Annotated in this window: 54 protein-coding genes (1 of these 54 running past the window's edge); 23 read left to right on the top strand and 31 right to left on the bottom strand. The window is 46.7% G+C overall.

The window, feature by feature from the left end; all coding sequences use genetic code 11:
* Positions 1 to 34 precede the first annotated feature (34 nt).
* The 3 genes from NDI44_RS01435 to acsF form a co-directional block, all read right to left on the bottom strand.
* Positions 35 to 2,230: an ATP-binding protein gene (locus NDI44_RS01435; RefSeq protein WP_190413141.1), complete on the bottom strand. Its 2,196-nt coding sequence runs from the start codon at positions 2,228 to 2,230 to the stop codon at positions 35 to 37.
* Between the two features lie 98 nt (positions 2,231 to 2,328).
* On the bottom strand, positions 2,329 to 3,123 hold the full coding sequence (locus tag NDI44_RS01430; RefSeq protein ID WP_242037087.1) for a hypothetical protein: 795 nt from the start codon (positions 3,121 to 3,123) through the stop codon (positions 2,329 to 2,331).
* A gap of 102 nt (positions 3,124 to 3,225) precedes the next feature.
* Entirely contained in the window at positions 3,226 to 4,302 is a 1,077-nt protein-coding gene (acsF, locus tag NDI44_RS01425) for a magnesium-protoporphyrin IX monomethyl ester (oxidative) cyclase (protein WP_190413139.1), read from the bottom strand.
* 234 nt (positions 4,303 to 4,536) lie between these two features.
* Between acsF and NDI44_RS01420 the strand changes: the two genes are divergently transcribed.
* Positions 4,537 to 5,013 carry an NINE protein gene (locus NDI44_RS01420; protein ID WP_190413137.1) on the top strand — a complete coding sequence of 159 codons (477 nt, stop codon included), beginning with the start codon at positions 4,537 to 4,539 and terminating at the stop codon, positions 5,011 to 5,013.
* Between the two features lie 55 nt (positions 5,014 to 5,068).
* Here NDI44_RS01420 and NDI44_RS01415 read toward each other — a convergent pair whose 3' ends face one another.
* The 5 genes from NDI44_RS01415 to NDI44_RS01395 all read right to left on the bottom strand — a co-directional run bounded on the left by NDI44_RS01415 (position 5,069) and on the right by NDI44_RS01395 (position 8,584).
* On the bottom strand, positions 5,069 to 5,824 hold the full coding sequence (locus tag NDI44_RS01415; RefSeq protein WP_190413135.1) for a DUF2996 domain-containing protein: 756 nt from the start codon (positions 5,822 to 5,824) through the stop codon (positions 5,069 to 5,071).
* A 112-nt stretch (positions 5,825 to 5,936) separates the two neighbouring features.
* Positions 5,937 to 6,212 carry a MoaD/ThiS family protein gene (locus tag NDI44_RS01410; protein WP_190413133.1) on the bottom strand — a complete coding sequence of 92 codons (276 nt, stop codon included), beginning with the start codon at positions 6,210 to 6,212 and terminating at the stop codon, positions 5,937 to 5,939.
* Between the two features lie 103 nt (positions 6,213 to 6,315).
* Positions 6,316 to 7,608, bottom strand: coding sequence for a threonine synthase (thrC, locus tag NDI44_RS01405; protein WP_190413131.1), 1,293 nt, complete (start codon positions 7,606 to 7,608; stop codon positions 6,316 to 6,318).
* 245 nt (positions 7,609 to 7,853) lie between these two features.
* Positions 7,854 to 8,114, bottom strand: coding sequence for a MoaD/ThiS family protein (locus NDI44_RS01400; RefSeq protein ID WP_190413130.1), 261 nt, complete (start codon positions 8,112 to 8,114; stop codon positions 7,854 to 7,856).
* A gap of 32 nt (positions 8,115 to 8,146) precedes the next feature.
* Positions 8,147 to 8,584 (bottom strand): late competence development ComFB family protein, encoded by a 438-nt coding sequence (locus tag NDI44_RS01395; RefSeq protein WP_190413128.1) that lies wholly within the window; start codon positions 8,582 to 8,584, stop codon positions 8,147 to 8,149.
* A 231-nt stretch (positions 8,585 to 8,815) separates the two neighbouring features.
* Between NDI44_RS01395 and NDI44_RS01390 the strand changes: the two genes are divergently transcribed.
* Together NDI44_RS01390 and NDI44_RS01385 are read left to right on the top strand one after the other, a co-directional pair.
* The gene (locus NDI44_RS01390) at positions 8,816 to 10,129 is read left to right on the top strand and encodes an NB-ARC domain-containing protein (protein ID WP_190413121.1); all 1,314 of its coding nucleotides are present in this window, start codon (positions 8,816 to 8,818) and stop codon (positions 10,127 to 10,129) included.
* Positions 10,130 to 10,196: 67 nt separating this feature from the next.
* Positions 10,197 to 12,632 (top strand): bifunctional serine/threonine-protein kinase/ABC transporter substrate-binding protein, encoded by a 2,436-nt coding sequence (locus NDI44_RS01385; protein ID WP_190413119.1) that lies wholly within the window; start codon positions 10,197 to 10,199, stop codon positions 12,630 to 12,632.
* Positions 12,633 to 12,967: 335 nt separating this feature from the next.
* Here the strand turns inward: NDI44_RS01385 and NDI44_RS01380 are convergent, their stop codons facing one another.
* Both NDI44_RS01380 and hemW read right to left on the bottom strand, forming a co-directional pair.
* Positions 12,968 to 13,717: a rhomboid family intramembrane serine protease gene (locus tag NDI44_RS01380; RefSeq protein ID WP_190413117.1), complete on the bottom strand. Its 750-nt coding sequence runs from the start codon at positions 13,715 to 13,717 to the stop codon at positions 12,968 to 12,970.
* 59 nt (positions 13,718 to 13,776) lie between these two features.
* On the bottom strand, positions 13,777 to 15,039 hold the full coding sequence (gene hemW / locus NDI44_RS01375; protein ID WP_190413115.1) for a radical SAM family heme chaperone HemW: 1,263 nt from the start codon (positions 15,037 to 15,039) through the stop codon (positions 13,777 to 13,779).
* A 366-nt stretch (positions 15,040 to 15,405) separates the two neighbouring features.
* On the opposite strand from hemW, the gene NDI44_RS01370 reads away from it, so the two are divergent.
* Positions 15,406 to 16,485: a PIN/TRAM domain-containing protein gene (locus tag NDI44_RS01370; protein ID WP_190413113.1), complete on the top strand. Its 1,080-nt coding sequence runs from the start codon at positions 15,406 to 15,408 to the stop codon at positions 16,483 to 16,485.
* A gap of 150 nt (positions 16,486 to 16,635) precedes the next feature.
* Here the strand turns inward: NDI44_RS01370 and NDI44_RS01365 are convergent, their stop codons facing one another.
* Both NDI44_RS01365 and NDI44_RS01360 read right to left on the bottom strand, forming a co-directional pair.
* Positions 16,636 to 17,877, bottom strand: a complete 1,242-nt coding sequence (locus tag NDI44_RS01365) for a VWA domain-containing protein (protein ID WP_190413111.1) — start codon at positions 17,875 to 17,877, stop codon at positions 16,636 to 16,638.
* The gene (locus NDI44_RS01360) at positions 17,874 to 18,083 is read right to left on the bottom strand and encodes a hypothetical protein (protein WP_190413110.1); all 210 of its coding nucleotides are present in this window, start codon (positions 18,081 to 18,083) and stop codon (positions 17,874 to 17,876) included. Before NDI44_RS01360 ends, NDI44_RS01365 begins: the two co-directional genes overlap by 4 nt.
* Before the next feature lie 262 nt (positions 18,084 to 18,345).
* On the opposite strand from NDI44_RS01360, the gene NDI44_RS01355 reads away from it, so the two are divergent.
* The 4 genes from NDI44_RS01355 to NDI44_RS01340 all read left to right on the top strand — a co-directional run bounded on the left by NDI44_RS01355 (position 18,346) and on the right by NDI44_RS01340 (position 21,553).
* Positions 18,346 to 19,005 (top strand): ATP-dependent Clp protease proteolytic subunit, encoded by a 660-nt coding sequence (locus NDI44_RS01355; protein WP_190413108.1) that lies wholly within the window; start codon positions 18,346 to 18,348, stop codon positions 19,003 to 19,005.
* A 114-nt stretch (positions 19,006 to 19,119) separates the two neighbouring features.
* Positions 19,120 to 19,716: an ATP-dependent Clp protease proteolytic subunit gene (locus NDI44_RS01350; protein WP_190413106.1), complete on the top strand. Its 597-nt coding sequence runs from the start codon at positions 19,120 to 19,122 to the stop codon at positions 19,714 to 19,716.
* 174 nt (positions 19,717 to 19,890) lie between these two features.
* Complete coding sequence (locus NDI44_RS01345; protein ID WP_190413729.1) at positions 19,891 to 20,508, top strand: J domain-containing protein; 618 nt, start codon at positions 19,891 to 19,893, stop codon at positions 20,506 to 20,508.
* A gap of 838 nt (positions 20,509 to 21,346) precedes the next feature.
* Positions 21,347 to 21,553: a hypothetical protein gene (locus tag NDI44_RS01340; RefSeq protein WP_190413102.1), complete on the top strand. Its 207-nt coding sequence runs from the start codon at positions 21,347 to 21,349 to the stop codon at positions 21,551 to 21,553.
* Positions 21,554 to 21,884: 331 nt separating this feature from the next.
* Here NDI44_RS01340 and NDI44_RS01335 read toward each other — a convergent pair whose 3' ends face one another.
* Positions 21,885 to 22,313: a hypothetical protein gene (locus NDI44_RS01335; RefSeq protein ID WP_190413100.1), complete on the bottom strand. Its 429-nt coding sequence runs from the start codon at positions 22,311 to 22,313 to the stop codon at positions 21,885 to 21,887.
* A 1,026-nt stretch (positions 22,314 to 23,339) separates the two neighbouring features.
* On the opposite strand from NDI44_RS01335, the gene NDI44_RS01330 reads away from it, so the two are divergent.
* The 4 genes from NDI44_RS01330 (at position 23,340) to NDI44_RS01315 (ending at position 28,860) form a co-directional block, all read left to right on the top strand.
* On the top strand, positions 23,340 to 23,519 hold the full coding sequence (locus NDI44_RS01330) for a hypothetical protein (protein WP_190413097.1): 180 nt from the start codon (positions 23,340 to 23,342) through the stop codon (positions 23,517 to 23,519).
* Positions 23,520 to 23,788: 269 nt separating this feature from the next.
* Positions 23,789 to 25,564, top strand: a complete 1,776-nt coding sequence (locus NDI44_RS01325) for a S8 family peptidase (RefSeq protein WP_190413727.1) — start codon at positions 23,789 to 23,791, stop codon at positions 25,562 to 25,564.
* Positions 25,561 to 25,791, top strand: coding sequence for a hypothetical protein (locus NDI44_RS01320; protein ID WP_190413096.1), 231 nt, complete (start codon positions 25,561 to 25,563; stop codon positions 25,789 to 25,791). Before NDI44_RS01325 ends, NDI44_RS01320 begins: the two co-directional genes overlap by 4 nt.
* Before the next feature lie 519 nt (positions 25,792 to 26,310).
* A complete protein-coding gene (locus NDI44_RS01315; RefSeq protein ID WP_190413094.1) occupies positions 26,311 to 28,860 on the top strand; it encodes a CHAT domain-containing protein in 2,550 nt (849 codons plus the stop codon).
* A 109-nt stretch (positions 28,861 to 28,969) separates the two neighbouring features.
* Here the strand turns inward: NDI44_RS01315 and NDI44_RS01310 are convergent, their stop codons facing one another.
* Entirely contained in the window at positions 28,970 to 29,659 is a 690-nt protein-coding gene (locus tag NDI44_RS01310) for a hypothetical protein (protein WP_190413092.1), read from the bottom strand.
* Positions 29,660 to 30,031: 372 nt separating this feature from the next.
* On the opposite strand from NDI44_RS01310, the gene speA reads away from it, so the two are divergent.
* On the top strand, positions 30,032 to 32,089 hold the full coding sequence (speA, locus tag NDI44_RS01305) for a biosynthetic arginine decarboxylase (RefSeq protein WP_339380229.1): 2,058 nt from the start codon (positions 30,032 to 30,034) through the stop codon (positions 32,087 to 32,089).
* 73 nt (positions 32,090 to 32,162) lie between these two features.
* On the opposite strand, the gene NDI44_RS01300 is transcribed toward speA, so the two are convergent.
* The 4 genes from NDI44_RS01300 to NDI44_RS01285 form a co-directional block, all read right to left on the bottom strand.
* Positions 32,163 to 33,332, bottom strand: a complete 1,170-nt coding sequence (locus NDI44_RS01300; protein WP_190413091.1) for an NDP-sugar synthase — start codon at positions 33,330 to 33,332, stop codon at positions 32,163 to 32,165.
* Positions 33,333 to 33,531: 199 nt separating this feature from the next.
* A complete protein-coding gene (locus NDI44_RS01295) occupies positions 33,532 to 34,344 on the bottom strand; it encodes a ScpA family protein (protein WP_190413723.1) in 813 nt (270 codons plus the stop codon).
* 35 nt (positions 34,345 to 34,379) lie between these two features.
* Positions 34,380 to 34,790, bottom strand: a complete 411-nt coding sequence (locus NDI44_RS01290) for a LapA family protein (protein WP_190413090.1) — start codon at positions 34,788 to 34,790, stop codon at positions 34,380 to 34,382.
* A 384-nt stretch (positions 34,791 to 35,174) separates the two neighbouring features.
* Positions 35,175 to 36,260 carry an AI-2E family transporter gene (locus NDI44_RS01285; protein ID WP_190413089.1) on the bottom strand — a complete coding sequence of 362 codons (1,086 nt, stop codon included), beginning with the start codon at positions 36,258 to 36,260 and terminating at the stop codon, positions 35,175 to 35,177.
* A 199-nt stretch (positions 36,261 to 36,459) separates the two neighbouring features.
* Here NDI44_RS01285 and pdxH point away from each other — a divergent pair, with 199 nt between their 5' ends.
* From pdxH to NDI44_RS01270, 3 genes are all read left to right on the top strand, one after another.
* A complete protein-coding gene (gene pdxH / locus NDI44_RS01280) occupies positions 36,460 to 37,104 on the top strand; it encodes a pyridoxamine 5'-phosphate oxidase (protein ID WP_190413088.1) in 645 nt (214 codons plus the stop codon).
* Between the two features lie 391 nt (positions 37,105 to 37,495).
* Positions 37,496 to 37,996 (top strand): hypothetical protein, encoded by a 501-nt coding sequence (locus NDI44_RS01275; RefSeq protein ID WP_190413087.1) that lies wholly within the window; start codon positions 37,496 to 37,498, stop codon positions 37,994 to 37,996.
* Positions 37,997 to 38,145: 149 nt separating this feature from the next.
* The gene (locus NDI44_RS01270; protein ID WP_190413086.1) at positions 38,146 to 38,532 is read left to right on the top strand and encodes a translation initiation factor; all 387 of its coding nucleotides are present in this window, start codon (positions 38,146 to 38,148) and stop codon (positions 38,530 to 38,532) included.
* A gap of 126 nt (positions 38,533 to 38,658) precedes the next feature.
* On the opposite strand, the gene NDI44_RS01265 is transcribed toward NDI44_RS01270, so the two are convergent.
* The gene (locus NDI44_RS01265; RefSeq protein ID WP_190413085.1) at positions 38,659 to 39,318 is read right to left on the bottom strand and encodes an HAD family hydrolase; all 660 of its coding nucleotides are present in this window, start codon (positions 39,316 to 39,318) and stop codon (positions 38,659 to 38,661) included.
* A gap of 111 nt (positions 39,319 to 39,429) precedes the next feature.
* The gene (locus tag NDI44_RS01260) at positions 39,430 to 41,451 is read right to left on the bottom strand and encodes a hypothetical protein (protein WP_190413721.1); all 2,022 of its coding nucleotides are present in this window, start codon (positions 41,449 to 41,451) and stop codon (positions 39,430 to 39,432) included.
* 488 nt (positions 41,452 to 41,939) lie between these two features.
* Between NDI44_RS01260 and NDI44_RS01255 the strand changes: the two genes are divergently transcribed.
* Together NDI44_RS01255 and NDI44_RS01250 are read left to right on the top strand one after the other, a co-directional pair.
* The gene (locus NDI44_RS01255; RefSeq protein WP_190413084.1) at positions 41,940 to 42,683 is read left to right on the top strand and encodes a DUF2993 domain-containing protein; all 744 of its coding nucleotides are present in this window, start codon (positions 41,940 to 41,942) and stop codon (positions 42,681 to 42,683) included.
* A gap of 579 nt (positions 42,684 to 43,262) precedes the next feature.
* Positions 43,263 to 44,564, top strand: coding sequence for a nucleotide disphospho-sugar-binding domain-containing protein (locus NDI44_RS01250; protein ID WP_190413083.1), 1,302 nt, complete (start codon positions 43,263 to 43,265; stop codon positions 44,562 to 44,564).
* Positions 44,565 to 44,737: 173 nt separating this feature from the next.
* Here NDI44_RS01250 and NDI44_RS01245 read toward each other — a convergent pair whose 3' ends face one another.
* A complete protein-coding gene (locus NDI44_RS01245; protein ID WP_190413082.1) occupies positions 44,738 to 44,932 on the bottom strand; it encodes a hypothetical protein in 195 nt (64 codons plus the stop codon).
* A gap of 565 nt (positions 44,933 to 45,497) precedes the next feature.
* Here NDI44_RS01245 and NDI44_RS01240 point away from each other — a divergent pair.
* From NDI44_RS01240 to NDI44_RS01225, 4 genes are all read left to right on the top strand, one after another.
* Positions 45,498 to 45,839, top strand: coding sequence for a helix-turn-helix transcriptional regulator (locus tag NDI44_RS01240; RefSeq protein WP_190413081.1), 342 nt, complete (start codon positions 45,498 to 45,500; stop codon positions 45,837 to 45,839).
* A 316-nt stretch (positions 45,840 to 46,155) separates the two neighbouring features.
* Positions 46,156 to 46,959, top strand: coding sequence for a hypothetical protein (locus tag NDI44_RS01235; protein WP_190413080.1), 804 nt, complete (start codon positions 46,156 to 46,158; stop codon positions 46,957 to 46,959).
* A gap of 5 nt (positions 46,960 to 46,964) precedes the next feature.
* On the top strand, positions 46,965 to 48,179 hold the full coding sequence (locus tag NDI44_RS01230; RefSeq protein WP_190413079.1) for a DNA methyltransferase: 1,215 nt from the start codon (positions 46,965 to 46,967) through the stop codon (positions 48,177 to 48,179).
* A gap of 9 nt (positions 48,180 to 48,188) precedes the next feature.
* A complete protein-coding gene (locus NDI44_RS01225; RefSeq protein ID WP_277877582.1) occupies positions 48,189 to 48,323 on the top strand; it encodes a hypothetical protein in 135 nt (44 codons plus the stop codon).
* Positions 48,324 to 48,329: 6 nt separating this feature from the next.
* Here NDI44_RS01225 and NDI44_RS01220 read toward each other — a convergent pair whose 3' ends face one another.
* A complete protein-coding gene (locus tag NDI44_RS01220) occupies positions 48,330 to 48,536 on the bottom strand; it encodes a hypothetical protein (protein ID WP_190413078.1) in 207 nt (68 codons plus the stop codon).
* A gap of 224 nt (positions 48,537 to 48,760) precedes the next feature.
* Complete coding sequence (locus tag NDI44_RS01215; RefSeq protein WP_339380693.1) at positions 48,761 to 50,569, bottom strand: ATP-binding protein; 1,809 nt, start codon at positions 50,567 to 50,569, stop codon at positions 48,761 to 48,763.
* A 772-nt stretch (positions 50,570 to 51,341) separates the two neighbouring features.
* On the opposite strand from NDI44_RS01215, the gene NDI44_RS01210 reads away from it, so the two are divergent.
* Complete coding sequence (locus tag NDI44_RS01210; RefSeq protein ID WP_190413077.1) at positions 51,342 to 52,325, top strand: hypothetical protein; 984 nt, start codon at positions 51,342 to 51,344, stop codon at positions 52,323 to 52,325.
* Here NDI44_RS01210 and NDI44_RS01205 read toward each other — a convergent pair.
* The 8 genes from NDI44_RS01205 to NDI44_RS01170 form a co-directional block, all read right to left on the bottom strand.
* Entirely contained in the window at positions 52,322 to 52,465 is a 144-nt protein-coding gene (locus NDI44_RS01205) for a hypothetical protein (protein ID WP_190413076.1), read from the bottom strand. The genes NDI44_RS01210 and NDI44_RS01205 overlap by 4 nt on opposite strands.
* 62 nt (positions 52,466 to 52,527) lie before the next feature.
* Positions 52,528 to 53,403, bottom strand: coding sequence for a manganese catalase family protein (locus tag NDI44_RS01200; RefSeq protein WP_190413075.1), 876 nt, complete (start codon positions 53,401 to 53,403; stop codon positions 52,528 to 52,530).
* 342 nt (positions 53,404 to 53,745) lie between these two features.
* Entirely contained in the window at positions 53,746 to 54,087 is a 342-nt protein-coding gene (locus tag NDI44_RS01195) for a cupin domain-containing protein (RefSeq protein ID WP_190413074.1), read from the bottom strand.
* Positions 54,088 to 54,127: 40 nt separating this feature from the next.
* Complete coding sequence (locus NDI44_RS01190; RefSeq protein ID WP_347276603.1) at positions 54,128 to 55,285, bottom strand: L-dopachrome tautomerase-related protein; 1,158 nt, start codon at positions 55,283 to 55,285, stop codon at positions 54,128 to 54,130.
* Positions 55,286 to 55,524: 239 nt separating this feature from the next.
* Complete coding sequence (locus tag NDI44_RS01185; RefSeq protein ID WP_190413073.1) at positions 55,525 to 55,707, bottom strand: hypothetical protein; 183 nt, start codon at positions 55,705 to 55,707, stop codon at positions 55,525 to 55,527.
* 9 nt (positions 55,708 to 55,716) lie between these two features.
* Entirely contained in the window at positions 55,717 to 56,886 is a 1,170-nt protein-coding gene (locus NDI44_RS01180) for a zinc-dependent alcohol dehydrogenase (RefSeq protein ID WP_190413072.1), read from the bottom strand.
* Between the two features lie 247 nt (positions 56,887 to 57,133).
* Complete coding sequence (locus NDI44_RS01175; RefSeq protein ID WP_190413071.1) at positions 57,134 to 57,574, bottom strand: hypothetical protein; 441 nt, start codon at positions 57,572 to 57,574, stop codon at positions 57,134 to 57,136.
* Between the two features lie 65 nt (positions 57,575 to 57,639).
* Positions 57,640 to 57,671, bottom strand: the 3' end of a protein-coding gene (locus NDI44_RS01170; RefSeq protein WP_190413070.1) for a zinc-dependent alcohol dehydrogenase. 1,138 nt of this gene lie beyond the right edge of the window; the window shows 32 of its 1,170 coding nt (coding positions 1,139-1,170); its start codon lies beyond the right edge, outside the window; the stop codon is at positions 57,640 to 57,642.

Genomic DNA, 57,671 nt, shown 5'->3' with positions numbered 1-57,671 from the left:
TTTGTTAAAAATTACGAATTCATCGGCAATAGTATCAAATGTGTGATGGCGGATGCAGGGGAATTTCTATCAGAAATTGCGCCCCCTGACCGGGCGCTGAAATACATTTGAGTTGACCGCCGTGTTTTTCGACCACAATTTGATAGCTAATCGACAACCCAAGCCCTGTGCCAATACCGACTGGTTTGGTTGTGAAGAAAGGATCGAAAAGTCGCTTTCTGACTTCCTCTGCCATTCCTGGCCCATTGTCGGAAATCTTGATTACGACTCGGTTATTTGTCAACACGTCGGTACGAATCCGAATGATACTGGCGTCGGCTTTGATTTGTTCAAGCGATCGCTTTTTGTTAGACTCATCCAAAGCATCAATTGCATTGGTGAGAAGATTCATAAATACTTGGTTAAGCTGCCCTGGATAGCACTCTACTTTAGGTAGGTTGCCATATTCTTTGATTAGCTGGATAGGGGGATGATCTGGTTTGGATTTGAAGCGGTTTTGCAGAATTAGGAGCGTACTTTCGATGCCTTCATGAATATCTACCAGTTTCATCTCGGCTTCGTCAAGGCGGGAGAAATTGCGTAAGCTACGCACAATCTCACAAATGCGCTCTGCCCCCACATTCATTGAAGAAAGTAATTTAGGCAAGTCCTTGATGAGAAAATCTAGGTCAATCGCGGCAATTTCGTCTTGAATTTCTGGCGTTGGATGGGGATATTGCTGTTGATATAGTTGCAGCAACCCAAGAATGTCTCGCGTGTATTCGCTCGCCGGAGCTAAATTCCCGTAGATGAAGTTAACGGAATTATTGATTTCATGCGCGACTCCAGCCACTAACTGACCCAAACTGGACATTTTTTCACTTTGAACCAGTTGAGACTGAGTACGTTGGAGTTCCTGAAGCGTGGTTTCGAGCCGGGTGGCGTGCGCTTGCGCGATCGCTGCGGCTTCACGAGTTTGAGTATAAAGTTCCGCTTGGTTAATCGCGATCGCAACTTGGTCGCAAACCGCCGAAAGCAGTTCCACTTCATCCTCATGCCAAGTTCGAGGACTGCTAAATTGACCGCAGGCAACTACACCAAGTTCGCCCGTGCGAGTCATTATCGGAAAATTTAGTATAGAAACGTACCCCAGCGATTGGAAGAACTGCCGTGAATTGGGGTCGGTTAACGCTTCAATATTATCCAAATGGATGATTTCTCGGTTTAAGAGTTGTCTTACTTGAAAACTGGTCGGTTCCTCTGGATAGCAACCCAGAAAGCTAGGCAAATTGTCTACCTTCGCTTCATGCAATATCTCCCAACTTGCCGATTCACCATTGGGACGATACCACATGAAAAGGCACTGCTCAATTTGCAGCAGCCTGCGGATTTCCTGCACGGCTGTTTCCAAGATGGTATTGAGATCCAGCGAACTGCGAATTTGACTAGCAAGACGATTGAGTAGTTCTTCTCGCTGCGCGAGTTCTCGGAACCGAGCTTCTGATTGCCGCAACGCTTCCTCCACCTGCTTGAGAGCGCTGATATTACTTCCGGTGCCGATAATTCGATAGATGCGACCCGCAGCATCCCGCAGTGGAGTTAAAGTCGTTAGCCAATAAGTGTCTACACCCTGCAAGGGAATGCAATCCTCGTAAAAAGTACATTCCCCTGCGACGAGACATTTTGTATATCTCTCATGCAAAGAATTACCTAACTCTAAACCAAATAGTTCATGGGGAGTTTTGCCCATCGCTTGGGCACTACTGATGCCAGTAACCATCGCTATCGGTCGATTCCAGCTAAGGTAGCGAAAAACCCCTTGTGCGTCCACATCTAAAACAAAGATGGCGTTTTCCACGCCCTCGTAGATGGAATGGAAAAAGTCCTCACTTTGGATCATCTCTGCCGACAGGATCAATCCACCCCTTTCCCCGCTTGGGTGCTTCCAAGGATGCAGGCTCCACTTTATCGGCACCGAGGAACCGTCAGGGCAAACAAAGCTACTTTCCTGGTACTCTTCTACACTCGCCCCAGTTAAAACTAGCTCAGCCTTGTGCCGCCATTGGTCGGGAAGGTGAGGAAAAACTTCGTAATGCGATCGCCCAATCAGATTTTGCTCATCTAGCCCGTAATCGATTAGCCACCGACGAGAAGCGAGCAAGTAACGCATCTGGCGATCGCACATCGCTACGGCAGCGGGTGTATGTTGCAAAAATAGCCCAAACAGCTCTAAATTGTCTGAGGCGTTCATAGGTCGGCAAAGGCTCTTTTTGTAATGGCATTCAATTTAGAGGTTTTCAGGGTGAAATGCCCTAAACATTGCAATATTCAATTATCTAAACATTTAATTTAAGGCATCCACTCTAGTACGACGCCAACCCGACTATCTTTGCGTTGTCTTGCATTTTGCTTCTCAATGTCTGTCGATAAGCGCAGGTTGCGGGTAAAGGCATAGCCGACGGAAAGCTTTGTAATTCCGACTTCTTCATTCGTTGCTGGAGCAACCCAACTCTGAGTTAAGGAGATATCGGCTGCACCAGTGCGAGATAAAACGAATATCAGCTTCGCACCCACATGTAAGCCATCTGTTGAGTATCGGTCAGTTTCCAAATGTCGATAGCCCACCAGGGGCGCGATATTAACGTAGCCACCCAAAGGAAGTACGTAGTACCGTAAATCTGCTCCATAAGCCTCGCGCTGACCCTTGAACGCAGTTTGATAATCCCCACTGATGGTTAAGCCGGTGCGACCAATAAACACGTCCTCCACGCCAATATTGACTCCCCCGGCTTGCCCAGATGAAGGAAACTGGGAGTAGCCGAGGCGCACCCTAGTCCGAAAGCTGGGGTCATTGCGAATTTCTTCTAGCACATTCGGCACGTCTCGCCGCCAACGCTGCAAAACCGGGCTATTTTCAATAATTTCTGGGCTTAAATCCAACTCGCTAGCCTCTGGCTTGGGCGTTTCTTGTGGCTGGGTTTGAGCCTGGGTTTGAGTTTGGGCAGACGATATCCCCAAAATCAAGGAAGTGCTGATTGCGAACAGTATAGAGTTTCGCGCAAAGGCGCAAAGGCGCAAAGAAAGGCAAGTTAGCGTCTGTGCGTCTAGCGGGCTGAGGCGCGAGATGCTAAAGGTCTTCGTCATGGGGGTTGCGTCAGTTCTATATTTATGAGGAATTTTGATAAGGATAAAAAAAGTGGCTCTGCTTAGTGCAGAACCACTTTAGTTGAGGGAAGATGCTCAAAATTAGCGGGCTTTACCTTGCACGGCAGTCATATCAATCGGCTTGATTAGGTACAGGCGCAGCAGCTGCCAAGCATTAGAAGCATAAAGGGGTAGCTTCTGGAACAATTGCAGGAATTTGGGGGTGTTGGAGGTTGCGATCGCACCCAGCTTCTCATTATTTTTGATGCACACTTCTAGGCGCTCGTAAAATTCTGGCTTCTCTACATCCAGAATCACTGGGAACACCCGTCCTGCGGTTTCGTTGGTCTTCTGAATCACGTGAATGTCATATTCCCGTGCGTCCAGACCAAGCGTGGCATAGAATTTGGAACGCTGGATGTCGTTGAGATACATCGTCGCAAACACTGACAGCAGGAAGAAGCGACACCACAGCTTTGCTTTCCAATCATTCAAGAATTGGGGTTGCGCTCTCATTACGGCATCGAAGAAGTCACCGTGCCGGTTTTCATCCTGGCACCAGTTTTCAAAGAACCGGAAGATGGGATAAACGCGGTTTTCGGGATGGGCTTCTAGGTGCCGGTAAATGGTGATATACCGCCAGTAACCAATCTTCTCGGACAGATAGGTCGCGTAGAAGATGAATTTCGGCTTAAAGAAGGTGTATTTGTGATTCTTGGTCAAAAACCCTAAATCTAGTGACATATTGAAGTCTGACATTGCCTTATTCAGGAAGCCAGCATGACGAGCTTCATCCCGCGACATCAAGTTAAAGCCTTCTGCCAGAAGCGGGTTTTTGTCCTTCAATCGGCGTCCGAGTTCTTTGTAGAGTAGGAATCCGGAGAATTCTGCCGTGCAGGAACGCTCTAGAAATTCAATAAATAACTGGCGCGTCTCCCCATCAATATGATCCCAGGATTGGTCAAACTCGGCATCCCGCACGAAGTGGTGACGGTTGTAGTCAGCGCGGAATTCTTCCATCAGCGCCTTGAGTTCATCTTCATTTGGCGACAGATCCATCTTCGCCATTTCATCAAAGTCGGTGGTGTAGAACCGGGGCGTCAGTAGGGTTTCTTTCGCAGGTACTTTCACCCCAGGTCTTAATTCTTCAAAGCTGGGTTTTTTGAGGGAATCCACCATATTCTTTGTCTCTCTTGTTTCTCTTATTATTATGATTCCGTCGCTTTCACTCAAAGGCTTGCGTTCCAGTCTACCAATCTACACGAGAGCGATCGCACTTGTTACGTTAAGACTTACTACACGCTGTCAAGTTTTGTGACATCTTCAGAGTTCTTGCTGCTCAATTCCTAGGTGCAAGAGTGAAGAACAAAATCCTATGATTGAAGTTAGGACATCTGAAGCGCTAGGAATCTTATGAAGAACGTCTCGACTGCCTATGTTCTTTGGCTAGCCTGTTTTTTGTCCCCACCGATAGCGGGGATGCATCGCCTGTACAATGGCAAGATTGGCACGGGGCTGCTGTGGCTGTTTACGTGGGGTTTGTTTGGGGTCGGACAGTTCGTGGATTTATTTCTGATTCCCGGCATGGTGGAGGAACATAATGCCAAGCTTCAAGACCGCTTGGGGGTATCCTCCACGGGCGTGCCTCTATCGCCACCTGCGATCGCGCTTACCAAACAAGAGCTTACCCGCGATCAACTAATGGTTAAACTTGTGAAAGCCGCTGCTGCTAGAGGTGGCAAACTTTCCGTTACCCAAGCGGTGATGGATACAGGTGTAAGTTTTGCCAAGGCAGAAGCCACGTTGAAAGAAATGCTCAAAAGTGGCTACGTCATGGTTGACAATCACCCAGAAACTGGCGTTGTCATTTATGAATTTATCGAGTTGTAATGGCTCATTAGTCATTAGTAATTATCTAATGACTAATGAAATTCACCTTTCCCGACTAATTTCTTTCCAGCCACTTTTGAGCATTCAACCGCTGCGTCACGCCAAACACCATTAAATCCAGCGTGATCTTGCGCTCATCGCACAAAAAAGGCTCAATGATACTGGGTTTAGAGCCTTCAAAACAGGAAAAAGCTCTTTGTTTTTGAATGTCTTCTTCGGGAAAATAAAGGTTAAAGTTCCGCTTTCCTCCTTGCCAGCTCCCGTTGACTTGCCAGCATTCTGAGATTTCTTGAAGCGGCTTCTTGTCAAATTTCAGCTCTAAATTTTTGACGCCCTTTTTTTCAAGTGCTGTTTTCAAAGCTGGTAAATAGTCTTGTTGAATAAACTCAACAAAAGGCTTGTCTTCTACCGCAGGTGCCTTCTCTTTTTTAGCCGCTTTAGCAGCTGGCTTATCCCCTTCTGGCGACTCGTCCTTTTTAGCAGCTTTGGCACCTGCTGGCTTATCTGCTTTAGCAGCTTTGGCACCCGTTGGCTTATCCTCTTTAGATGCTTGAGCGGTTTTTTTAACATCTGGTTGAACCTGAGCCGAGTCATCTGGGGTTGATGCCTCTGTCGAAGATTTTTCTCCAGTCGCATTCGGATTCACCTCCGGATTCACAGCTTCTGGAGCGGGTGCGTTTGCTGTAGGAATGTCGGTTGCTACGTCAGAATCCGTACTGGGAGCATTTTCTTCAGAAACACTAGGAGCCTGCTTGTCAACAGTGCTAGGAGCCACCTCTCCGGCGTCATTGTGATTCGTTTCTTCTGCCATTGGACTTATCCGCAAGTTGGTGATTTTTTTGAATGTATGCAGCATGGATGAAGGTAGGATTAACAATCCCGATTCGAGATTGAAATCCTTTACTGCTCATCCTATCTTGGAATCAGCCTCCCGCCTGCGCTGCCACAATGCTTACCTCATCACCTTCGCTCAGCGGTGTCTGAGTTCCATCCAAAAAGCGGATGTCTTCGCTGTTGACGTAGAAATTCACAAATCTGCGGGGTTCGCCCTTTTCATCGCACAAACGCACTTTGATGCCAGGATAGCTTTGCTCCAAGGATTCGAGCAGTTCACCAATCGTACTGCCGCTGCCTTCAATGGTGGCTTGATTGTTGGTAAGTTTCTGGAGAGGAGTCGGAACGAGAACTTTGACTGTCATAGTTAAAGATTATTCAGTAGTCATTCATGCGTAGTCACGAGCGATGAGTCATTAGCAACCCCGGAGGAACTAATGACTCATCACAAAAAGCTGATAGCGGTTATTAAACCAGAACTTGCTGCCAGTCGAGGCGTTCGAGTGTCCGAGAGCGCTCTAATGCCCGCTCGAAACTATCCAGCTTCGCCTCAATTGTCAGGGGTTCCCCGATGTATCCTTGCACCGCTTCTTGGGTTTTCAGTCCGTTGCCGGTAATGTAAACAACGGTCGTTTCTTCGGGATCAATTTTACCCGCTTCTACCAATTTTTTCAGCACGGCGATGGTGGTGCCACCAGCGGTTTCGGTAAAGATGCCTTCGGTTTCAGCTAATAGCTTGATGCCTTCAACAATTTCAGTATCGTTGACTGATTCAATGTTACCGCCGGTTTTCTTGGCGACTTCCAGCGCATAAACTCCGTCTGCTGGGTTGCCAATCGCAATTGATTTAGCAATTGTATTCGGCTTCACGGGGGTTACGAAGTCGCGCCCTTCCCGATGAGCTTGGGCAATGGGGGAACAACCTTCAGCTTGGGCACCGCTGAAACGGACGCTCTTATCAGCTACTAGTCCAACGTTGATAAATTCTTGGAATCCTTTGTAGATTTTGGTGAACAGAGAGCCAGATGCCAGAGGAGCGACGATATGATCTGGCAGTTTCCAGCCTAGCTGTTCTGCTACTTCGTAGCCGAGGGTTTTTGAACCTTCCGAGTAGTAGGGACGGAGGTTAATGTTGACAAATCCCCAGCCTTGTGTGTTGGCAACTTCGCAGCAGAGGCGGTTCACTTGGTCGTAGTTGCCCTGAACTGCCATGACGGTGGGACCGTAGATGAGTGTACCTAGAACTTTACCGGCTTCCAGGTCGGCGGGGATGAAGACGCAGCAGTCTAAACCGGCGTAGGCCGCGATCGCTGCTGTAGAATTCGCTAAATTACCCGTACTGGCGCAGGATACTGTCGTAAATCCTAATTCCTGCGCTCTTGTTAAAGCGACCGACACCACCCGATCTTTAAAGCTCAGGGTGGGCATATTGACGGCATCGTTTTTAATATAAAGATTTTTAATACCCAGACGGCGAGCTAAGCGATTGGCTTTTACCAAGGGGGTCATGCCAGTTCCCACGTCAATCGGCTTTTCTGTGGCGACGGGTAAGAAGGAACGATAGCGCCAAATTGAGTTAGGCCCTGCCTGAATGCTTTCACGAGTGACGGTGCGGCGCAAAACATCGTAATCGTAGGTTACTTCCAGAGGGCCAAAACAAAACTCACAGACATGAGTTGCCTTAAGTTCGTATTCGGTGCCGCATTCTTTACACTTCAGTGCCGTAAAGGTTGCCGTTGTTGACTGGGTTGCCTGGGTCATGGGTATTTACACTCTAATCGTCCGTCATCGCTCGGTTGATACTAACACAGGCAAAAATACCCGTCAAATATATCCGACTCTTTTAGTCGGGATTAAATGTTGTCTATGATACAAAATTTAGCCCTCAGTCTGAAGACTGGGGCGATTATATTCCAAGCTTGCGGTCGCTAATTTAGGAAAAAGAGGGAATTGAAGCGGATTTGGGATGAAAAAACCGAATTTCTGGCGTTTAACTTTTGTCTTTCCTAGCCACCGCTAACAGGGGGAATCAGCACGACTTCATCCCCATCATGCAGAATCGTGTCTGGCTCGACGAATTGAAAATTAACGCCAAAGCGAGTAACTTGACGCCATTTGTCAAGTTCTGGATGTTCGGAAGCAAATTTATCTAATATCGCTGAAACATCTGTATTTGGAGGGATTTTCAGCACCAGTTCCGAAACGCCATAGGCTTCTTGATAGGCAGCGAATAATTTGACGGTAATCGCGATCGCTTCAGTGGACATAGGAACTGATGCTAGAGGTGGCTGGCATTAGATTAGCGCGATCGCCGACCATCTGCTTTATGAATGCCCCCTAATCCAAAAAGCGATCGCACCCAAGAAAGGGAGACGGGGCTTTTGGCATCTTCAACATCTGCATCAGATGCACTCTCTTCGAGGTTCTCGGCGTTTTCTGCATAAGGGAGGGAATTTACCACGTTCAAGGAATCTTGTTGCACCGCCGCCAATGCTTGACCCACCGCCACGATAATCTGAGGTGCTAACTTAGCTTTAGCCCGTTGCTGCTGTAGATACCATCCTCTGGGACTGGTCGCATATAGGGCTGGCAGACGATTCAGGGCGTAAGCGATCGCATGGGCTGGATTGATATAGTTGACCAACTTTGGCGGTAACTGCTGGAGTTGCCGGTGTACTTCCTGAGCAACTAACAGTTCCATGACATTGCAGTAGGTTAGAACTTGATTTGGTTGCATAATCTTCTTAAAGACTGAGCTGGCGATCTCTATAAAGAAGGACAGACGTTAAAGAAGGCGATCTCGCGAAGAAGGCGAGATCGCGCGTTATCCTCTTAGATTGCCAAAGACGCTTTAGCTTGACGGCTCACTTTTTTGCTGACTCTTTGGCTCAGTTTTCAGCGTACGGCTGCGATCGCTACACCGAAAGGTGAGCCAGAATAAGCGAGAATTGTGGTAAAGAGCTTAACTATGGCGGGGTCTCTCAGAGCATCTGCACGGGGACTAGAAAGCGTTGATAAAGCCCGAAAAAGGAAAGGTTGGACAAAAACAATGACCGTTTCTTGGTGGCAGGCTGCCCTAACGACCCAGGCAACCTTGAAACGGTTTTGGCAGAAAAAACCTATTCACCAAGAGACCTTTATTAATATTTGCCAAGCTGTCGGGATCGGCAACTGGAGGGAAATTGTTGATTCAGGTGCCGTTGAAGAAGCAGAAGCGCGTGAAATACCTATACTCGATTGGGGTGAAGCGCCTGATGTCTCTGGTTTCTATGGGCGCACAGAAGAACTCGCTGTGCTTGAGAAATGGATTGTCGCTGATAGTTGCCACCTAGTAACGCTGTTCGGCATGGGGGGAATTGGTAAAACAGCGCTATCCGTGATGCTAGCCGAGCAAATTCAGAATGAGTTTGATTATTTCATCTGGCGATCGCTTCGTTCTGCCCCATCAGTCGAAGACCTGATCGCAGACTTGCTCCGATGCCTCTCCAACGAGCAATCAACCGATTTACCAAAAGATATTGGTCGCCGAATCTCTCAGCTAATTGAGTCTTTGCGATCTCCCAAAGGAACAAACCCTTCCACAGGTTCCCATCGATGTCTGCTGATTTTGGATGAAGTCGAAACGATTCTAGGTGCTGGTCAAGCAACTGGGTATTATCGAGAAGGGTATGAAGGCTATGGCGAACTATTCAGACGAGTGGGAAGAGAGCGCCACAACAGCTGCTTAATGCTAATCGGTCGAGAGCAACCGAATGAAATTGCATTAATCCAGGGAGAAACTCCAAGCGTTCGTTCATTACTGCTGTCCGATCTCAATGATACAGACGCTTGGCAAATATTTAGAGCCAAAGGTTTGTCAGACGAGAACCACTGGAAAAGTCTTTTTCAAATCTATCGAGGGAATCCCTTAATCTTAAATATTATTGCCAGTTATATAAAAGACTCATTTGCTGGTAAAGTTTCTGATTTCTTAAAGCTAGAAACAATATTTTTAGGCGATATTCATCTAATTTTAGATACTTCCTGGCAACGGCTATCAAATTTTCAAAAAGAAATTATGTTTAAGTTAGCCGCTAATCTCAACCCCAGCTCTATCTTTAAATTAAAAGAAGAAATCAATCTAACGGTTTCGACTTCTGAAATCATGGAAGCGATTCAAGCATTAGAACGTCGTTCGTTGATAGAAAAGCAAATCGAAGGGAATGAAGTTATTTATACCCTTCAGCCAGTTGTGAGAAGGTATGCTAAAAGAAAAATTACTAAGCGAACGGTTGAACAATAAAGTTATTTTCCGAGAGGAAGTTATAATTCTATAACATTCCCACTCAAATCGGGATAGTGTGTTTGCCGTGAGTTATTGCATCAATCCTAACTGCCGCAATTTCAACGAACCTGGTAATCAAAGCACTTGTCCTGACTGTGGCTCTGAAAGTTTAGTAGAAGGGCGCTATCGGGTCATCCAACGTTTGGGCAAAGGAGGCTTTGGTCAAACCTTTGAGGTGGAGGACGTGCGTCGGGAAGGTATAAAAAAAGTCCTAAAAATTTTGCTTACTGATTATGAGAAGGCAATCTGCCTATTCCAGCGGGAAGCCGAAGTTCTAAAGAAGTTGAATCATCAAGGGATTCCCAAAGTAGAGGCAGATGGATACTTCCAGTTATGTCATCTAAAGAGCGAAAAGCCCTTGCACTGCTTGGTGATGGAGAAAATTGAGGGGATCAACTTAAAAGAATGGTTGAGCAGCCGGAACCATCAACCCATCAGCCAAAAGCAAGCGATCGCTTGGTTGAAACAACTGGCAGAAATCTTACAGCAAGTTCATCAAAGCAACTATTTTCACCGGGATATTAAGCCGTCTAACATTATGCTGCGACCTGATAATCAACTGGTGTTGATTGATTTTGGTGCAGTCCGGGAAGCTACGGAAACCTACTTGCACAAATTAGCCGGAAGAGATGGCACAGCAATAATTTCCCACGGCTATACACCCCCAGAACAAGCCGATGGTAGAGCTGTTTCCAAATCTGATTTCTATGCTTTGGGACGCACCTTCGTTCATTTGCTGACAGGCATACATCCCCATGACCTTCCTGAAAACCCTCAAACAGGTCAGTTGAATTGGCGAAACAGTGCCCCACAGATTTCACTAGAGTTGGCAACTTTAATTAATGACCTGATGGCCCCTTTCGCAGGGAATCGACCTGAAAATGCCCAAGAAATTGTGCAACGTTTAGAGGAAATTGAGACGCAAATCAACAATCATCGGCGGACACGATCTCCCGACGACACGCTTACTTTGCTTCCTGAAGGCAATTGTTCAGACGAAGAAGTTACCAGGAGTATCAACTCAGGCAATTTAAGGCTTGTACTCATTTGGGTCGTGAGTGCAATTCTCTTGACAGGACTCGGAATAATTATTTATGCGCTCGTGAAACCGCCGAAGGCTTGTGATTCCAATCTTGCAGACAATGTCAGTTGTGGAGAAGAAGTTTTAGTTCCCAGTTTGAAAGGCGCTCTCAAGCAAAAAGGCGTGCAAAAATTTGCCAGCGGTCAATATGCTGAGGCTGTTGGTTTATTAGAGAAGGCACGGAGCGAACAGCCAAGCGACCCGGAAATTTTGATTTACCTGAATAATGCTCGATTGATGGATAAAAAGGAAAAGGCATACACGATTGCTGTTGCCGCTCCGATAACCAACAATCCAAACAGAGCGTTGGAAATTCTGCGAGGAGCTGCCCAAGTCCAAAATGAAATCAATCAGGGTCAAAGGATTAGTGGTAAAGGGCTGAAAGTAGTCATCGCAGATGATGCCAATAATCCTGCCAAAGCTAAACAAATTGCCGAGTCATTGGTGTTGAAAAAGGACATTTTAGCGGTCATTGGTCACTATGCCAGCGAAGTGACACTGGGAGCGATCGCAATTTATCAACAGCACGGGTTGGTATTAATTTCTCCAGGTAGCACCTCGGAAGACCTCTCAGAGTGGAGCCAAAAGAGCGAACACGTTTTCTTTCGCACTGTACCCAGTAATCGCGTGAATGCCCAGGCTTTGGCTAGCTACATGATCCAAGCCAATCAGCGAACAGCCGCAGTCTTTTACTCTGGCACAAGTAATTACAGCAAATCTATCCGAGATCAATTTCACGTTAGCTTCCCCGCAAGTAGAGGACGGGTAAGAGCAGATTTTGAACTGTGCAAAAAGGACTTCAATGCTGTTGAGGCGATTAACCAAGCACAAGCAAAAGGAGCGACTACGCTGGTCTTCCTTCCGGATGGTCAGACCTGTCCTTTTTCCTTTCAGAATGTCTTAGCGGTGATTAAGGCAAATCAGGGTCGTTATCCGATGGTGGGAGCATGGGCTGTTTACAGTTCTGAGATTCTACAAATCGACCCTAAATATGTAGTCGGTCGCCTAGTAGTAACAGTCCCTTGGCATTCCTTGAGCAGCCCCAATCCAACGTTTCCCAAAGAATCTAAGCAGTTATGGAAAGCGGAAGTGAGTGGGCTGACCGCTACGACTTATGATGCAGCTCGTGCGTTAATAACGGCTTTAGCAAAAAAACCTCAACCGAATCGTTCTGACGTGCGGCAGGCTTTATCGGCTCCCGACTTTCGAGCCAATGGTGCAATGGGGATAATTAGTTTTCGCGGTGGAGATCCCAATGAGCCGATTTTTACATTGGTCAAAGTCGTGCCGTCTAACTGCTCGCTTTATGGTTTTAAGTTTGTACCTGTAGACTATCCCCCAGATAAACTTAAGGAAATAGAGCGCGGTTGCAAAAACTAAACATACTTATCCGAATGCTCTAGCGGATTGTAACAAATCCAGCCTTTTCAACCAGTTATTGACCCCGATCTGTTAGCAGTAACTTGGCGTAAGCTTCCCCAGATCGTTATTCAATTTGTTCGTTTTTTTTAACAATTACTGATAATCGGCGAGTTAGAGGATATTGACCATTCGAGAGTACTACCACTTGTGTAGAGCGTTTAATGTCATTAAGTCTCTATTTGAGTTCGCCATTCATCGTCAAACCTTTAACCTTCGAAAATTTTTACCTAGAGCCGTTTCTCTCAACTGAATTAAGGCTCGCTATATAAATCAACTCTAACAGTTTCTCCCCTCTAATTCTTATGAGTTCTCTGCGCCTCAGGGGTTCGTTTTTTATCGATACTTCTTTTTAACAGCAACACGAGAATGGCACCAATTGCTAATCCTACACCATGTGCCCAATACCCAACGCCCACGGGATTGACGCCACCGGAAATATTTAAGCTACCGATTCCATAAAACATCTGCTGAATAAACCACCAGAATAGATAAAACAAAGCTGGCAGTTCAATGGGGATAAACACAATTACCAGGGGCAAAATGGTATCAATTTTTGACTGAGGAAAACTCAGAAAATAGGCTCCGAGGACAGATGCGATCGCGCCATTTGCTCCAATTAAGGGCATCGTCAAAGTAGAGTCCAACCAAACTTGTACGATGCCCGTCAAAATGCCGCCCAGCAAGTAAAGTAGCAGAAACCGCCGATGTCCGAGAAGATTCTCTACACTCTTTCCAAAAACAAATAAGAATAGGAGATTTCCTAAAATTTGACCAAAGCTGCTGTGGAGAAACATCGCCCAGAACAGGGAACTGGACAACATCAGCAAGGCAACCCACGCCGCTGGATTTTCCCCACTGAGGGTATCTGAAATCACAGCACTGATTCGGGCAGGAACGATACCCCAGTGTTGGATAAAAGCGCTCAGCTTACCTGCAAGCTCTAGTTTTAGCTCCCACAGAAATAAAGCAACATTGATTCCGATCAGGGCGTAATTAACAATCGGTTTGCTGCGACTGGGGATGTTATCAGCAATAGGAATCATGAAGGTTTTAGATTTTAGATTTTGGACGAATCATCAATCCACACGCTATGCCCTCAAACTTATCCTAGTTCGCTAAACAAATCCGCCAAAATTACATTAGAAAATAAAAAACCTTCCGGATCGGTTAATCTCAATCGTCCCTTTGGTGGGAGTTTCTGGGCGTCAAGTGCGATCGCTTTCCCGCTTTCGCCGACAATTTCTACCCAACCTTGCTGGTAGTAGGGTTGCAAACACGTCCAAATTTGTTGCAGCGTCTGTTTGCCAAACTGTTCAGCTAAGGTTGATAAACTGAGACCCTCTGCTAGACGCAGCCCCAGCATCAAGGTTTCCAACAATACTTCAGATGTCAATGTTTGAGGACAATCCCACACGCCACCTGCTGTGACTATCTGTTGCACCCATTCGTAATATTCCCGTGTTTTGCGGGGACGGGTGAACCGGCACCCTTGCAAATAACTGGCGGCACCCATGCCAAAGGCATAGTAGGGGCGATTTTCCCAGTAAACTCGATTGTGGCGGCATTGATGACCGGGTTTGGCATAATTAGAAATCTCATAATGCTCATAACCGGCACTGGTGAGAACTTGCTGCGCTAGTCGGTACATCTCGGCAGCCATTTCATCGGTGGGAAGCGGTTTGGCACCGGGTTGATATTGACGCCCAAAGGCAGTAACGGGTTCGACTTGGAGATCGTAGATTGAAATATGAGTGGGCGCGATCGCTACTGCGGTTTCTAGAGATTCCTGCCACTGTTCCAACGTCTGATGGGGCAAACCAGAAATCAAATCTAAGCTAAATTCGGGAACCCCCACTTTGCGGACTAGCTCCACAGCTGCAAAAATATCAGAGACAGAGTGCGATCGCCCGCACACTTCCAATAGTTCTGGCTGAAACGCCTGTACCCCCAGACTGATTCGATTCACTCCAACTGAGCAGTAGCCTTGAAGTTGTTGCGAGTCAAAGGTGCCAGGGTCCATCTCCATCGAAATTTCAGCATCGGTGGCAATACCAAAACCAGCATCAAGTTGAGTCAAAATTTGCTTGAGTTGTTGCACCGATAACAACGAAGGAGTACCACCTCCAAAAAAAACTGTTTTTATGGAATTTCCTTGTACTGGTGTAACTTCAATTTCTTGGCACAATACCTCAACATACTGCTCAATTGTGCCAGAGTTCTTACCAGTCTTGCGATCCCCTACCACAGACACTGGAAAATCACAGTAAAAGCACCGGCGTCTACAAAATGGAATGTGGAGATAAGCAGAGCTGGGGATACCCAAATTAATATTTTTTGCGTCCGGGATTAAATAATTTAAGACCATATTTGTATCAATACTCAATATAGCGATGAAATCTTTAAATGTTTGATTAACAGTTGTTACTTTACTGAATTGTTGTCAGGTCTTTTCTTCTCTTAGCAAGAATACGTCAAGCCTATACCCCCTCTTGTTTCCTGCCTTTTAGAAGCGACATGATTGGCTAATTTTTCAGAAATGTTCTTTTAATAAATAAAGAGGTGGCTTCATAAAAATAGCTCAAATTGGATTAAATGCTGGTGCTAAATCAATGGTCATCCGCAAGAGTGAAGTCAATAACACAAAAGATATAATAAAACAAATGTAAATTTGTATCAGTTCTTGAGAGCCGCTTTCAGGAATTGAAGCAATCATCCCAAATAACTGGAAACCATGCTTGACGCAATCATTATTATTTTATTCATCCTAGCAGCGGCGGGAATCGGGTTCGACGCGATTGAATTACTGCCTAGCGGTGCCCTACATCAAGTCAGCAATCAGGACGCTTTACGCTGGGTCTTCGCCGGGTTTGCGGCCCTGGTTGGGGGCGCTGCCGGTTTGCTCGTGCAGACGACCTATCGACGCTTGGAAAAGAGAGTCCGGGAAATGCCGATCGAGGTCATTTTGACCAGAGCTGTCGGTTTGGTGATTGGCTTATTAGTTGCCAACTTGATGCTGGCACCCGTTTTCTTACTACCAATGCCCTTCGATTTTGCTTTTATTAAGCCTCTTGTTGCCATTTTAGGCAGTGTCATGTTTTCCTATTTGGGGGTCACTTTAGCGGATACCCACGGTCGTTCCTTCTTGAGGCTGATTAGTCCCCACAGCGTGGAAACGATGTTGGTGGCAGAAGGAACCCTCAAACCTGCCTCGACCAAGGTTTTAGACACCAGCTGCATCATCGATGGTCGCATTGAAGAACTGCTGAACACTGGCTTTATCGAAGGTCAAATCCTCGTACCCCAGTTTGTCTTGCAGGAACTGCAACAACTGGCAGATGGTTCCAACGATCTGAAGCGAGTTCGGGGACGGCGAGGGCTAGATATCCTGAACCAGATGAAGGATGCTTACTCAGAACGGATTGTAATCCACTCCGCCGATTACGATGAAATTCCCAAGGTGGATGCGAAGTTAGTCCGGTTGACGCAAGAAATCAACGGCACTTTGCTCACCAACGACTACAACTTGAGTAAGGTTGCTACTTTGCAGAAAGTGCCGGTGCTGAATATTAACGATTTGGCTCAGGCAATTCGGGCAATTTATCTGCCTGGTGATAGCTTGGATATCAAAATTATCAAGGGTGGCAAGGAACCAGCTCAGGGCGTCGGCTACCTGGATGATGGAACAATGGTGGTTGTGGAAGACGGGCGCGACTACATGGGTGGTGAAATCCGAGTGGTTGTAACCAGTGCCTTGCAGACTTCGGCGGGGCGAATGATTTTTGCTCGCCCTCAAGCGTCTGTTGTGGCTTGAGTAGCTTGAAGTGGCGATCGCCACTGGTGGCACCTAGAAAGCCCACAAGCACCACTCTTAAAATCTCACCGCCAAGAAAGTACGCAGAGGTAAATTGCTTCCTCTGCTTACCTTTGCGTTAACCTTGGCGTACCTTTGCGTTAAAAAAACCTACTCCTGCAAAATAGTTTTAGAGACGATCCGTGTCTTCTTCCTATCTGCTTCCGAAAGTTCTTCACCTGATTGCAAGCGAGTAGCACTGGTTTGGAGAACCGTCGCGCCTCCCTTGTCTCCCATTTGCAGGGCGGTTTTGGCGGCAGTTTGTAACATCGTCGCTGCACCCACGCGATCGCCTTGCTGCAATTTCGCCTCTGCTAACTGAGTTTGTCGGTATTTCGCTAACGCCAAAATAGACTGTTGCACCTGAGGATTGGGTGCGGGTTGGTAACTCCGGACAACATTCGCCTCAACTAAGACTTGTTGAGAAATTAGCCCCATTTTATCCTGGGCGGGATCGTCGTAACGGACTTGCACCTGGGCGATCGCTTGACGCCCTTCCGCTAGCTGGCTGACGTAAAGATTCGCCAAAATGATTCGCGGCACATCTTTCATCAAGTCTCCCAGACGTACCGTATAGCGATCGCCTTCTTGTTGCACCGGCAGTTCAATGGTATCTGGAGCAACTTGGGCGATGGGTTTGAGTTCCGCTAACCGTACCTTCGGCATTAACGAAATTGATAAGTAGGCATTTGTCAACCCCACCGCAGAGATTCGATTAAACAAGCGTCCAAACTCATTGACTGCCTGTTCGGGACGCTCAATATAGGACAGCGTACCGCCACCCGCATCAGCAATTTTTTCCAAAACATCCTGGTTCCAATGAGCGCCAAATCCCAATGTATTCAACGTCAGGTTGTAGCCAGTCGCCACTTGGGCAAATTTCAGACAGCGGTTGTTGTCGCCATGCTCATTTTCGCCATCTGTTAACAGAAAAGCTTGAGAAACCGTTTCCTTTTTGCCCTTCGCCAGTTCTTCAATTCCCAGTTTTAAACCCTCATCAATCGCCGTACCCCCATCTGCACTGAGCCGATTAATCTGTTTCTTAATATTTTCTGGGTTGTCAATGACTTGGTTGGGGACAAGCACTTTGGCTTTGTGATCGAAGGCGACAACCGAGATGCGATCGCCCGGTGTAAGACGATCCACCAGACCGATCGCTGCCTGTTTCACCGTTTCCAGGGGGCGTCCATTCATCGAGCCACTGTGGTCGAGAATTATGCATAAATTGAGCGGGGCACGATCTTCAAGATCCCCAGCGATCGCAGAAATAGAAATTTCTAGTTGACGCTGGCTACTCGTTTGAGTCGCGTCAATATTCATATCATTCAAAGCAGGCTGTAAACCAACTCTCATAGCACGCTCATTCCTGGCAGAACAAGAAGGGATCGGAGTAACCACAAGACTAAACGCTGACGCTCCGGAAAGGGAACCATAAAATTACCCCAACCGCGACCGGGCTTATTTTCTACAATAGCTTGCAGCCCAACACGGCGGAAGCAGCCAGCCAAAAGATCGCAATTCTTTGCAGAGGAAAACGCGATCGCTGGGGTGGATTTCACCCATCACCTTTCGCAAAAACCGATACTTAAACTCAGGTTTCTCTGTTTAAAAACCCAAAAATTAGAAGAGTTTAAGACCCATTTTCCGGCGTCCCCTCCCAAAAAGCCCGCTGACAGGCGCTAAAGCGACATCAAGCCACCCTCAACCTGACTAAAAGCGGTAAGGGGAGTAAAACTGCTAGAATCCAGTCAGTACGGTGGGGCACACCGGAATTAATGTCAAATTAAAGATAGCACCACTATTGCAGCTTTCCGATACGCCATGAACTCACCCATCCAGGCTGTTCAAGCTCCCTACGGCGGCGATAGCTTCTACCGAACACCGCCACCAGACTTACCGTCCCTGATTTTAAAGGAGCGGATTGTCTATCTGGGAACGCCCTTGGTGCCAGAGGTAACGAAACTAATCATCGCCCAACTGCTGTTTTTGCAGTACGAAGATCCAGAAAAACCGATCAAAATCTACATCAATTCCACCGGCACCTCGCGTTACGACGGCGAACCTGTTGGCTTTGAAACCGAAGCCTTCGCCATCTGCGACACGATGAACTACATCAAGCCGCCCATTCATACCATCTGTATCGGTTCGGCAATGGGAATGGCGGCAATGCTACTCTCTGCTGGGACTAAAGGCTATCGCGCTAGCCTGCGCCATGCCACGATTATCCTGAACCAGACTAAGAGCTACGCTCGCGGTCAGGCGACGGATATTCAAATCCGAGCCAAAGAAGTGCTGGCTAATAAGACAACGATGCTGGATATCCTATCGCGCAATACAGGTCAGACCCCTGAAAAAATTGCCAAGGATATGGATCGACTCTTCTATATGACTCCGGAGCAAGCTGTGGAATATGGCTTGATCGATCGGGTTCTAGAGTCCAAATCAGATTTACCAACACCACTTCCCGCTGGTGTCATCTGAAGAATTAAAAATTAAAAATTAAAAATGAAGACTATTCAAATTTTTAATTTTTAATTTTGCATTTTTAATTCTTTGGATACGAATTTTCACTTTTTACGAACGGAGTTCTACATTATGCCTATTGGCTACCCTAGAGTTCCCTACCGGATGCCAGGGGGACAATATACCGAGTGGATTAACATCTACGATCGCCTTTACCGGGAACGGATTATTTTCATGGGCGAAGATGTTGATGATGAAATGGCTAACCAGATAATTGCCGTGATGCTTTATCTGGATTCGGAAGATCCGGGCAAGGACATCTATCTCTATATCAACTCTCCGGGTGGCGTAGTCACTTCTGGCATGGCGATTTATGACACCATGCAGCACATCAAATCAGATGTGGTGACAATTTGTGTAGGCTTAGCGGCATCAATGGGTTCGTTCCTGCTGACCGCTGGGACAAAAGGTAAGCGTCTCGCTTTGCCTCACTCGCGGATTATGATTCACCAACCTTCTGGTGGTACGCGGGGACAAGCCACAGACATTGAGATTGAAGCGAGAGAGATTCTACGGATTCGTCGCCAGCTGAATGAGATTTATTCTCACCGGACGGGTCAGCCTATTGAGAAAATTGAGAAGGACATGGATCGTGACTTTTTCATGTCTGCTCAAGAAGCGAAGGAATACGGTCTAATTGACCGCGTTATCGAAGAACGTCCGAAGTAAGGAGTGATTAGCTGTTAGCTGTTAGCTGCTTGACGGGTGGGTAGTCGCAATTGTAAACTTGGGCTTCCAACAAGATTCTCAGAAGCTAATAGCTAACCGCTAAAAGCGAAGGGCTAGAAATAAACTCCCGACTATCAACAAAGATTAAAGCCTAATCGATAGATGATTCCTCTGATGAACCTCGCAGATTGTTACCGGGTGTTGGGGTTAAGATCAGGGGCATCTTTTGCAGAAATTAAAGCGTCTTACCGACGTTTGGCACGGCAGTATCATCCCGACGCAAATCCTGGCGATCGCCAAACGCAAGATAAATTTATAGAGTTGACGGAGGCTTACAAGTTCCTCCTCAGTGTAGTAGATAAGTCTGAGACGGTTGAGAAAGTATCCAATCCAGAACAGACAGCTGCACCGCCTCCTCAACCTTCCGTCACGAAGGTGACTCGCAAAGAGACGCCCAAAGAAACGCCCGTTCAAAAACTCCCAGACTTGTCGATAACTGAGCAACAGCTGAAGTGGAGTTCTTATCAGCAGTTGCAGCAGTTGCTGAAAAATCGCCGATTTCCCCGCGCGATCGCCCTCATCGAAGGACTCGCCCAACGGCTGCCAGAAGATCCAGAAGTGCGTCAGTGGCAAGCGATCGCTTATCAACGTTGGGGGCGTCAGCTGATCGCTGAAAAGCAACTCGAAAAGGCAAGAATTTATCTAAAAAAAGCCCTGAAAACCGACCCCCACAATCGCTCTCTCTGGGCAGAAGTGGAACGAGATTTTCGCCGTTTAGAGCAGATTTTTTAGCTTTACTTCGCTGCAACCAAATATCTTCAATTGGGTTCTGCTTGGGATTCTTTGGGAGCAAAGCGAATGCAAGTGATTTTCCAGTTGGACTCCTCGAAGCCTTGATTAACCGACTCCAAGGACTCTCTCACCGCTTGTGAGCCATGATAGATAGGTGGCTCCATCTCAAATCAGGGCAATGGGACTGTTGGGACATTTGTCTAGGAGATACTTGAGAAAAGCAATCATGCCCTCAGAATTGCCTGCCTCAGCTGCTTGAATCAGTTACAAGGATATTGCACGCGAGAGTAAGCACCGCTATATAAAGCGACTCCTATAGCAGTCGTATTTGAGTTGTGATGATGCTAACGGTTCAGATCGCCGACTTCTTAGCGGGGATCTCGCCTTCAGGAACAATTTAGGATTGCTATAACAGATAATTTATTAAATAAATATTAATTGTGAAAATCGTTACTCTAGACGCATTTTCGCCCTAGCCTCTCTTAAAAACGGAACCTGAAATCTGGCCGTCTCTACCAAAAATGTAGGTTAACGAGATTCAGATTTTCTTTATAAATGTCCTCTCACCCATCAATAACCGTTTGTTTGGGAAGGGAAGGATTTTATCCAGTGCCTATAATGCTTGACAGCAGATTGTTTTGAGCAATGTTGCAATTGCTTAATCTATGGATAGTTGACGCTTGTATTTATGTTAAGCAGCTTCATAACTTTTTATGATGAAATGCAATGTTTTAAGTGGATATCGTACAAGTTATAGCTCATTGTAAAAATCAGATCGCATACTTTATAAAGACAGAGAAATTTTGCTTTTGAAATGGTTCCTCAAAGGAAATACTTTATGCAACCCTTAAATTCACCAGTTTCAGCCTGTCGCTATTGTCAATTTTATAATCCGATGGGACGACGTGGCGGCTGTTGTCAAACTCTTGGCGTAACCGTTCAAAGTGGATGGCAAGGTTGTCAACTGGGAATTCCTCGGTTTAAAATTCCCTACGAATGTTCCCAAGAAGATTCGCAGAAACGAGTTGAAGCAATTGTAATTTAAAATACAACAGAAAAGAGGAATCTGAAACAGTCTGAAAGTTAGAAAGCCAATTTTTTTTATTTCTCCTTTAATAGCACGCTTCTGTTTGACGGGTTGCCGGAAACTGAAAAAGCAATTTTCTCAATAAGAATCTATGCATTGCAACCCGTCTATAATGGCAAGCCCATGAAAGGAGTTCTTCAATCGTTTAGTTTTTCCCTTTTAAATAGTGCGATCGCTGATTAACCCGTTAATACGGGTTTTTTTGGGTATTATTCCGTACATCGGATAAATGAGCGATCGCTTTCCGATACAAGTCCAAAACCCGCCTGGCCTCTTTGTCTGAAAATCGTTACACTTTCCCCTCTGCCAAGTTTTGTAATTCCTGCTGTAGAAAATTTCCCCATTCCGCTGCAAGGGGAATCTCAGTAAAGGGGATTTTCACCGAAGCGGCTGGTGCAAAGACAAATTCCAGCGAAGCGACACGACCTTTACTGGGCAGTGCTTCTAAATCAACTGGCTTGTCATCTACTAGCAGCCGAATCGCTTTAACATCCTTTAAGGAAAACGTTTGCACCTCCACTGGACCTTTGCGCGTCGGTTTTCCCCAGGTTAAAGTGCTGTCATTTTGAGCCAACACTGCATAGATATCGTACTTAGATCGCTCAAACTGCTGTGCCCAGACGCGATAAGCTTCAACTTTTTGATACTCATTCCAGCCTTGCCAAGCCAGCCAGATAAACGCTGCCAGTAGGGGCAGCCACAACAGACCTCTTTCCATTGTCGGATTTTCGCTCTTTAACTATTCTGATATCTTGCAGCCTAACAGACGATTGCATCTATCCTTGGTTAGCTCCCCTTCGGCTATCTGCTAAGTATAAATACTGGATCTAGATTTGCCTAAAACCGTCGAAAGGTTTCTCCAGAAGCTTCCCGATGAGAGTAAATTGCCCAAAGGCTTGAATAAGGCTTTACCAATACTTACCAATACCAACAAAGTCCGCCCAGCTCTTTGAGAGGCGCTTCGCGCTTCGGAAACTCAATTTAGCCTGCCTCACTGGCTTTGTTTCGATAAAAGCTCTCACAACTTCCGCCCCTTTGTCCTGAACGAGGCATTACGCATAAGTCCCAGCTTGTTGTCTTCCTGATGCTTCTCCCGTACAGATGCGCCCTTGGGTTCTCAGTTTGAGGGTGAAGTATTCGTGCCTTGTACAAGTCACTTCAACCCAAATCTTTCTGCGCCAATGCTTTACCCCTACATGATTTCAACAGAGGCGGGTAATGCATCGTTCTTCTGAAGAGGGGTAAAAGGGTTGGTGTAGCCGCAACTACAAGTATCGGTAGGTATTTTGGCGCTCATTACGCTGCACCCAGTTTCTAGCTGCGATCGAGATCACAAAGCTGGAAACAGCCAGTCACATTTGGTGAGCCAATCCCATCACTCAAACTTGGGGATTTCAAGCAAATATTTGCAGCAATAATGTCACATTTTACTATAGGTTTTTATCACTAGAGAATCTTAATAAAACCTTCATAATTAAAAACATCGAATTCAACAAACTAAGATGCAATCTCACATTTATCTACGTCAAGTCATTATCGAACAAGTGATTTATCAAATATTTACTATTAGTCGAATTTTTCGTATGGCTCAACCAAAGTTGATGTTAACGTTATCCTCTAAATATTTAATTAATATAAGATTTTAATTGAAAATTATTTGATATTATTCAGTTTACAGCACTGAATAATAGATCTGATTAAAAAAATAATTTCATCATAATTATTTCAAAACGACAAAAATTTTATGAGTCATCTACTACTAAAAGCTACAGGAATATTCATCTTTATATTTGGGTTACAACTGCTCAATATTCAATTGAACTTTATCATCAGAACTCCCGATAATACTACACAAAATCAAACCTACGAACCCCCAAATCTAGGATTCTCGGACGATAATAATCAAGGCGCAGGAACCCGCTAACGACAAGAGAATGCCTCCCTCACCTCAAACTGAGTATTAAATAGACGCTCATCGGCTGAAAACCCACAAGTCCTTCAGTAAGAGTAAAAATAGGGTTCTTTCGCTTCAAGAGAACTTTTGCCACAAGCAGCCTGATTCGTATCGCTGATTACTGCAAACGAGCGGTATTACTCCAACAAACAAAAATTAATAACTAAAAACTAAATACACCACGGGGCAGATGCATGAGTTATCGTGGGGAGAAACTGGCGCTCACAAGACGGGTGAATATGAGAAAGCTTTTGATAGCGTGCTTGTTTTTATTGGGGGTAGGTTTTGCCCTGTTTAACTTCAAAGGACTGGCAGCACAAGGTGAGTTTGACTCGATTGTGCTAGATTTCCGCGAAGACGTACCAGCAGAAGTGGTGCAAGAACAGGTGCGATCGCTAGGCGCTCAGTATAACAGCGAATTTTCCGAGTCAGATCAGTTGTATATCATTAAAGGCGATCGCAACCTGCTGAAAACTCTAAAAAAATCGCCTTTAGCCAAAAAAACCGAATATATTGAACCGAATTATGTCTACAAAGCTCTGGAAGTCCCCAACGACCCAGAGTACAGCAAACAGTGGAACCTACGGAGTATCAACGTAGAATCTGCTTGGGACGAAACCAAAGGCGCAGGGATGACAGTTGCCGTCATTGACACCGGCATCAGTCGCGTTCCTGACCTGAAAGATACCAAGTTTGTCCAAGGCTACGACTTTGTTAACAACCGAGACCAAGCAGACGACGACAACGGGCACGGCACCCACGTTGGCGGTACTGTTGCCCAAGCCACCAATAATGGCTATGGCGTCGCGGGTATTGCTTACGAAGCCAGCCTTATGCCTTTGAAAGTGTTGAGTGCAGAAGGCGGCGGCACCGTTGCCGATATTGCTGAAGCCATCAAATTTGCTGCCGATAACGGTGCTGATGTCATTAACATGAGCTTGGGCGGTGGTGGCGAAAGTCAGGTAATGCAAGAAGCGATTGATTATGCCTACAACAAAGGCGTCGTCATCGTAGCCGCAGCAGGAAACTCTAATGAGAATTCTGCCTCCTACCCAGCTCGATATCCCCACGTTATCGGTGTTTCAGCAATTGATTCTGCCGGTGAAAAAGCCTTTTACTCCAGCTATGGTGCTGGTGTGGATATCTCAGCCCCTGGTGGTGCAATCACCGAAGAAAATCCATCGGGTGGGATTCTGCAAGAGACCATTAGTTATGACGAAAACGGGAAGCTCATCCCCACTTTTGCTGCCTTCCAAGGCACTAGTATGGCGTCTCCCCACGTTGCCGGTGTCGCCGCTTTAGTGAAAGCCTCTGGCGTAACCGAACCGGAGGAAGTATTGGGTGTCCTCAAAAAGTCGGCACGGGTAATTTCAGATGACCCTCTCAACTACTTTGGGGCTGGTCATCTCGATGCTTCTGCGGCTGTAAAACTGGCGGTACGCGGGCAAATTACCTTCCGCGACTTCTTCCGCTGGTTGCGCGATAATGGCTATCTCAATCCTCGCTTCTGGATTGATGGCGGTGCGGTGGCACTGTTACCTAAGATTGCGATGGTATTAGGTTCTTATGTCCTTGCCTGGTTCTTGCGGAATTATTTCCCCTTTGGCTGGAGTTGGTCGCTAACCAGCGGTTTAGTCGCCGGGAGTTCTGGATTATTCTTCCTGCGCGGCTTCTATATTTTCGATCTTCCTCAGTGGCCTTTCCGGATGATGGGCAGTTCGATTCCCGAACTGGGCAATACGATTCAAGGCAGTGGTTTATTGAATCCCATCTTCGCCAGCGTGTTGATTCCTTTTGCATTAATCGCCTTGCTACTGGGACACCGCAGTTGGAAGTGGTTTGCGATCGGCTCGACCTTGGGCGTGGCATCCTGTTTATTAGTGAGTGCCGTAGCAGATCCGGCGATGTTGTGGTTAGGTCATGGCGCGATCGCTAAGATATTCCTAATTACTAATGCCCTCCTGTGTATCGGACTCGCCTATTTATCCAGCAAAGGAGAAGGGCAAACAGCATGAGCATCAGCGTAGAAGGCACTATCGAACGCAAGGGACTTGGTCCAGGCACCTGGGCGCTAGTCACACAAGAGGGTGAAACCTACGAACTCCACAAAGCTCCAGAAGATTTACGCAAATCGGGACTCAAAGTGAAAGTCAAAGGTGAGGTGCGAAAGGACGTGATGACCTTCGCGATGATTGGCCCGGTTCTAGAAGTTAAATCTTTTGAGGAAGTCAGTTCGGATTAGCCATGAGCGATTAGCGGTTGGTCATTCGTTAACAGCGAATGAGCGATCGCTAATCTGCCTTCTGCTTCTCGTTATTTCTAGCACAGTGGCTCTCCCATCGCGGGGTTGAGGGATGGAAATGCCAAGCAACTTGTGTCAGTTCCCCCCTAACCCGCCTTTGAAGCCGGGAGAAATCCAGAAAGTCCTACAGCGCCTAACGAACCGAAAAAAAAATCCCCGGCTCAAACCGGTGAGCCAGGGGATGTCAATCAGGGTGCATCTACCAATCTACTCTTCTAAAGGATTCCTCAACTATCCGGATTAAGTTGGGGTAAATTTAACGATTAAATTAGAATAAATAGAAATTTTCTCCCCCTTTCCCGGAATCCATCAACGGCATCAGCGTTCAAGAAAACGAAACTGCCCTTCATGGAAACTTTAAGTAACTTGAATCTATCTAGGAAGAAAGGGAAACAGTTCCTCCTCCAGGTAAGAAAAGCAGCTAGAAGGTTCTAACTGAAGCAGGAGTGCATAGTAGCAGTGGCTCAGGAATTTCATATCTCTGTAAATCCCTTAGGGGAAAGTAAATATTGGGTGCGGACAGAATGGGTTGCCGCACCGGGTGCCGTCCCATTTGCCGAAGAGCAGGTAACGTGGCAAGTAGAGGATTGGTTAGCTCAGGCGAGGCACCTGATGAATGACCCTTTGCTGATGGCTTTGTCTCCCAGCGATATTTCTCGCTCGGGTTCCCCGAACCGAGAAGCCACCCAATCTTCCCTTAACTTGGTGGCGCTGGGGCAGCAGATGTACGATGCTTTGTTCCAAGGGACGCTGCGAGATAGTTGGATGATCGCGCAAGCGATCGCTCAAGATCGGCAAGAAGTATTGCGGCTGCGCTTGGGATTAAAAGATAGTCGCTTACTGAGCTTACCTTGGGAAGTATTGCACGATGGCGATCGCCCCTTGGCAACTGGAACCGATGTTGCCTTCTCCCGCTACCAGATGAGTACAAGGTTGAGAAGTCCCACCGTTTCGTTAGGTTCTGGGTCAAATCAACCGGCGGTGCGAATCTTGATGGCGATCGCTGCCCCCAACGACCAGGAAAGTTTGGCGCTCAAACAAGAAGTCAGCCACCTGCAAGCAGAACTGAGTCACCGTTCCCGGAATGGCTTACCCGAAATTCAACTCACTGTTCTGGAGCAACCCGGTACGGAGCAGCTGACGCACGAGCTGGAACAAGGTCAATATCAAGTTTTCCACTACGCAGGTCATAGCGACCAAGGAGCCTACGGCGGCAATCTCTACCTCGTAAGCCGCCAAACCGGGCTGACGGAGATGTTAAGCGGAGATGACTTAGCGGGGTTGCTCGTCAATAACGGCATCCAGCTCGCAGTGTTTAACTCCTGTCGGGGCGCTCATACCGCCGCTTCAGCTCCCAGCGACGGTGCCGCAGAGGGAAATTTGGCAGAAGCGCTGGTCAAACGCGGCATCAAGAGCGTGCTGGCAATGGCAGAACGCATTCCGGATCAAGTCGCTTTGACCTTGGCACGGCGGTTTTACGGCAATCTGAATCAAGGTTATCCGATTGACCTCAGCCTGAGCCGAGCGCGGCAAAGTTTAATTTCTACTTACGGTTCTCGCCAGCTTTACTGGGCTTTACCGATCCTCTATCTTCACCCGGAATTTGACGGTTACTTGACACCAGGTCATCATGCCATCAATGCCAAAGCAGAGCGACTTCAGTTGCCTGACGCTTCTGGGGCAGACATTGCTTGGGGAGGAATGCTGAATCCTCTCTCTAGGGAGGAAGAAGCGGTCTTCACGGCAGCGCCGACTGGATCTCGATCCGGTTTCTTAACCACCGACGAGGCTTTAGACTCCTTAGAGGATGACTTCTACGGGGATGACGATCCCGACTGGACCGATCCGGTTGATGATTTGGAGTATGACGATATTGGCTACGAAGACGACTCGGCTTTGGTTGCGGATCTGTTTCGCCAGCTAAAGCCTGAAGTAGCAGCAGAGACACCGAGGGAAACTGAGGTAGACCAGACAAGGGACAGACCTGTAGAAAGAGAAAATCAGACAACGATCGCCCCTCACCCGCCCAGCGAGTCGAAAACCCCCCCCCAACCCGTCGCCGCAGCGATCGCTGCTGAGTCAGCAACGAAAAACGCGGGATCGGGAGAATCGCTACTGGGATATGCCGCCGGGAACCCCCGGCTGCGATTTTGGCAGCGTGGTGAAGGGAAGAAGGGACAGCGACAAGGCAAGCGTGCCCCACTGATTTTGCTGGCGTTAGGCTCGACGATGGCGATCGCGCTTTTGGGTTTCTGGTTATTGCAACGTCGTCCGCAACCTTCAGACTTGTTGTTCTCTCAGGAGAATACCTCAACCTCACTTCCGGCGCTCCCTAGCCCCAATCTCAAAAATGTCAATCTCCAGAAAGCCAATACCCCGACTGTCACGGCGATCGCCATTGAACAATTCAGTCAAAATAACTTATCCGCCGCCGGGGTAGCTGTAGAAGAACTGCTGAACCGAGGAGCGTTACAGCAAGCCCAAGGGGCGCTTGACAATGTTAACAAACAGAAAATCGACGACCCAGCCATCAGCTTCCTAAGAGGGCGTCTGGCGTGGCAGTCTGTTCAAACTGGCAGTAAGGATTACAGTTTGGATGATGCCCGTCGATTTTGGGAGCAAGCGGTCAAAAAGCAACCTAAGTCCGCTAAATATTTGAATGCCCTAGGGTTTGCCTACTATTTAGAAGGGAATCTCGATCGTGCTAACCAAATTTGGTTTGATGCTTTTTACTTGATAGAAGAAAAGCAAGCTACTGTTGCTGGCTCGGTTGCCCAACAAGAAGCTTTGACAACTTATGCCGGATTAGCAATTGGGCTGACCAAATTAGCTGCATCTCAACCTGCTGATAAGCAAGCAAAACTTTTGGATGAAGCCCGGAAGCTCCGACAAAAGGCGATCTCAGAAGACCCGGTTAACTTCCAACCGGAGGCCCTAAGTAAAAACTGGCTCTGGACAGAAAAAGCAATTAAAGATTGGAGATCGCTACTTTCGACAAGTCAAAAGTAATTCCCGAAAAAACATCTACTTGCACGTTGAATTTTAGTAATTAGTAAAAAAATTTGAGTTTTGAATTAAGAATTTTTTTCTAACTCAAAACTCAAAAGTTTTATAGTAATTACTTTTTGAGCAACGCAGAGAGAGACTGTCGCTTTCGCAGATCCATGATTTCTGCCAGACTATCCTCGCCCCAATCCAGAGGATGATTTTCTTCTGGAGGCACCACCGTTACCTCAGTCATCCCATAATTTGTCATCATTAGGGGCACTTCTTGAGGTTTAGAGAAGCCTTCTGCCGGTTGTGGCGGCATGGGACGACGCTTTTGCTTTTGAGTCGGGCGGCGTTGTTTTTTGCGGACGCTTGCAGTCGGCTTTGACCGTTTGAGAGATTTACGCTGCGGTGAACGACTCAGGTTTAGCGCTATCAAAAGCGTTCCAGTGACAAAGCCCAAGGCGATCGCACCATACAACCACCGTGGCACTTCCTGTTGCTTTCGAGCTTCCGGAACTTCCGGCACCGCTGTAAAACCGGGCAACGGGGTTCCAGATGGCTGACTGGTTGTGAAGCTTGGCAGTAGTGATGTCTCTGGTTCTGGAACCGTCGTTTCGGCAGGCATCGGTTCAACAGATTTAGATTCCTCCTGCTCGATGGGGCCTGTACTAAATAGACCTAGCGCTGCTACTGCTGCGATGGTAATCATGGACGCCCACAAACCGCCCCAAAAGGCGAGTGGGTACTTCTGAACCATCTGGTACAGGAAAACAAGGCTAAAGCGCTGTATAGGAGGCTTATCGGGCTGATTGAGCATTGAACGCCCTCAACTAGCACGGCTGATTGATATTGGGTAATTTATATCAAAGTTTTATCAAATTTTGAAAAACTCGGTATAACTCACTAGAGGCAGATTTTAGCAAAAATTGCCTGCGATCTTCCAAAAAAGAAAATATAGTAACCCGGACAAAGAGATGATTGTGGCAGCCAAGAACCAGAGATTTTGGAGATTTCAGAGTTCTCAAAGCAGAGAATTACTTATCCCCAATCCCCAAATACAAATTTTGGTAACAATGGGATTAAGCAGACATCCAACCGCAGGTACTGATTCAAGACAAGACACCTGCCTATGATAAATGAATGCGATAGACTAGCTACTCGACAGGGCACAGGGAGGATAGATAAAAAAATGGGCGAGCAGTTTACGCCTGCAATTGAAGAAGAGCCATCAGAAGAAGAAATTGTGGCACAAAGTTCATCGAATCGCCGTGGCACCTCCGGTGCCCTTGCCCGGAGAAATGCAGGACGGGAAAAACATGATATGGCTTTAACTCGGCTAAGCCGTGAAAGCTTGCCCCAATCCTGGTCAATAGAAAACAGTGAGAACCTGTATCGGATTGAAGGTTGGGGTCAACCGTACTTTTCGATTAATGCAGCCGGTCACGTTACAGTTTCTCCCAAGGGAGAGCGCGGTGGGTCTTTAGATTTATTTGAACTGGTCAACGCCCTGAAGCAGCGCAATCTGGGGCTACCACTGCTGATTCGCTTTTCAGATATTTTAGAAGACCGGATTGAGCGATTAAATGCTTGTTTTGCGAAAGCGATCGCGCGTTACAACTATTCCGGTACTTACAAAGGTGTCTTTCCGGTCAAGTGCAACCAGCAGCGGCACTTGGTTGAGGATTTGGTGCGATTTGGTAAACCCCATCAGTTTGGCTTGGAAGCTGGCTCAAAGCCAGAGATGATGATTGCTTTGGCAATGTTGGATACGCCTGGGGCATTACTCATCTGCAATGGCTATAAAGACCGAGAATACATCGAAACGGCGATGTTAGCGTCTCGACTGGGGCAAACGCCGCTGATCGTTTTAGAGCAGGTTGAAGAAGTACAGCTGTGTATTGAAGCCAGCCGTCAGTTGGGCATTAAGCCAATTTTGGGCATCCGGGCGAAGCTGAGTACCCAAGGCGTGGGACGCTGGGGAGGATCTACGGGCGATCGCGCTAAATTTGGTTTGACCATTCCCGAAATCATTCACGCGGTCAACGAATTACGAGACGCTGACTTGCTGGATTCGCTGCAATTGCTGCACTTCCACATTGGCTCTCAGATTTCCGCAATTAATGTCATTAAAGATGCCATCCAAGAAGCTAGCCGGATTTACGTCGAGTTAGCCAAGCTGGGGGCTGACATGAAATATCTCGATGTCGGCGGCGGTTTGGGCGTGGATTACGACGGTTCTCAAACCAATTTCTACGCTTCCAAAAATTACAATATGCAGAACTATGCCAACGATATCGTGGCAGAGTTGAAAGAAGCTTGTGCCGAACACCAGTTACCCGTTCCCACGCTGATTAGCGAGAGTGGGAGAGCGATCGCTTCCCATCAGTCGGTGCTGATTTTTGATGTTCTCGGCACCAGCGATGTCCCATCCGGGGCACCCGAACCCCCAAAAGAGGGTGAATCGCCGATTATTAATTACCTCTGGGAAACCTACCAATCTATAAACGAAGAGAATTTCCAAGAGCTATACCACGACGCCGCTCAATTCAAAGAAGAAGCCATCAGCCGATTTAATTTGGGGATTTTGCGCCTCACCGAACGAGCCAGAGCCGAGCGTCTTTACTGGGCTTGTTGTGAAAAAATTCTAGCGATTACCAGGAAGCAGGAATACGTTCCCGACGAACTGGAAGACCTAGAAAAAATTATGGCTTCCATCTACTATATCAACCTGTCTGTCTTCCAATCAGCGCCGGATTGTTGGGCAATTGACCAGCTGTTTCCCATCATGCCGATTCATCGGCTGGATGAGGAACCAACACGGCGGGGAATTTTGGCAGACCTCACCTGCGACAGCGATGGCAAAATCGATCGGTTTATCGACCTCAGAGATGTCAAGTCGGTTTTAGAATTGCATACGCTGAAGCCTGACGAACCCTACTACCTGGGGATGTTCTTGAATGGAGCTTACCAGGAAATTATGGGTAATCTGCACAACTTGTTTGGCGATACCAACACGATTCACATTCATTTGACACCCAAGGCTTACAGGATTGAACATGTCGTCAAAGGTGACACCATGAAGGAAGTCTTGGGTTACGTACAGTACGATTCTGAGGATCTGATTGAGCAGATTCGTCGGCTATGCGAACAAGCGCTTATGGATAAGCGCATTACCATTCAGGAATCCCAGCGATTGCTGCAAAACTACGAGCAGAGTCTCAGTCGGTACACTTATCTGTCGTCCTGATGAGTAATGAGAAATGGGTAGAGAATCCACTTGTGACCCACTACCCATTTCCCAATGATCGCTGACCGATGATTTAAATCGCTTCCATCCCCAGCAGATCGGCGATCGCTTGCCGTTCTGCTGGCGGATTAGAGGGCAGAACTTGACGAGCATCGTTAATCAGCCAATCGAGGGCGGCGGCTTGGACATCAATCGTGGCACCTGTCTTATCCACGCAGTAACGTCCGAACACCAGCTTATCGACTAAGCGCACTCCTGGGCCTAGGCGGGAGTATTCAAAAATCACGCTATTTTCCACCTTGGCACCGCTGCACACCCAGCAATTGGGTCCGATGTAGGTGGGACCGACAATCTTGGCTCCATCTTCAATGCGTGTCATGGCACCAATGTAGACTGGGCCTGTGATGTCAACCTTGTCCCAGTTCACCGCTACATTTAATCCGGTATAAATACCGGGAGCCACTTTCTGTCCGGGAATTGCCACATTTTTGACTTCTCCCAGTAACACGCTGCGAATTGCCTGCCAGTAGTCTGGCACTTTGCCAATATCCACCCACTGGAAGTCCATCGGGATTCCGTAGAAAGGCGCACCCATTTCTACCAGTTTGGGGAATAACTGACCCCCGATATCGTACTCCTCGCCAGAAGGGATGTAATTTAAGATTTCTGGCTCGAAAATATAAATCCCGGTATTGATATTGGTGCTGAGCGCTTCCTCCACTGATGGTTTTTCTTGGAAGGCTTTGATTCGTCCCTCTTCATCGGTGACGACGACTCCATAACTGGAAACCTCATTCTGTGGCACTGATTTCATCACAATCGTCGCGATCGAGCCTTTTTCTTTGTGCCACTTCACCGCTGCGGTCAGATCCAAATCGATCAACGCATCTCCGCACAGCACCACAAAGGTGTCATCAAAAAACGGAGAAAAATCTTGGATGCGACGCATCCCGCCAGCAGAACCGACCGCTTCGCCGATCAAGTCGCCATTTTCTTCAATCCGGCCTTCAAAGGAATAGCCAATTTGCACCCCAAAACGCTGACCATCCCGGAAATAGCTTTCAATCTCGTTAGCAAGGTGGCTGACATTGACCATGATCTGGTCAAACCCATGCTGCCTGAGTAGTTCCACCAAGAACTCCATCACTGGTTTTTGCAGAATGGGAATTAAAGGTTTGGGAATGGTGTAGGTAATCGGACGAACGCGGGTACCTTTACCAGCCGCCAGAATCATGGCTTTCATGAATATTTTTTCCTCAACCTAGGCCACTTTGTTTTCGTGCAATTTAGCTGTACCCCATCCCTTCACTGGAGGCAAGGGATGGCTGGTCAAATATTTTAGTCGATTGACCTTGTCGATATTCTAGATGTTTCTCACCCTAGCGTTTAATCAACATACCGGCAGGAACTGAATGCGCCCCTGTTACAGTACAGAATCATCGCTACAGCGTTCGGATTTTTAGGTCTTGGTAGAACTCCTCTTGGGCTAACTCTACCTTAGACTGAGCAGACAGGAGTAACAGCGCCCAAAAAACTCCCACTCGGTCATTGTGTTTCGGCGCAGTTTCCACCTCTTCAGGCAATTGATGCGCGTTTAACGGTGCTGACCGTTGTTTTACCCCTGCCCATAACTCTAACAGCTGGTCTAATTCCAGCCAATCCTGACCGGGGGACATTTGGGGCCAATGACTGCTCAAAAACCGATCTAGGTGAGCTGCGGTTTCGGTCAGATTTTCTTGGTGAGCGAGGGCAGCGATCGCGCGGGCGGTTTGGGAACGAGACTGGGAACGATAACTTGGGTCTTTAATCGCGTTTGGGCCAGCAGGTTTTTCTTCCAGTACCGTGGCTATTTGCTGTAGCTGTTCGATTAATTCGTGTAGGGTTACACGACGAGTTTGGGGAGGCATTGCTGTCCCTCGGCGTCGCAAATGGCGCTCCAACCGCGTTGGCAATTGTCTGGGATCGGCGGCGGTGTCGTCCAGCTCGTCCTCAGTGGGTTCGAGATTGTCTGGGAGCGATTGCGAAAACAGGGTATCCGCCTTGAGCAATACCAGCATGGACGCATACAGAAACGCCTGCCCGGATTGGGACAGCTCTACTTCAAATGTGCCAGAGAGCTTCTCCCCAGCTTTCTCCAATTCCAATAAGCATCGATCGATCGCCTCAATCACCTGGACATCCCAAGGGTCGATTTCTCCCCGCTGAGCCAAATCGATTAAAAGGGCGATCGCTTCCTGGGCTGGGCCAATGGTCATCGGCATAAACTCAAGCTCAAATGAAGCTAAATTGATTAGGCAAGGGATTCCTGTTCTTTTGCTGCCGCGAGACTTGCTAGCTTCCCTCCAACTACCTCTGTGTTTTCAGTCTGGAGGGTCGCGTTTAAGGGCAGACTTTGTCTCTCTTCAATTTCTGCCTTGTAGTGTTCAATATTTTCCTCTAATTCTTGGATGCGCTCGTCTTTGGCTCGCATCTGACGCAATTGTTTTCCAGATTCTAGACTTCGCAGCAACCGCGCCCAGATACTAAAAATCCACGCTAAGACAGCTCCAAGACCCATCGCCAGAATCAGTTCAATACACAAGGGCGCTTGCACTTCGACACCTTGAACAATCTGAATAGCGGCAGGTTCGGTGTTTTCTAAGCTGAATAAAACTAGCGCTAGTAACACCGCGAAGATCAGCAAAAAATTAATCTGTCGCATCAATGAACTCCTAAACAATGCAGATCCCTTGCCAATTTCACAAAGAAGAACGAGATGAGTTTGATATTGAACAATGAGAAGGATTTGAGCCTCACCTATCCTACTCTACGTCCATGCCAAGTGCATACACTCTTCAGTTTTGATTGAAATCTGGAATCGAAAACCTGCAATTGTTAATATTGTCTGAGTGCAGGAGCGATCGCGCTTATTCTGTATAAAAACTAGAAGCGGATTTCTCCTCATTGAACAAAAATAAAAGTTTTTGAATGACCCAGGCTAAATAATCGTGGGTATCGTGCAGAATCTTTGTTAAGTTTGCCAGCGCATCCTCGCTTAGTTTGTCGTACTGATAGCTTTTCGGGCGGTATCTATTTTAATAATCTTTCAACTGTCATTAGGGTTTCGGGAAACCGTCTCTGTCGTCACAACGGAGGGCTGACGCAAAAGACGGAGAGTATCGATAGTGTCCTTGATTGTACCTGCAAGGGGCACAGACACGAGAACTCCCAGCAGTCCCGCTATCTGACCGCCGATCAATAAAGCGATAAAGATCCAGATCGGATTGAGTCCGGTGAAATCGCCCATTAACTTAGGAGCAAGGACGTTATCTTTGATCTGCTGCATGAAAATCGATGCGATCGCGACCCAAACGGCTAACCAAAAATCTTGAAGCATCACCAAAAGCGTCACCATCCCAATCCCCAAGGTTGCACCGATAAAGGGAATGAGTTCGGCAACCCCAATTAACAAACCAAACAACAGGGCAAACGGCAGGTTCAGAGTCAAAAAGATTGGCGTCAGCGTTGCCATCATAAACAGTCCTAGGAGGACTTGCGTAATGAAAAAGTTCTGAAAGTTCAGACGCAGGGATTCGCTCAACGGCAGACCGATCTGAGACGGAAGGAGATTAAACAAACCCTTCCACAAGCGATCGCCATACAGCAACATATAAAACGCCAGCACCACCACAAACACGACATCGATTAATCCGGTCAACGTCCCTAGCGCCACGCCAAACGCCTGACTCGCTAGAGCTTGCGCTTGGTTTTCGATCCGAAAACTGACGCGACGGCTAAATCCTTTAAGATCCAAAGGCAAACGACGAGTTTTTGTCCAGGCGTCCAACTGATCTAAATTTTGATTGCTTGCCTCTAACCAATCTGGAATATTTTTGAACAGTTGAGTCGTTTGATCTACCAATATCGGGACAAGAGTCACGCCCAAAATGACAAGCACCGCTAAAGTCACCACCAAAACGATAATTACCGCCTGTGTCCGCTTGAAGCGAATCCGCTCTAACACCCGCACCGGGTAATTGAGTAAAAAAGCCAGAATTGCCGAAATGGTGAGGATGGTAATTAAATGCTCAAAATAGCGAAATATCTGGGACAGAACCCAGATATTTAAAGCCACAATCGGGCCGGTCAAACCGAGAATCAGCAGGCGTTGAAGATTGGCTGAACGGCGCATCGCACTCACAACCTGTAGCAGTGGCTCCCTGGGTACTCGTAGAACGACTGGCTAGACTTTCCACTCTAACCCATAGCCAGTCTAAAGTCTAAAGTCTATGAATATAGCCGCAAGCGATAAATTTTTTTGTAGGATGTATGAAAACTGGGGTCAAGCAAGACTTTAAAATACTTAAATTAGGGATTGAAAAAATATAAAGATGGATACAAGCGTAGCCGATCTGCGTAAAAATTACACCCGATTTGGACTGAGCAAAGCGGATAGCGACCCCAATCCCTTTCAACAATTTAAAACTTGGTTTGACCAAGCACGGGCAGCTGAGCTTCTCGAACCCAATGCCATGACTGTTGCGACTGTTGGGGCTGATGGCAAACCTAGCGCCAGAATGGTTCTACTCAAAGACTTCGACGAACAAGGCTTCGTATTCTACACGAACTACGAAAGTCAAAAAGCACAACAACTCCTCGTCAATCCGTGGGCGTCCTTAGTCTTCTGGTGGGCGGAACTGGAACGCCAAGTGCGGATTGAGGGGCAAGTGGAGAAGGTTTCAGATGCTGAATCAGAAGCTTATTTTCACAGCCGTCCGCTCTTAAGCCAATTGGGGGCTTGGGCTTCGCGGCAAAGCCAAGTCATTGAAAACCGCGAGGTACTTGAGCAACGCTTACAGGAACTCAAAGAGCAATATGAAAATCGGGAAATTCCTCGACCGCCCCATTGGGGAGGCTTTCGAGTCATTCCTACAACAATTGAGTTTTGGCAGGGGCGTCCGAGTCGGCTGCACGATCGCTTGCACTATCGACGTGGTGACGATGGCAACTGGGTAATTGAGCGATTATCACCTTAAGAAAGAATAATTTTAGAAAGCCCATAAAAACAGGCAAACCCTATCTTTATAAGCAATGCTTATAAGCAATACGTAGGGTTAATTTTTGTGTATTTCTCCTTTCTTCCGAAGCTGACCGAGTTGGTAAATGGCTGTCGGGTCTATTCCTCTTGGATGAAGCCTTTTCTCAAAATTCTATCTAGAGCTGTAGGGAATTATTCTTAACTTGCCTCATGATTGGGTGGAAACAAAAACACTGACTTGTGCTGTTGTCGGTCAGCGGTAAATACTCAATTTCTAAACTTGTTGTTGGAAATTTATTGAAGAAAAAAGTGTTTTTGGAATAGTGCAAGTTTTCCTCATGAGTGCGTCATAACAAGACATCCTGTAACGGAGGGAGAACAGGAAATTGATGAATACAATAGCCCCACAGCGTCAAAGATTTTTACGCCCAATGGCGCTGCTGCTTTCAGCGTTACTAATGGTTCCGTTTTTAAATGCTTGCGGTGAGTCGCAGACTAACACTCCACCGCCACCTGTTGACGATACGCGGGGTGGAACAGTGACAAATCCTCCCCCCACCAACCAACCCCAAGCCAAGAAAGGATTATCAACGGGTCAGAAAGTGGCAATCACTTTGGCGGGAGCGGCGGCACTTTACTATCTTTACAACAAGAATAAGAACAAGCAACAGCAGGGGGCGCAGGGGAAATACTACCTTTCTAAGAACGGTCGTGTCTACTACCGGGATGCCCAAAATCGGCCTCACTGGGTAACGCCGCCACCCGGAGGAATTCAAGTTTCGGAAGAGGAGGCACGGCAGTATCGTGACTTCCAGGGCTATAACAACAGACCCACAGGGCGCGACCTGAGAGGATTGGCTGAAGCGAATGCCCCGATTCCTGCACAGTAAGCGCACAGTAAGCGCTGCTATCTCTGGGTTGCAGATATGCGATCGCACGACCAGCCATAAAAAGCGCCAAGATACACAACGGCAATGAGGAATCAATCTGTACCCTCTACACAGCCGTTTCACACAGTAATTGAAAAAGGAGACAAATCATGGTAGATGGGTTTATCAGAAAGATGCAGGATGCCTTGCTTGGTAACGACCAAGACGCGACCAACTACGACGATCGGGAAGTCCGCCCCGCGAGTGAAGACCCCTTTGGCGATCCAGGAAATTATGGGCAGTATGGCGATGTCCGCCCTGCAAGCGAAGATCCCTACGGCGATCCTGGCTACCAAGGGCAGTTTGGTGATGTCCGTCCCGCTAGCGAAGACCCCTTTGGCGATCCAGGAAATTATGGGCAGTTTGGCGATGTTCGTCCCGCCAGCGAAGATCCCTACGGCGATCCAGCAGATTACCAAGGGCAGTTCGGAGATGTTCGTCCCGCAAGCGAAGATCCTTACGGCGATCCGGCAGACCAGGAAAGTAGCGGCTGGTAAGCTAAAGCTGTTAGCAACTAGAAGTTGCACACAATCGTAAAAAAGCAAGTAAAAAGGCAGTAACGGAATTCGTTACTGCCTTTTTACTAAATGTAGGGAGTTGAAAAAAAACAGACCTTACCGTGTTTAGATCAAGGGAGAATTGTCGTAATTGGCTAATAGATCGGCGGGGTGATCGTAGATAGCGATCGCACCCTTGAGTTGATTATCGTCAAAGCCACCAGAACGCACCGCAATTACACCCACACCAGCTTTATTTGCAGATTCAATATCGTAGGGAGTATCGGCAATCATCACTACTTGATTGGGTTCCATTTGCATCTTCTTCAATGCTGCTTCCACGATGTCTGGTGCTGGTTTAGAGGCATCGGCATCGCTAGAAGTTGTCGCTTCATCCAGTAGATCGTCAACTTGTGCGGCTTTCAGCAACGGGGAGAGTTCTTGACTTGATGCAGAGGTAGCGATAATCAGCTTTAATCCAGCCTCCTGCATTTTCAAGATCAGGTCTCTTGCGCCGTCTGTAGGAGACAGTGTTGGTGCAAAGCGGTTGACCATTAGTTCTCGACGCTTCTGAGAAACGGCTTTCCCATCTCCGTCTTCGTCATTTAATTCCGGCACCATTGCTGGGATGACGTGATCGCCACCCATCCCAATCAGCGGTCGAACTTTATCGAAGGGTACCTCATAACCATACGTTGCAAATCCCTCAACCCAAGCTTGGGCATGAGCATCATTGCTCAGAACCAGGGTACCATCGATATCTAAAATTACGCCTTGCACTGTCATGGTTGTATTACCTTTGGATTTTGGTTGTATTTGTCCCCCTTTTTAAAGCGGGATTTTCTCTGCTTTGATTCCTTTCAGCCCCTGAATCGGGGCGAAGAAAAAACGCGATCGCTAATCTCTTGAGGCTACCGCTGGCAGCACTTCTGGGTCATCATCCAACGAGAGGAGGAATTGAATGATATCGGTCTGATCTTGGGGAGTGAAACCCGCCTCCGTGTCTACCCAATAAGCGTGTCCGCTGCCGTCTACATTCGACTGTTGTAAGTCAGAATTCGCCCGGTTAGCGGCTACCGTTGTTTCGCGCAGGTTGCGATCCAGCAGCACTCGCAAACTTGCGCTGGGATCGGGCTGGATATTGTTAAGCAACGTACCTGCCATGCCTAGTTGATTGGGATCGGCGACTTTAAAGCCGTCTTTATCTCGCTTCAGTGCTTCGGAACTAGCTGCCACACCGCCATCATGGAGATAAGGTGCAGTTACGGCAAGTCCAATTAAGCTAGGTACCTTGTAACCACCGGCTGGGTTGCTGATGGCAAAGGCTAATTCTAGCGATCGCTGTGGCGTGATATCAGTCGGCACTGACAGCACCGGCGGATCGGGCGGCAAGGGGACTGGGACGTTACTAGGATAAGTTTGGGGTTCTATCAAGATGCGGGCAAAGGGTGCTTGCGCCGGACCCCGTGAGGGCTGAGTTCCAATCTCATTTGCTGCAATTACTTCATGGTTGGTGAAGTAGCGTCCGCTATGACACTCAGCGCAACCAGCTTTTGAGAAGATGGCTGCACCCCGCTTCAGGGTGTCTGTGCTTGCAGTTTGAACGGGTGGCGGTGCCAAGCTATTCTGAAATGCGGATATTCCATTAAGTTGTTCGCCGACCGGGAATCCTGGTGAGTTTGCCATCAACCCATCCAAAATAAAAGGCGAACCTTTCGGGTATCCAGGCATCTTAATTACCTGGTTCATTCCCGGTTCCCCTGGTGTGGGATCGATTTTTTCAAAGAATTCTGATGGTTTTGCCCCTTCTGGCAACCGAAAAGCTTGATTGGCTGAATTTTGAAAAATAATTCCCAAATAAGTTTCTTTGTCAATATTTAGTAACGCTTGGCTGGAATCAGCCCCGGTTGTGGCGTCGGAATTGGTGCCGTGAACGTTGCTGTTGAGGGTAGTCAGTCCGTGAAACCAGCCAATGGCAGCGTTTCCACTCCAGCCGTAGGGCCAAGCTTTGTGGGTATAGGAGGAAGGATTTTGGGAGGGATTGTTGACCATGTTGCCGGTAGAATCAAAGTTCCCCGGAGGCCAACTGAGCAAATCGGCATCGACGGCATCTTCTACGGCTTGGACATCTGGGAGACGGGCGATTTCCCCATCAGCGTTGATGTAAGTGCGATCGCCTAAGGGAAGTTTAGTGGGATTCACACCCGTCTGGCGAAACATGGCGGCGGAGTTCGTAGCCATTGCCAAGACTAAGCCGGGATCGACATCGTTGTTCGGCGCACCTTCGATAACGCGCCCACTTCTGCTATCAATTGCTGCATGACACAAGGCGCAGGTGATGCCGACTCGAACCTTCCCCTTCTCGATGCTGGTACGCATTCCCAGAGGCAGAATTGAACCCGCAGGCACGTCCATTCCGGTATTCAGTAAGGTTCCGGCGGTAAAAGTTCTGCCGCCGATGGTGACATCTTTATCAATGGGAATCTGGAGGTTGGTGGTATGTTTCCCTCCCAGTCGCGCGATCGCTTTCGTCATCGTTACCAGGTTGATTGGCCCATTCAGCGCCCCGACAACATCGGTCTGAAATACCTGATCTTTAAAAGTTTCTGAGTAAAAAGCTTTGCGTCCCAGGTTAACTAAGTCCTCAGTAACCGCAACTGCCCCATTCTCCGGTGAAAGTTGCTTGCGCCCTTCCTCCGTTTGCAGCAGACTTTGGGCTTCGTCTTTGGCGATCGCGTATCCCAACACATCATAGGAACCGATCTCCTGCGGTGCAGGGTTCGTAAGGGGTGTAAAGGTGTTGTAGAGGCTGGGTGTTGCGGGAATCGCTAGCTCAATTTGAAAAGCCAAAAAGCTGATGACAACGAGAACTAAAGCTAGTAGGAAAAATGGGCGCGGTACCTTCGGCAACACCTTCATCGAACGCACGATGCCTCGCAAATCTATCAATTACCTCCGCTACTTTAAAGGGACAAACGCCGTCTCTCGTCTGTCTGGAGGCTGAACCGACTGAGTGTATATTTTTACACTCAAGAAAGCAGAGGTTTTTCAACACAATTAGCACAATCGCGATCGCGTGTTGTTGATACAGTACATTCTTAGGATGATTTTGTCAGCAGTGGAAAGCCCACGAACTGCCGCAAGGCGGGGCTTTCCACTGCTGCTGTCACAATTTTTGACAGCGGCAGGAAGGTTACAAATAGACCTGATTCCTCAAATTCTACTGCTCCCGCAATCTACGATTAAATTGAATTTCTAAAAAGTCTCAATAACCCAATAATCACCACTTTATCGGCTTATTCGCTATCTAAAACTGTAGTCCTAGCATTGCTTCTGCCATCAGGTAGATACACTCTTTTAAGCAAATTGCCTAGATTGAGCAGTGATCGGGCAGTAGGAGAAGTAGCGTGACCCAAGATAAAGCTGGATTGGGAGAACAAACGCTTAACAAGCTAGCAGAAATGGCGCTGGCAAGCCAACTGGGAATAGTAGAAGAATTAAAAGTTCAGATCAAGACGGATCTAAGCAAACTTGCCCGTGGGGAAGTTGATTTTATCGCTATTAATATCAATGGTCTAGTTATACAAAAGTTTTTGCCATCGGAAGAATTACAAATAGAAATTAATCGGATTAGTGTCAAGCCTCGTCTTGCCCTAATCGGCAAGATCAAATTAACCAAGCCTTCTGAAGGAACACTTCGCGTTGTTATCAGTGAAGAGAATCTTACCCATGCCTTCAATTCTGAATCTTTTCAGGAACATTTGCACCAGAGTCAAATTTTTATTGAGAATAAAAACCTAGCGATCCATATCCAAAAAGTAAACTTTTCTCTACTATCAGACGGCAATATAGCTTTGAAGTCCGAGCTAATTCTGGATAAAACTGGACAAGTTCAGCAACTTTCCTTCACAGCCACACCTCTTATTGGAGCTGAGGGGCAAGAAATTGTCCTCCAAGATGTGAATTATTTAGAGGGGAAGGAACTCCCACCACAACTAACAGATGTTTTGGTCGCACAAGTGAGCGAAGTTTTAAGCCTGCGTGACTTTGACAAAAAAGGGATGTCACGGCAATTTCAGCAGATTGATGTAGTGGCAGGTAAGTTAACTTTGCAAGCCGCCATTCATATTGAGAAGATTCCTTCCTCTTAAGCCGACATTACACAAGTTTGAGTAAATTTTTGTTTACAAATAATTTTAGTGTTTAAAGTTACAATTTAACTTAACAGGACTACCATTCTTTAGCTAGAAGTAGAAGTGAATTAGTAGCAGGTACTTTAGTTACTAACAGGCTAACAAGGGATTATTTCTCTGAATTTTTTAATACCCGAAGCCAATAGGTCTATTTTATCCGGTTCTGCGCTCCTGTTATTGATTTTGGTTTAGAAGCTCCCAGTCTTATGATTTTAATCTCCTAAGTAGCATCATCAGTTAACCGACTGGTTGCTCTTGAGGCTTACTTATGTTGATTACTTTTTGTATTTTTCCCTGACTGGATAACGCTGACCTAAAACCAAAACCCTCAGTAGAGATACCAGGAAGTTGTCTTTGCTTACAAGGCTTAAAAGAAGTGCGTTCATACCGTGGGTTTCCTAAAAAAAAGCAGGATTGCTTGCTAATAAGTAAGATTACCTCCGCTTTATGAGGATAGGGTCTGAGCCTTATGCGTGGCGTCCTTGCAGGAGCTTTAAATAGACCGCTTCATTATTAAAACTCTATCTAAGCCGACCCATGACTCACTTTGGTGTAATTTGCCCGCCTTTTTCAGGTCACTTGAACCCCTTGGCAGCGTTGGGACGAGAATTGCAACAACGCGGTCATCGCGTCACTTTCCTGCAAATACCGGATCTAGAGGCATCTGTACGCTCAGAAGGGCTAAACTTTTATCCGATTGGGCAGGGGATTTATCGACCTGGATTTCTTGCCGAGTCCTTCGCGCAACTCGCTCAATTGAGCCGCTTAGAGTCGCTCCGTTATTCAGTCACCTTGTGCCAACAGGTGAGTGAAATGTTCTGCCGAGATGCCCCCGATGCCATTCAAGCGGCGGGGATTGAAGCACTGCTGGTGGATCAGCTGGAACCAGCGGGTGAAGTTGTAGCTGAATCCCTCAATATCCCTTTTATTACTGTGTGCTGCGCCCAAGCTATCCGCCGACAGGCAGATGTTCCCCCCTTTTTTATGGGCTGGAGCTACCAGAATACCTGGTGGGCGCGTCTTCGCAATCTAGCTGCTTATTACCTATTAGATCGCAATAGCGAGCCGATTCAGAAAGCTCTAAATGAGTATCGCGCAGCGTGGAAGTTGCCCCTGAAACAAGGCTTCAGTCTCTCCTGTTCTCGACTTGCCCACATCAGTCAACAGCCTGCTGCTTTTGATTTTCCCTGCGCCAACCTGCCAGACAACTTCTATTACACTGGGCCATTCCGTAATGCGTCACCGCGAACAATTCCCTTTCCCTATGAACGGTTGACCGGACAGCCCCTAATTTACGCTTCGCTGGGGACTGTGCAGAGTACCAAGCAGGAAATTTTCTCCTGCATTGCAGAAGCCTGCGTTGGACTGGATGTTCAACTGGTTCTCTCTTATGGCGGTGGGATGAATGTAGAAGCGGTTGAAAGGATGCCCGGTTCGCCGCTGGTTGTAGAGTATGCCCCTCAGATGGAATTGATTTCTAAAGCAAGGTTAACCATCACGCACGGGGGACTGAACACAGTACTCGATTCGCTCAGCCACGGGGTTCCTCTGGTTGCCATCCCCATCACCTATGAACAACCGGGGACTGGAGCGCGAATCCAATGGACAGGTACGGGTGAGGTGGTTCCTTCAGACGGTCTGAGCATTTCTAAGTTGCGAGGCGCGATTCAACGAGTGCTTAGGGAGGATTCTTACTCAAATAATGCATTTCGGCTCCAACAGGCTATCCGTCAATCAGGCGGCGTGAAGCGAGCTGCTGATGTTGTTGAGCAGGCTGTCGGGTTCAAGCATCCAGCTCTGTCGAAATTAACGTCCAGTGTATCTAGGAGTGTTGCGTGAACTCTATCAAGTGAATTATCAAGTGAATTGTCCGCCGCGACTCTGCTTCGGTGATGGTTGGCTAATCCTCTAATGAAAAAACAGGATAGAACGCCAGCGTTCTATCCTGTTAGCAAAATAAAACTCTTACATCAACTGAAGTGATGATGAGAGTTTTTTTGAGGTAATTTTATTTAGGTCGTAACTTCGGCAGCTTTTGCTGCCACGTCGAAAACGATGTTGTAGCTTTCGCTTGGACCCAGGCGTTGGAGAACTCGCTGATGGGCTTCTGCGTCACAGCGGCGGCGAAAACGAGCAACAACCAAGGATTGCAACTTGGGTACGCGACGCATTAGGCACCAAGGGTGAAGCTGGTTAAAGTAGGTCATAAAACTTTCCCGATGATACCTAGGGTTTTTTTGATGAATATGCTTTGAATGATGGCGATGAGGGTGTGGCGATCGCTATCGTTCTTTTGCGAGTGCAGTCCCCATCTATTGATAGGGTTGCGCTAAAATGCCAGCTAGTATTGGTGTTTTATCTGTAACCCAGACAGTCCAGATGGGCTGTTTATGGAGGAAAGCAGATGCGATCGCCGCGCTGGTTCAGTGCTGCTTTGATGGCAGCAATTCCCGGCGCTACCCGCAGTGCTTCTGTCGCTTTGGATTTGTTCATAGATATTTAATTGGGTAGATGGGTACAGGCGTGCGAGCCTTGTAGCTAGCACAAACAGCACTCATCTGGGTTAATTTCCGGCAGCAATCAGCTGGAAATAGGACTTTGTTGGGGGATTACTGGAAGGTTAAAAGGTTAACCTTTCTTATACATTGTAACATAAAGCGATTCAAGTTACTAACTTGAAACAAATAGTCGCAAAGTAGGGCATGATAGCTTAGCTTTAGGCAGTAAAGGCGATTACTAGCGGTTTTACCTGTAATAAGGAAGAGAGAGTCGTTGAGACGAAGGTTTACGGATGAAGGACTGCGGCAGATGGGCAACTTCTTACGAGCCTGTCGGGAAGCAAAAGGCTTAAGTGTCCACAAGTTGAGCGAACAGACGAAGGAGTATGAAGCCAACTTCTATGGAGAATTGGGAGCGTTGCCTAAAGTTCTTGGGGTGAGCATTGCGGCCATTTCGAGAATTGAGAATGGAAACCTGAATAAACCAGCACCTGATATTTTGTGGATACTTTTAGATGTTCTCAAACCCGAACACCCAACTGAGAATCGGATTCTGACGCTGGAAGATTTGCTGCTGATTGGTACGGAAGCTTGGAACCCAAACATCGGAGACTGAAGGTGTCAGTTGCTTCTTCGCTCTCGGCTAGTTTTAACCAGAAAGCGAAAGTTAACAAGAGTTTGGACGATTTGCCTAACTCGTTGATAACGCAGCGCTCGCACTCAGAAGAGGATTAGGCGATCGCATTGCAGTGGTGAAGGGGAGAATGCGCGATCGCTTCCTGACCGATGCAATAAAAAAGGGCGCGATCGCAACTGGTGGTATAGATAAAGTTTCATGGCATAATCACTACACGTTGTTGAGAAACAAGGAATTTGGAAGTTGAAAGGCCGAATTGTATAGCTACTAAAAACAGAGCTGGAGACACAAATATATGACCTCTGTTTCAGAGCAAGCGCAAGACGAAGAGTACATCAAAATTGTTATAGATCCAATTTCTGCTTGTAAAAATTACCTACCAAAATTTGGAGGTAGTGCAGGACTAACATTATCTGAATTTCAAAGCTTATACCAAGCTGATCCCTTCTACTCATGGTTAGGCTTAGATTCTCCTCTAATGTTCACTGCTCATAAAGCCGCTGGTGGCATGACATCAGTGTACCGACAAGTTGGGATAGGTTGTCAAAGACTGATTCAACGCATTATTATGGATAGCCTTAATCTGACAGCAGAGCAATCAATCTGGTCTTATGAAATTAAAAAAATAGAGGGGAAGACACAAACTTTATCTCTCGACTGCTGCATCCCAATAGCTGAAACGAAACTTGACCGCCGTCCAATAGTTACTAACTGGGTTCAAAATGCCTGTAGAGCAGTCAACATATCAGAAGATATGATACCAGTTTTCAAAGGAGCTGTTTTTGAAATCCGGCAAGGGTATAAAAGTAAAGACTCAAAGCGCCAGAATGCTGATATTGCAAATGCAGCAGCAGCTTACTCTGAAGGATATTTGCCAGTAATACTACTTTTTTCAAACCAGATAGATAGTAGCGTTGCCGATCGTTATATTAAATCGCGCTGGTTAATACTTCGAGGTACAACTAATGGTTCAACAACTAGCTCTACATACGAGTTTTGTCGCCAAGTGCTAGGTTACGACTTAGCAAATTTCTTCCAACGCCATTCCGCTAGGTTGAAGCAAGAGGTAGAATCAGTTCTAACCGCTTTATTGCAATAAACTGAATGATTTCTCAAAGGGCTGATTTGACTTTCAAAGACAATCTTAAGCAAGGGCGACACGGTTGGATACGTTTGACTCCAGCCTATTCAGTCAAGGTAGTTCAAAATGTCCTCGAATATGTTGGAAAACCACAACTTGTCCTCGATCCTTTTTCTGGTAGTGGAACAACAGGGTTAGTCTGTGCTGAGAGGGGAGTTAATTGCAATCTGATAGAAATTAACCCATTTTTAGCTTGGCTATCACAATCAAAAGTACATTATTACAGTCCACGTGAATTAAACGCAGCTATTGAAATAGCTGGTGCTGTAGCGGAACAAGCATCCCAAAATGAGCAATTTGATAATCTCTGGATTCCACCGCTTAATTACATTGAACGTTGGTGGTCGCCAGAAAGGTTAAAGATACTAGCAAGTCTTTTTCAGGCGATACAAAGCCAAAGGAAGAATAGAAAAGATAGTCTGGCTTTAAATCTAGCGCTTATTGCTTTTTGTAGAACAACAATAGAGTGGTCGAACGCTGCTTTTAATCATCAATCTATGTCTTTTAAAAAAGAAAAAATAAGCTTTAATAAATTAAATGAAAAACACTTAATTATTAATGATTTTGTAAGCTACTGTGAGCAGACTATTAATTCTGCAAAACAATATCTTTTAGGAAGTGTTTCTGTACAAAATAGTGACTCTCGTTACATTCACATAAACGATTGTAGGAAGTATGATTGCGTAATTACCTCACCTCCCTATCCAAACCGGATGAGTTATATACGTGAAGTAAGACCTTATATGTATTGGCTAGGTTTCCTTAATAATGCGCGTGAGGCAGGCGATTTAGATTGGCAAGCAATTGGCGGAACTTGGGGAATAGCAACTAGCCGTTTAGCCCAATGGGAACCTGGAAATACACAAATTAAAAATGAAAACTTCAAAGGTATAATTCAAGAGATTAATAAGCAAAGCCCTATCCTGGCAAACTACGTTCATAAATATTTTGTCGATATAGTAACCCACATAGATAGCCTAAGCTATGTTCTTGTTAAAGGGGCAAAAATTTTCTATATTGTTGGCAATTCTAAGTTTTACGATACACTTGTTCCAGTAGAAGAGATTTATATGAGCATAATGAGGCAATGCGGTTTTAAAAACGTGCAAAGTGAAGTAATAAGAAAAAGAAATTCAAAAAAAGAATTATATGAATTTTTAGTGACAGCAGAATGGTAAGTTTTAAGAGTGCAAGTCGTTAATACTGGGAGCGATCGCATCCTTCCCAAAAATCCAAATCTGGCAAAATTACCTGTACGGCGATCGCATCCTTTTAGATGCAATAAAAAAGGGCGCGATCGCACCCAGGGAAACAATTATTAGAAAACTTTAGAATCTTGAGCCGCAGATAGATTCCACAACCGCTACAGGCTCATTTCGATGTTGCTCTCGGCAAATTAAATTCTTAGCCAAACGTTGCTCAGCATAGGCGCGATGAGTAAACCAGCCGATCGGTGTGCCAGCGATCGCGCCGATCAGCAGACCCGTTAGCAGACTATAAACCAGATGCTTTCGAGTAATCCTATTCTCTTTCATTTAAAAGTTTCTCCTAATTGCTGAACCATTTTAAAGAAAGCAAAATTTAGGATAAATTTACGTCCCTCTCCTTGCTTATATCCGAAGTCGCACTCGTGATGATATACCGTCTTTGCGTCTATCTCATACCACTGGAGAGGAAACTAAAAGCTAAGAGGATTCGCTACACTTACGCTCGTTTTTGGTATTTTGGGTATTTAAAACTTTTGCTGCTAGCGATGAAATTAGACATTTCCAGTCCGTCCGACAAGGGACGCGACGACCGCAATTAACTCAGTGGGATCAATGGGTTTAGCGACATGAGATTGAAAACCTGCCGAAAGGGCTGCTTTTTGGTCGTCTACTCTGACATAAGCCGTCAACGCCACAGATGGAATTTGTCCTTTTTCCGCCTCTAGCGCCCTCACCAGGCGAATTAGACTGTAGCCGTCCTCGTTTGGCATCCCAATGTCACTGATGAGTAAATCTGGCTTTGACTGTTGGATAGTTCCGATCGCTTCCTCTGCTGAGGCGACAGCGATCGCTTCTGCTCCATACTGTTCTAGGATGCTCTTGAGCAACTCACGGGCATCAGCTTCATCATCAACAACAAGGATCTGCAAGCCATCAAGAGGACTTTCCCAAAGGGTGGGAGGACTTTCTTGAGGATTGAGTGCTGAAGATTGAGAACTGCATAAAGATTCCTCTTCCTCAGTCCTCTTTTTCACCCCAGCACTGTTGAGAAGCGGCAACTTCACGATAAATGTTGACCCTTGCCCCTCTCCGGGACTCTCAGCACGCACGGTTCCTCCGTGTAGTTCCACCAAGTGGCGGACAATTGCCAATCCCAGCCCTAATCCTGTATAAGACCTGGTGATAGAGTTATCAGCTTGGCGAAAGCGGTCAAACACGTAAGGCAGAAAGTCAGGACTGATGCCCTCACCCGTATCCCTAACTGAAATCTCGGCGTGGGAGCGATCGCCTCGAAGGTAAACTTGAACTCGTCCGCCTTCGGGCGTGAACTTAATCGCGTTGGTGAGCAGATTCCAGATTATTTGCTGCAAGCGGTCTGGATCTCCTGAAATTGAACCCACAAAAGTATCCAGCAGCAGATGAACTTGAATATTCTTGGCATCTGCTGCTGGACGTACCGTATTAATGGCTGACTCAATGACTGGAATCAGTTCCAGTGGGCGAACTGTGAGACGGAGTTGACCTCGAATAATCCGCGAAACATCCAGCAGATCCTCAATCAAACGTGCTTGCGCCTTGGCATTTCGCTCAATCGTTTCGATAGCACGAGCGGTCGTCGCCGCGTCAAATTTTCGGGTGCGGAGAAGACTCGTCCACCCCAGCATCGCATTGAGGGGCGATCGCAGTTCGTGAGAAAGAGTCGCCAGGAACTCGTCTTTCATCCGGTTGGCTGATTCAGCCTGAGTGCGTGCCTCCTGTGCGCGGGCAAGTAACCGAGTACGTTCCTCTTCAGCTTGCTTGCGATCCGTGAAGTCGCGCATGATTTTAGCCAACCCTTGCACCTGTCCGCTCTCATCGCGTAAAGACGTGACAATGCCACTGCCCCAGAAACGGCTGCCATCCTTCCGGACGTGCCAGCGTTCGTTCTCAGCCCGACCTTCCGTTAATGCCTTTACCCGTTCTTTCCTGTCTTCGCCGCGATCGCGATCTTCAGGTGTAAAAATTATGGAGCCAGATTTGCCCAAAATCTCTGCTTCCTGATAGCCTAAAATGCTTTCTGCCCCTGCTCCCCACTTGATAACACGCCCGTCGGGATCGAGGAAAAAAATTGCATAGTCTTTCATGTTTTCCAGCAACATCAGGAAGCGCTCTTCGTTTAACCGCAAAGCCTTCTCTGAGTGCTGATATTGATTTTCTCGTTTCTCTAACTCCGCAACTCGTTGGCGGAGTGCTACTAATTCAGCGATGAGTTCACTTTTAGTTTTATCTTCCTCTTTCATGGGGGGAGCATTACCATCGAGTCTCACTCTAGAGAAGGAGCTGGGATCGAGTTGTGGTCGATTTTTCAGAACTCTTTTCACAGTTGCAGCTCATAAGGTTTTTCTTCACCTATCTTTAGACTGAAATTTAAATTATTTAAGTAGTTGAATTAATTTTTAGGGATAGAGAGTCCCCTTCGAGGCAAAAAACGCTGATATTTGGTAATTTTAAATTTTACAGAAAATGCCAAAACATCCAATCTAGAGATTCAGCTACATTTTTTTAATTAAACTAACGCGATGTGCAACTTTTCCGAATAAGAATTCCACGGAATTCTTTTAGAAAATCCCGCTTTCATCCACGCTTGTACTCGTATCAAGCGCTTATGGGACAACCTAGCAGCCGTAGGTTGGCTCTGTGTGAGAGAAAAAACAAAGCGAGCGTTTGCTGCATTTGGGTTACACGCACCTCAACCCAACCCATAGGGAATTTGTTAGTCAGCCGTTTCGTTTCACCTCTCTCCTCCAAAAGAGGGATTCTTTTTTGGGCTTGCATACCTGCAAGTCTAGACATAGCAGCTTGTCCTTAGTAACTTACAGGCTGCTCCTAATTATGAAGATTGTGTCAAGAATACTCCTGACTATTTTAAAGATTGTATAAACTTAATATTAAAAAATCTTCGTCAGTGAAAATTCCTTGTATATTTACTTAGAAAACAAGTAGGGTGCATTGAAGAGGTTCAGTAACAATACGTTTATCGCAACAGCGATACCGTAAAATTTTAACCTCTAATAAAAGAAAAGTTACATGGGATACCAGGGAAAATGCTGAAACTTGTTACTTTTGCGAATAATTTATCTGTGTAACTTAATCATGGCGGCTAAAACACCAAAGGTTTGGTCATTCACCGAGAGGGCAACATTAGAATTTTGGGTAGAAGATCCACGACGGGGTGAACGACTCGAAGACATTCATCTGGATTCTGAGCAATGGTTCCAATGGCTAAATTTACCAAGTTCTAAGTCATTTAAATTTGAGCCAGTCGATCAACGTACATCTGATTTCATCGCTAGCAAAGAAACTAAAACCGATGGAGATTTTTGGTACGCCTACAAGAAAGTAAATGGCGAACTATATCACTGTTACATCGGGCTTAGCAAAGATTTAACGTTGGTGCGACTCAGAGAAATTGGGTTGCAATTGCTACAAACTGCGAAAAATGATAGTCCTTCCAGCCAGCAAAGTTATATACAAGAAGTCCATTTAAATTTGCCTGGTGAATCTCAGGAAGTACACCATCTGAAACAGGAAATTCAGCGGTTACAGGACGAACTAACAAACTCTCGCCTAGAGCTTGAGAAGAATCAAAGTATTTGCACTCAACAAAGTGCTGCCAAAGAGGTTCATTTAACAGAATTGGAGCAGCTGAGACAGGAAAATCAGCGGTTACAAGATGAACTGGCAAATTCTCGGCTAGAGCTTGAGAAGAATCAAAGTATTTGCACTCAACAAAGCGCTCCCAAAGAAGTTCATTTGAAAATCTTGGTTGAATCCAAGGAATTAGAGCAGCTAAAACAGGAAAATCAACGGCTACAGGATGAACTGGCGAACTCTCGCCAAACTTACCTAATAGCTTGTCAAGAACATAAGGAAGCAATTCAACAGCTACGCCATCAAAATCAACGGCTACAAACCGAGTGCGACCAGATGAATGAAGAGATCGAACAGCTCTATGCTAAATATGGCGACCTGAAACTGGAAAAGATAATCCGGCACCAGGACAGCGAAAGAGTGAAAACCCGGACGACTTTGCCAGAGCAGAAGGTGAGCCTGTCAAACACTGCGTACAGCTTTTAAATATGGTGGGGTAGAGAGCGATCGCTTGAGCGAAAAAAAGTAGGAAGCGATCGCTCTCCATCAAGTAGGGTGGCGTAGAGAGCGATCGCGTTACACACCTGCAAAAATACAGGTGTGTTGATACCTTGCTGCAATAGCATCGATTAGGTTTTGGTTGAGAATTAGCCAACACGCAGGCGAACTAATTCTCAGCAGTTATTTATTAGGTGTGTCGTGCCTTTTCAAAACCTGGGGTACCGTGCAACTTTGGTTCAGCAGGCGGAGGTGTCGGTTCTGGTCCTAACGGTTGTGGATTCTCTACATACTCAAACTCCCCTTTGCCGTCCATTGATTTGCCTTTCGCCCAACGTCCTTCAGCACTTTCAGTACCGTCAGAGTGATTCCAGAACTGATACGCATACTCCCGCTTCTCCAATTCCAGTGGGAAGGAACTCGGAACCGGAGTGTCGTCCAGTCCGGAGTCTACGATATCCTCAATCGCTGCCAACCACTGGTTTTGGTGCATGGTGTCGCGGGCGATCATGAAACTCAAGGTATCTTTCACGCCTGGGTCGTCTGACATTTCATACATTCGCACTGCCTGCAAGCGACCTTGCGACTCGGCGTGGAGATTAGAGCGGAAATCTGCTAACAAATTACCGCTGGCGACGATAAAGCGACCGTTCCAAGGGTAGCCAACGCTGTCAGAGGGCGTCGCACCCAAGCCGGAGACAATGGCGTGCTGCGGGTTCATCGCTGCTGCCATAATCTCATTCCGCACGTTAGAACCGCCCATAACCGCCCCGACTAGCCGATCTGCGGCACCTTCCTCTTGGACTTTTAGAGGCGCTTTGTCCAGCAGATGGGCGATCATCGTGGCAAGCATCTCAACGTGACCGATTTCTTCGGTACCAATGTCCAGTAGCATATCGCGGTACTTAGCAGGCCCTCGACAGTTCCATCCCTGAAATAGGTACTGCATCATCACGGTCATCTCGCCAAAAGTGCCGCCGATGAGTTCCTGAATCTTCATGGCGTAGACCGGATCGGGGTTTTGTGGCGGAGTGAAATACTGAAGTTGCTTTTTATGGTAAAACATTCAAAAACTCCGAATTCTTTTTACTATCAGAACAACAGAAAAATGGTGCAAATTGATATTTAGCAAATTGCTAAATATCGAAATTTCAATTGCAAAACTTATGCTCTCTACTCCTATAGGAAACTATTTAAATCAAGGTCTTGCCTCTTCCTGGAGAAGGACAGTTTTAAGTTTATTTCGGTAAATTTATTCTTGATTTATGTGCCTATTTAATGACGAATTACCAATTATTTTGTATCAAGTTCATTCTTAAAAGTTTGTGTTAATAAAAAAACCGTCTTCATCAAAAAGACGGTTTTTTTATTAGCAGAATTTAAGTATTTTTGCTTAATTCATGTCGGATTAAGCTTCGTCGCGCCCGTGAACTTGGGCGGGTGGAGAAGTTGCCTCAACTGCCGTGAAAGGCTCCAGAATTTTATAGGTGTGGGATGCACCTTTTGGTACAGTCCAAGAATTACCGGGTTCTAACAAAATACTTTGACCTTCCAGGTGCAATTCAGCGCGACCGTTGATGACATAACCAACCGTCTCATATTCTCGCGCAGTTGGTTCCTTTGGTTCGTTGGGTTGCTCGTTTTCCCAAAGGCGCATCGAGATGGTTTTGCCTGATGCGAGATACTTTTGACCCATTTCCCCTTTGGGGGAATTGGTAGAATCTACTTTCATCACAGTTGTATCTGTCATATTTGCTGCTTCCTTGTTCAGATATGTTGTTTAAATGCTCTTAGCGGAGCAAGATCGGATTCCCATCAATGCGGACTCGGAATAGACTGTAGGGCTTTTCTCTTAAATCTCTACCGCCATGAAAATTTGGTTGGCGATGCAGTTGATTGGCAGTGAAATAGAGATAGCCGTCTGATGCCACAGAAAGCGTATCGGGCCACAAAACGCGAGGATCGTGAACGAGCGTTTCATACATTCCATCCGGTAGGCGGCGAAGAATGGAATTGTGTTCGTAGTTCGTCAGGTAAACGCGGTTTTCAGCATCTGATTCCAGTCCATCTGAAGCACCACTTTTATCGCCGAGATCCACCACGGTTGCTGCTACTTGCGACTCTGTTAATTGCTCGTTTGCTAAAGCATCAACGCTGACACTGTATAAACGGCGACCTGCCAGAGGGCAGTAAAATAAGCGATCGCCATCAGCACTAATCGCAATCCCGTCTGCACCTACTTTGATATAGCTGGGTGGTTGATTAGGCGATCGCATCATCAACGGTTGTCCTTCGACGCTGGGCAAAAAATTTGGTTCGGCTTTAGTGGAGGGGTGATTGTTCAGCCGTCGCCAGCTTTTGCCAGAAGCCAGGTCTACAACAATAATTGCATTTGGCCCAGAACTAGAAGAATCGGTGATGAATGCCATTCCAGCTTTGCCGCGCCGCAAGTCAAATCTGACATCGTTTAAGTAAGTCGTTGGCAGCGCTACATCCTGGGGAAATAGAATTGTTTTGATAATCCGATTTTGCTTTAGGTCAATCCCAATTAATTTTGGCCCCCCGTAGGAAGTGGGGGCAAATTGCGGACTCCCGGTATCTAAAATCCACAGGCGGTTTTGCGGATCGACGACGACACTTTGAACCGAAATCAACGATTCAGCTTGGTTGCTAGGATTTGGGCGGTTAATTTCGGCATTGGGATAAGCCACCGCCGTCCCGTTTTTTAACTCAGCAACGGTAAATTCTACATTGTCTCCCCAGCGAGGGAAATTCACGAAAATTCGACCGTCCTGAGACACGGTGACGCCAGTAAGCATCGGCCCATTAAAGGAGGCAACTGATTCAATGTTGCCAATCGTTTTCTCAGCAGGTTTCTCAGCAAGTTTCTGTGTGGGTTCTTGTGCGGATAGCGCCCGACCGGATGATGCAAAGGGAATTGTCACCACAAGGCTTAAAAGAATTGGAAGCGATCGCCAACCCAGTTTTCCCACGTTTCTCTCCAGATACTTCACGGTGTCAGCACTACTGACTGAATGCTTCGTCAACACTCCTGCAACGCCAACGTCCAGCCGTGACGTCCTAGCAGACTGCTGATACCCCCTCTTATATTAGATGGCATTCATGGTTTCCATTCACTGACGAGACGCAACCCATTGACATCTCGACCACAGAACTAACAAAACACCTATTTCTGTCCAAAAGATTGACTTTCAGCAGTAAGAATCTCGCCAGCTTCTAACTCTTGTTGGAAACGCTGGCGATTTTCTTCTGCCTCTTGTTCAAGTTTTTCAACCAAGTGATAAACTTCTGCAAGCAAATTATTAATCTTGACGGTGTTTTCACCCCGATCAGAGCGGTCAAGTTCCATAGTTTGACCTTATGGTTTTAGTACAACTTTGATGCAGTTGTCTTTTTTATTTTTGAAAATTTCGTAACCGTGTTTCGCCTCTTCTAAAGGCAAGCGGTGTGTGATGACGAAAGAGGGATCGATATCGCCATTTTGGATATGTTCCAACAACGGTTTCAAGTATCTATGGACGTGCGTTTGTCCCATCTTGAACGTCAAGCCTTTATTGAAAGCTGCGCCCATTGGAATCTTGTCGAGGAATCCGCCGTAAACACCCGCTAGCGATACATGACCGCCCTTGCTACAAGCGACAATGACTTGCCTCAGGGCGGTGGGGCGATCGGTTTCCATTCGCACGGCTTGTTTGACTTTATCGTAGAAAGCATCCGGCCCGGTACCGTGTGCTTCCATGCCGACGGCATCCAGACAAGAATCTGGTCCGCGTCCGCCAGTCATCTCTTTGAGTGCTTCACCGACATCGAGTTCTTCATAGTTGAGAATTTCTGCCCCGCATTGTTCTTTAGCCATTTGTAAGCGTTCGGGAATGCGGTCGATAGCGATAACGCGATGGGCACCTAGCATGAAGGCACTTTTGATTGCGAACTGTCCGACTGGCCCGCAGCCCCAGACAGCTACAATATCACCCGGTTTAATGTTGCAATTTTCCGCTGCCATGTAGCCGGTCGGGAAAATATCCGTTAGGAACAGTACCTGATCGTCTGTCAATCCATCGGGAATTTTGAACAAACCGACATCGGCAAAAGGCACCCGCGCATACTCCGCTTGACCTCCAGCATAGCCGCCGAACAAGTGGGAGTAGCCGAAAAGTCCTGATGGCGAATGACCGTACATCTGTTCAGCCATCCAGCCGTTCGGGTTGGAGTTATCGCACAGCGACCACAAATCGCGGTTGCAGAATAGGCAGTTACCGCAGGCGATAGTGAAAGGGACAACGACGCGATCGCCTATTTTCACATTCTTGACGGCGCTGCCAAGTTCAACCACTTCCCCCATAAATTCATGACCGAGGATATCGCCCGCTTGCATTGTCGGGATGAAACCATCGTAAATATGCAAATCGGAGCCGCAAATCGCTGTTGACGTAATTTTGACGATGGCATCGCGCGGGTTAAGAATTTTTGGATCGGGTACATTATCTACCCGCACATCGTTGTTTCCATGCCAACAAACAGCTTTCATTAAATTTTTCTCCTTAAGTCATTCGTCATTATTTATGGGTTATTTCCGATTCATTATTAGTCATTATCAATTACTAAAAACAATTTACTAATGACTAATAACTACACATACACACTAGGTAAATCTTTCTCTTTGCGAGTTCTCCTGGTTAAGGAGGTTAGGAGGAGCGAAATGTCAAGCAAATATTATCCGTTGTTCCACTATCCCCCCTCGTTAAGGGGGGACAATTTGCACGCTGGATTACAGATTATTTTGAGTAAGATGGGCTGCTCAGGTTATTCGCCGCGTCGTTGAAACCTTCCTGCGTCCCTTGAACTGTCTTACCAACTACATCGTCAGCTTTATCTTGAATCTGATTAAAAAACTTTTTGGTACTTGGAGGCGTCGGCTCGTCAAGATTCAGTTTTTCCTTGACATTTTCAGCAGCATCTCCAATTTTATCCAACAAACTACTGCCTGTATCTTCAGTCTGGTCTTTTAGCGTTTCAGTCCTAGCATTGATTGAACCATTAGACCCTGGCACTTGGTAAGCGTTGGTTTCTGGTGTCAATGTCGTGTTATTCGCAAGGGCTTGTAGAGGAGTCCCGTAACCGAAAGCTTGCATCACCAAAAATGCAGCACTTACCAGAAACGCAGTAGCAATCTGGCGCAAACGAATACTTTGTAGAAAAGAAATTACTTGATTCATGAAAACACTCCAGTTTATTATTTGATGATTCGTAATCGGTTAATTTTTATTCCCAATTACTGACTTCAAGGTTTCAGCACAACCTTGATACACTTAT

This window comes from Trichocoleus sp. DQ-A3, from assembly GCF_039961975.1.
GTDB lineage: Bacteria > Cyanobacteriota > Cyanobacteriia > Cyanobacteriales > FACHB-T130 > FACHB-T130.
Note: the sequence above shows the minus strand (reverse complement) of the source record. Positions and strands in the feature narration are given on the sequence as shown.

Coding starts and splice junctions, on each gene's coding strand:
- NDI44_RS01435 (WP_190413141.1), bottom strand. CDS start 2,230: ATGAACGCCTCAGACAATTTAGAGCTGTTTGGGCTATTTTTGCAACAT.
- NDI44_RS01430 (WP_242037087.1), bottom strand. CDS start 3,123: ATGACGAAGACCTTTAGCATCTCGCGCCTCAGCCCGCTAGACGCACAG.
- acsF (WP_190413139.1), bottom strand. CDS start 4,302: ATGGTGGATTCCCTCAAAAAACCCAGCTTTGAAGAATTAAGACCTGGG.
- NDI44_RS01420 (WP_190413137.1), top strand. CDS start 4,537: ATGAAGAACGTCTCGACTGCCTATGTTCTTTGGCTAGCCTGTTTTTTG.
- NDI44_RS01415 (WP_190413135.1), bottom strand. CDS start 5,824: ATGGCAGAAGAAACGAATCACAATGACGCCGGAGAGGTGGCTCCTAGC.
- NDI44_RS01410 (WP_190413133.1), bottom strand. CDS start 6,212: ATGACAGTCAAAGTTCTCGTTCCGACTCCTCTCCAGAAACTTACCAAC.
- thrC (WP_190413131.1), bottom strand. CDS start 7,608: ATGACCCAGGCAACCCAGTCAACAACGGCAACCTTTACGGCACTGAAG.
- NDI44_RS01400 (WP_190413130.1), bottom strand. CDS start 8,114: ATGTCCACTGAAGCGATCGCGATTACCGTCAAATTATTCGCTGCCTAT.
- NDI44_RS01395 (WP_190413128.1), bottom strand. CDS start 8,584: ATGCAACCAAATCAAGTTCTAACCTACTGCAATGTCATGGAACTGTTA.
- NDI44_RS01390 (WP_190413121.1), top strand. CDS start 8,816: ATGGCGGGGTCTCTCAGAGCATCTGCACGGGGACTAGAAAGCGTTGAT.
- NDI44_RS01380 (WP_190413117.1), bottom strand. CDS start 13,717: ATGATTCCTATTGCTGATAACATCCCCAGTCGCAGCAAACCGATTGTT.
- hemW (WP_190413115.1), bottom strand. CDS start 15,039: ATGGTCTTAAATTATTTAATCCCGGACGCAAAAAATATTAATTTGGGT.
- NDI44_RS01370 (WP_190413113.1), top strand. CDS start 15,406: ATGCTTGACGCAATCATTATTATTTTATTCATCCTAGCAGCGGCGGGA.
- NDI44_RS01365 (WP_190413111.1), bottom strand. CDS start 17,877: ATGAGAGTTGGTTTACAGCCTGCTTTGAATGATATGAATATTGACGCG.
- NDI44_RS01355 (WP_190413108.1), top strand. CDS start 18,346: ATGAACTCACCCATCCAGGCTGTTCAAGCTCCCTACGGCGGCGATAGC.
- NDI44_RS01350 (WP_190413106.1), top strand. CDS start 19,120: ATGCCTATTGGCTACCCTAGAGTTCCCTACCGGATGCCAGGGGGACAA.
- NDI44_RS01345 (WP_190413729.1), top strand. CDS start 19,891: ATGAACCTCGCAGATTGTTACCGGGTGTTGGGGTTAAGATCAGGGGCA.
- NDI44_RS01340 (WP_190413102.1), top strand. CDS start 21,347: ATGCAACCCTTAAATTCACCAGTTTCAGCCTGTCGCTATTGTCAATTT.
- NDI44_RS01335 (WP_190413100.1), bottom strand. CDS start 22,313: ATGGAAAGAGGTCTGTTGTGGCTGCCCCTACTGGCAGCGTTTATCTGG.
- NDI44_RS01330 (WP_190413097.1), top strand. CDS start 23,340: ATGAGTCATCTACTACTAAAAGCTACAGGAATATTCATCTTTATATTT.
- NDI44_RS01325 (WP_190413727.1), top strand. CDS start 23,789: ATGAGAAAGCTTTTGATAGCGTGCTTGTTTTTATTGGGGGTAGGTTTT.
- NDI44_RS01320 (WP_190413096.1), top strand. CDS start 25,561: ATGAGCATCAGCGTAGAAGGCACTATCGAACGCAAGGGACTTGGTCCA.
- NDI44_RS01310 (WP_190413092.1), bottom strand. CDS start 29,659: ATGCTCAATCAGCCCGATAAGCCTCCTATACAGCGCTTTAGCCTTGTT.
- speA (WP_339380229.1), top strand. CDS start 30,032: ATGGGCGAGCAGTTTACGCCTGCAATTGAAGAAGAGCCATCAGAAGAA.
- NDI44_RS01300 (WP_190413091.1), bottom strand. CDS start 33,332: ATGAAAGCCATGATTCTGGCGGCTGGTAAAGGTACCCGCGTTCGTCCG.
- NDI44_RS01295 (WP_190413723.1), bottom strand. CDS start 34,344: ATGACCATTGGCCCAGCCCAGGAAGCGATCGCCCTTTTAATCGATTTG.
- NDI44_RS01290 (WP_190413090.1), bottom strand. CDS start 34,790: ATGCGACAGATTAATTTTTTGCTGATCTTCGCGGTGTTACTAGCGCTA.
- NDI44_RS01285 (WP_190413089.1), bottom strand. CDS start 36,260: ATGCGCCGTTCAGCCAATCTTCAACGCCTGCTGATTCTCGGTTTGACC.
- pdxH (WP_190413088.1), top strand. CDS start 36,460: ATGGATACAAGCGTAGCCGATCTGCGTAAAAATTACACCCGATTTGGA.
- NDI44_RS01275 (WP_190413087.1), top strand. CDS start 37,496: ATGAATACAATAGCCCCACAGCGTCAAAGATTTTTACGCCCAATGGCG.
- NDI44_RS01270 (WP_190413086.1), top strand. CDS start 38,146: ATGGTAGATGGGTTTATCAGAAAGATGCAGGATGCCTTGCTTGGTAAC.
- NDI44_RS01265 (WP_190413085.1), bottom strand. CDS start 39,318: ATGACAGTGCAAGGCGTAATTTTAGATATCGATGGTACCCTGGTTCTG.
- NDI44_RS01260 (WP_190413721.1), bottom strand. CDS start 41,451: ATGAAGGTGTTGCCGAAGGTACCGCGCCCATTTTTCCTACTAGCTTTA.
- NDI44_RS01250 (WP_190413083.1), top strand. CDS start 43,263: ATGACTCACTTTGGTGTAATTTGCCCGCCTTTTTCAGGTCACTTGAAC.
- NDI44_RS01245 (WP_190413082.1), bottom strand. CDS start 44,932: ATGACCTACTTTAACCAGCTTCACCCTTGGTGCCTAATGCGTCGCGTA.
- NDI44_RS01235 (WP_190413080.1), top strand. CDS start 46,156: ATGACCTCTGTTTCAGAGCAAGCGCAAGACGAAGAGTACATCAAAATT.
- NDI44_RS01230 (WP_190413079.1), top strand. CDS start 46,965: ATGATTTCTCAAAGGGCTGATTTGACTTTCAAAGACAATCTTAAGCAA.
- NDI44_RS01220 (WP_190413078.1), bottom strand. CDS start 48,536: ATGAAAGAGAATAGGATTACTCGAAAGCATCTGGTTTATAGTCTGCTA.
- NDI44_RS01210 (WP_190413077.1), top strand. CDS start 51,342: ATGGCGGCTAAAACACCAAAGGTTTGGTCATTCACCGAGAGGGCAACA.
- NDI44_RS01205 (WP_190413076.1), bottom strand. CDS start 52,465: ATGCTATTGCAGCAAGGTATCAACACACCTGTATTTTTGCAGGTGTGT.
- NDI44_RS01200 (WP_190413075.1), bottom strand. CDS start 53,403: ATGTTTTACCATAAAAAGCAACTTCAGTATTTCACTCCGCCACAAAAC.
- NDI44_RS01195 (WP_190413074.1), bottom strand. CDS start 54,087: ATGACAGATACAACTGTGATGAAAGTAGATTCTACCAATTCCCCCAAA.
- NDI44_RS01185 (WP_190413073.1), bottom strand. CDS start 55,707: ATGGAACTTGACCGCTCTGATCGGGGTGAAAACACCGTCAAGATTAAT.
- NDI44_RS01180 (WP_190413072.1), bottom strand. CDS start 56,886: ATGAAAGCTGTTTGTTGGCATGGAAACAACGATGTGCGGGTAGATAAT.
- NDI44_RS01175 (WP_190413071.1), bottom strand. CDS start 57,574: ATGAATCAAGTAATTTCTTTTCTACAAAGTATTCGTTTGCGCCAGATT.